Below are 55585 nucleotides of genomic sequence, written 5' to 3'. Positions count from 1 at the left end.
ACCCCCCGCGGCCGGGACTTGAGCCGGTCGCCGCCCAGGGTGAACCCCTGGTCCTCCAGCCGGCCCGCGATCGCGGCCAGCTCCGCGCCACCGTCCTCCTCCTCGACGGCGGCGCGGTACCGGGCGACCTCGGCTCCGGCGTAGGGATACCAGCGGCCGGAGGCGTAGAGGCCGTGCCGGTCCAGGTGCACCCAGAGGCCGAGACAGGGCAGCAGATCCAGATAGGCGCCCTGGTAGGTCTTGTACGGGGACTTGTCCCGGGACATCCGGGTGTCCCGGACCGGGCCGAGCACCCGCACCTCGCCCGATCCGGCCGACTCCTTGAAATACGTGCCCAGTTCAGCGGCCAGCTCGTCCATCGGCGCACGTACGTCACGCTCGTACCGCTCGCGGTGGCGCAGCCGCCACGCCTCCTTGCTGTTGTCGGCCGCGAGGTCCTCGTACAGGCGCAGTGCCGAGGGCGGGAAGCCGCTGAAGGTCACGGCAGATACCCCGGCAGGGGGTGGGCGGCGCACAGTTCGGACACCCGGGTGCGCACCCGCTCGCGCAGCGCGTCCGGCAGTACGCCGCCCTGCGCGCGCAGCGCCGTGAGGACGTCGGCGACCAGGTCGGCGCACTCGGCGGCCACCGTGTGGTCCATCCCGCGCGCGGCCAGCGTGTTGGTGCCGAGCCGCAGTCCGCCGGTCACCCGGACCGGTGTGGTGTCGCCGGGGACCCGGTTGCGGTTGACGACGATCCCGCAGGACTCCAGGGCCTGCTCGGCGATGTCCCCGGTGACCCCGGTGTCCCGCAGGTCGAGCAGCACCATATGGGTGTCCGTACCACCGGTGACCAGCCGGAACCCCCGGTCCAGGAGCCGCTCCGCGATCGCCTGCGCTCCGTCGGCGAGCCGCTTGGCGACCTCGGCGAAGTCCGGGCTCGCCACGAAGTCCAGGGCGCGCGCCTTGGCCGCCACCGACGCCAGGTCGGGGGTGCCCTGGGTGAAGGGGAACACGGCGCGGCGCAGGGTCGCGGCCAGGGTGCCGCGCTCCGGTCCGGCCTTGCGGGCCTCCCGGCCGAGCAGGATCAGCCCGCCGCGCGGGCCGTACAGCTGCTTGTAGGTGCTGGTGGTGGTCACGTGGGCGTGGTCGACGGGGCTCTGGTGGAGGCCGGCCGCGACCAGTCCCGCGATGTGCGAGATGTCGGCCAGCAGATAGGCGTTGGCCTCGTCCGCGATCTCCCGGAAACGGGCGAAGTCGATGCTGCGGGGGTACGCGCTCGCCCCGCAGACGATCAGCTTCGGGCGATGCTCCAGGGCCAGTTCGCGGATCTGGTCGTAGTCGAGCAGCCCCTCCGGTGTCACCCGGTAGCCGTGGGCGCGGTAGTAGCGGCCGGTCACCGAGGCGGGGGAGCCGTGGGTGAGGTGGCCCCCGCAGTCCAGGTCCAGTCCGAGCAGGCTGTCGCCCGGGCTCAGCAGCGCCGTGATCACGGCGAGGTTGGCGGAGGAACCGGAGTGCGGTTGCACGATCGCGTCCTGCGCCCCGAACGCCGCGCACGCCCGGTCGATCGCGAGGCGCTCGATCTCGTCGGCGACCCCGCAGCCGGCGTGGTAGCGGTTCCCGGGGAAGCCCTCGGCGGTCAGATTGCCGAGCGCGCTGCCCTCGCAGGCCAGGACGGAGGGATCGGCGACGCTGGACGCGGCCACCATCATCAGGGTGTCGCGCTGGCGCGCCGACTCCCGGGCCAGCAGGTCGTACAGGACGGAATCGCGCTCTCTCAGCCGGGTGTTGGCGTGGGCGGCGAAATCGACCAGGTCGGGATCGGGCTCGGGCTCGGGGCCGCGGCCGGATGCCGCGGGCAGCTCCGGCTCGGTGACGGGCGCGGGCAGGGTGAGACTCATGACTGTCCCCTCTCGGAATCGTCCGTGATGGCCGTGCTGAACCGGCTCGTGTCCTCAGCCGTCCGCATCGGCGGTGTCCGCCTCGTCGGCCTCCAGCTCGCCGAAGGCCTCGGCGGCCGCGACCGCCTCCGCGCCGTGCTGCTCGTCCGCGGCGATCTTCCCGGCCAGCTCGGAGATCAGCGGGTTCTGGAACACGGTCTTCACCGGCACCGGCACCCCCAGCAGCTCCTTGAGCAGACCGGCCAGCCGGGTACCGCTGAGCGAATCGCCCCCCAGGCTGAAGAAGTTGTCACCGGGCGCCACCCCGTCGAGGCCGAGGATGTCGGCGACCGCCGCGCACAGCACGAGCTCCAGCGCGCTGCCCGGCCCGTCCCCGGCATCCCGTACGGCCGCCTCGTCGGCGGACTGCTGCTGCCGCCCGGCGGAGGAGGCCAGCAGCAGCCGGTCGACCTTGCCGTTGCGGGTCAGCGGCAGCTCCTCCAGTACGGTCAGCGCGGCCGGCACCATGTAGGCGGGAAGCTGCTCGGCGAGCCGCTCCAGCACCGGCCCGGCCGCATCGGCGCCGGCCACGACGAAGGCGTGCAGCCGCCGCACCCCGTGCGCGCTGGCCGGGGCCACCACCACGGCCGCCTCGACCTCGGCGTCCTGGCGCAGCACGGCCTCGATCTCGCCGAGCTCGATCCGGTGGCCCTGGATCTTCACCTGGAAGTCGTCCCGGCCCAGGATCTCGATGCTGCCGTCCGGCAGGTACCGGCCCAGGTCACCGGTCAGGTAGGCGCGTTCGCCGCTCTCCGGAAGGTGCACGAAGCGGTTCGCGGTGCGCTCCGCGTCGTTCCAGTAGCCGAGCGCGAGCCCGACGTCGCTGGCCACGGCCATCTCGCCGACCACCCCGAGCGGGCGCTCGCAGGCGGCCCGGTCGACGATGTAGTAGCGCTGGTTGGTGATCGGCTTGCCGTACGGGATGCTCGTCCAGGAGGGGTCGACCTCGCCGATCGGCTGGAACAGCGACCAGCAGATCGTCTCGGTCGGACCGCCCGAACCCACCACCTGGATCCGGGGGCTCTGCGCCCGCAGCCGGTCCGGCAGCGTCAGCGGGATCCAGTCGCCGGAGAGCACGGACAGCCGCAGGGACTCCAGCGGCCGGCCGCCGCCGCGCCGCTCACGCACCTCGGCCTCGCCGACCAGCAGTTCCATCAGCACGGGCACGGAGTTCCACAGGGTGACCTGCTCGGCCTGGACCAGATCGGCCCAGACGTCGGGCTCGGCGTGCTCGAACGGCGGCGGCAGCACCACCGTCCCGCCCTGCGTCAGCACCCCGAACACGTCGTAGATCGAGGCGTCGAAGTGCAGCCCGGAGATGGCCAGCAGCCGGTCCCGCGCGCCGACCTCGAAGCGTGTCGCGACATCGCGGATCAGGTTGACCACGCCGATGTGGTCGACCATCACGCCCTTCGGCTCACCGGTCGAGCCCGAAGTGAAGATCGTGTACGCGAGGTCCGCCGGGGTCTGCGCGGTGTCGGGCCGGGTGTCGGTCCCGGACTCGAAGTCCTTGTCCACCCGGTAGCGGCGGGCCGTGCGGGGCCAGCTGATCCGGGAGTCCAGCCAGGACTGGGTGAGGATCCGGTCGACCTTGGCCTCGGTGAGCAGGCGGCGCAGCCGCTCCGGCGGCACGGACGGGTCCAGCGGCAGGTAGGCGGCGCCGGAGGCGAGGATCCCGTACACCGCGGCGTACTGCTCCCAGCCCTTCTCCATCACCACGGCCACCAGCTCGCCCGGGGCCGCCCCGTGGTCCCGCAGCGTGTGCCCGATCCGCCAGGCGTACGAGGCCAGTTCGGCGTAGCTCAGCCTCCGCCCGGCATCCACCACGGCCTCGGCGCCGGGGGTGCGCTCCACCTGCTGGGCGAACAGCTCGTGCAAGGTGGTGTACGGGATCTGCCCGGCGGTGTCGTTGACCTGGCGGCGCAGCGTCCGCTCGGCCGCCGGGATCAGGTCGAAGCGCCGGGTGTGCAGGGACTCCGGGTCCCGCGTGAGCCGTTCCAGGAGGTCCACGTACACGCCGAAGGCGGCGTCGACGAAGCCGGGCGCGAACGCCCCGTCGACGAAGTCCCAGATGACGCGCAGCTCACCGGCCAGTTCGCGCAGCTGCACGTCGAGCGAGACCTGCGGGGTCTGCGAGATCGAGTACACCTCCCGGCCCAGGTCCGTGACGGGCCTGCGCACCGGGTAGTCGAGCAGGCTGGTCACGACCACCGGCATGCCGGCCTGCGCGCCCACCCCGTGCAGCCGGGTCAGCTCGCGGAGCACCCGGACGCCGTTGAAGGCGCCGTGCTCCGCGTCGCGGGCGAGCTGGTCGCGCAGGGCGTGCGCCCGGTCCAGGAAGGTCGCGCCCGAACCGTCGGCGGCGAGCATCACGGCGTTGGTGAAGTCACCGAGGACGCCGGTGATGTCCGGGTGCACCGCCGGGCGCTGGAAGATCGGGTAGTTGATGGTGAAGTCGGACTCCTCCGCCCAGCACCGGACCACCTCGGCGAAGGCGGCGGTGAGCAGGACCGACGGCGTCAGCCCCGCCTCGCGCGCCCGTGCCGAGAAGCGCTGCCAGTCCGCGGGGGAGAGGCGGTGCTCGCGCCGGTCGAAGCGCACCTCGCGCCCGCCGCCGGCGGAGCCGCCCGTGGGCAGCGAGGGGGCCGGCGGCAGGGTGGGGACCCGCTCCACCCAGTAGTCGCGGGCGGCGCGGAAGGCCTCGGTGTGCGGCAGGGCGTCCGCGCGCCAGCGGGCGTACTCCGCGAAGCTGATGCCGGGCTCCGGGAGCTCGGCGTCCGGGTGCTCGTACAGGTCGACCAGCTCGGGGAAGAGCACCTGGAAGGCACTGGAGGCGTCCAGCACCTGCAGGTCGATCCCGAGGTGGACCCGGCTCAGGTTCCCCGGACCGCCCAGCCGGATGATCCGCAGGTCGAACAACGGCCAGCTGCCCACAGGGAAGACCACGTGGCTCATCTCGTCCCGCAGCGCGGCGAGCCGCTCCCGCGAGGCGTCGGCGGACAGCCCGCTCAGGTCCACGACCGGTATCCCGAAGGGCAGCGGGTCGGCCGGCACCCACTGGGTGCCGTCCGTGCGGCCGATCGCGCGGAGCATGTCGTGACGGGCGACCACCTTGCGCCAGGCGGCGGCGAAGCGCTCGGGGTCGAGGTCCGCACGCTCCCATTCGAAGTATCCGTAGCAGCCGATACCGCCCAGCTCGACTGCTTCACCTCGCCCGATCATCAGCGCCTGCTGCGTCTCGGTCATCGGGAAGGACGCGGCACTGTCCGCGCGAGCGGGCAGGAGCTCGGTCATGGTCCAACTCCATTCGGTGTTACGGGCCGTTGGCTGGTGCTTGCCTGGGGTGGTGACGGGCCGGAGCGCCCTGCTGCGGGGCAGGGCGAGGCTAGGGGCGGTGAGTTAGCCGCCGGTTATGTTCCGTCCGTGCGGCGATGGCGGCGGTCCCGTGGCCGGGCGCGGCCCCCTCGCCCAGGGACAGCGCGAAGAGCCGTACGAGCGGATGGAACAGGTAACAGGGCTGGCCCCACTCGTCCGCGCCGCTGACCTCCAGCAGGGCCGCGTCGGCGAGCGCCTCCAGCAGCCGCTCGGCCTCGGCCTCCGGCAGGCTCAGCGACATCGCCGCGGCCGCGGCCGGGAACGGCTGCGGTCCCAGCGCGGCCAGCGCCGGGAACACCGCCCGCACCTCGGGGTCCAGCGCCCGCCAGGACGGCAGCAGCGAGCTGTGCACGTCCAGATCGCCCGAGTGCAGCTCCCGCAGCCGGGTGACGGGATCCGCCAGCCGGCGGGCCAGCCGGTCCGGGGTGGAGTGCGGCCGGGCGGCGATCCGGGTCCCGACGATCCGCAGGGCCAGCGGCAGACCGGCGCAGTGCTCGACGATCGCGGACGCCGCACCGGGTGCCGAGGCCACCCGGGCGGGACCGGCCGCGGCCGAGAGCAGCTCCAGCGAGTCCCGGGGCGCCAGGGGAGCGAGGGCCACGGTGTGCGCCCCGGCCACGGTGGGCAGGGCGGTCCGCCCGGTGACCAGGACCGCCGGCTCCGGGGTGTTGGGCAGCAGCGGCCCCAACTGGGCCGCTCCGGAGGCATTGTCCAGCACGATCAGCAGCTGCCGGCCCCGGGTCCGCTCCCGGTAGAGCCGGACCAGCTGCTCCTGGTCCTCGGTGTCCGGTACGTCGTCCGTCGTCCCCAGCGCGCGCAGCAGCCCGCGCAGCACCCGGGTGGGGTGCCGGGGGGTGCCGTCGGGCGCGCGCAGGTCGGCGTACAACTGCCCGTCGGGGAAGTGCCGCTGGCAGCGGTGGGCCGCGTGCACGGCCAGGGCGGTCTTGCCGAGCCCGGCCATACCGGTGACCAGGACCCGGCGGGGCCGCCCGGAGCCCTGCGCATCGGGCGCCAGCGCACGGCACAGCAGCTCCAGTTCGGGCTCCCGGCCGGTGAAGTCGACGGTGTCGGGGGGCAGCATGGCCGGGGCGCCGTCCGGGCGGCCGGACGCGTCCCGCCGGGGGCCGGCCAGGACGGCGGGGGCCGAGCGCGGCTGCCGGTCCAGCGTGCCCTCCAGCAGCGCGCGGTAGGTGGCCTGGAGCTCCTCGCCGGGGTTCACGCCCAGCTCGTCGGCGAGCACCGCGCGGCCGTGGTGGTAGAGGTGGATGGCGTCCGCCTGCCGCCCCGACCGGCACAGTGCGGTCATCAGCTGGCACCGGATGCGCTCGCGCAGCGGGAACTCGGCGACCAGACCGGTGAGCTCGCCGGTGATCTGCTCGTGCCGGCCCAGGGCGAGATCGGCCGCGATGCGGTGCTCCAGAGTGACCGCCCGGGCCTCGGTGAGCCGCGGCGCCTCGGCGTCGGCGAGGTATTCCGTGGCGTTCGCGAAGGGCAGGCCGTTCCACCGGGCCAGGGCGCCGCGCAGCAGCTCACCGGCCTTTTCGAAGTCCTCGGCGATCAGTGCCTCGCGGCCGCCGAGCGCCAGCTTCTCGAATTCGCTCAGGTCAAGGGTCGCATTACCGATGCTCATGGCATATCCGGGTGGCCGACGATCGATCAGAACATCGTCGCCGAGAATCTTGCGCAAGCGGGAAACATAGGTGTACAGCTGGGCGCTGACGGTGGCCGGCGGCGCCCAGCCCCACAGCAGCCGGCACAGCCGTTCGTCGGAGATCACCTCTTCACGGGCCACGAGGAGCGCCGCGAGCACGGTGTGCAGCTTCGCCCCGGAGAACGCGACCCGGCGGCCGTCCCGCCGTACCTCGACTGGCCCGAGCACTCGGAATTCCATGTACCGCCCCATCCGTGATTCATGGAGAAGAATCTCTGGACGAAGCTAGTGGAGTGCGTTGTCTCCTCGATATCGTGGCGATTTCGAGGGCGGCCCGGGTCACGAAATCGATGGAACACGGAAGGGAAAGGAGACGTCCCTACTGTTCCATTCGTGCCGCAGCGAGCGGCAGTGATGCTCCACCGAGAGGGGATTCCCAGATGCGCAGCACGCGGACGGTGAAGACGGCGAACGCGACGGCGGCGGCCTGCCTGGTCGTTCTTGCGGGAGTGTTCGTCGGCGCAGGGGGAGCGTCGGCCGTCCTGGCGGACACGCACACCACCACGCAGGCGGACGACGACATGCCCTGGGGCGTCGTCAAGCCGCTGGTCCCCCCGCACCCCGGCTCCGCCGGCAAGCACGGCGACATGCCCTGGGGCTGACCCGCCCCGCTCCGGCCCCGCCCCCCGCTCCCGCCCCTTAGGCCTTGCCGTCCTCCGGTTGCGTCAGCAGCAAGGTCAATTCCGCCGACGTGAAGGAACGATGCGGCAGCCCACCGGCGCCCCCACCGCCCGGCTCGGCCGCCGCGCCCTGGACCGCCGCCAGCAGCCGGTCCGCCTGCGCCCGCCAGGGCTGTGCGCCGACCTCGCCGAACGCCGCCCGCGCCCGCCGGAACCTCTCCGCCGCCTCCGCCGAGCGGCCGCCGATCGCCTCCACACATCCCAGATCGGTCTCCACCCGGGCGTACAGGAAACGGTCCGCCAGCTCATCCGTGATCTCCAGGGCCTGCTGCAGCGTCCCTCCCGCCGCCGACAGCAGGCCCTGGCTCCACTGTGTCTGCCCCAGTCCCCGCAGCGCGTGCGCCTCCCCGACCCGGTCGCCCTCGCCCCGGGTCAGCCGCAGTACCGCGCCGAAGGCCTCCGCGGCCTCGCCCAGATCTCCCGCGCGCAGCCGGACCTCGGCCAGCCGGTACACGCTCTGCGCCTCCGCCCGCACCGATCCGGTACGCCGGCTCAGCGCCACCGCCTGCTCCGCGAGCGGCAGCGCGCCGCCCACGTTGCCCCGGTCCAGCTCGATCTGCGCCTGGAAGCCGAGCAGATGAGCCTCGTTCCCGATGTCACCCGACGCGTGGAAACCGCTGAGGGCCGCCTCGCAGTACTCCAGGGCCCGCTCCCAGTCCCCCTGGAACCGCGCGCACATGGCCAGGTTCCGCTGGGCGAGCGCCGCCCCGCCCACGTCACCGGCGTTGCGCAGCAGCCGCAGCGCGGCCATGTTCCAGCCCTCGGCCTGCTCGTAGCGCCGCTGGTAGATCGCCAGCGACCCCAGCAGCCGCAGCATCGTGGCTTCCCCCGGTCCGTCGCCGGTGCGCCGGGCCGACGCCAGCGCCTGCTCGGCGCAGCGCTGCCAGTCCTCCAGGTAGTTCTTCGTCTCGAAGTGCGGGACCGCGCTCTCGGTCAGCGTCCACGCGTACCGCGCCCGGCCCGTCTCCGCCGCGTGTGCCACCAGGTCCGTGACGGCCGTGCGCTCCGACTCGAACCAGTCCATCGGCGTCGCCAGCAGCTCGTCGGCCAGCTCCGGCAGGAAGCGCGGGGCCGGTGCCGGCGTCCGGCCCACCGGGAACTCCCGCCCGTCGATCCGCCGGTGCGCCTCCTCGGCCAGCCAGAGCCAGGACGCGAAGGCCCGCTCCAGCGCGGCGTCGGTCTCCCCCTCCGGCTCGTCCGACTCCGCCCGCTCACGGGCGAACAGCCGCAGCAGGTCCTGGAACCGGTAGCGGGCGGCCCGCCCCGGCTCGGCGTCGGCCACCTCCAGCAGCTGCGCGTCGACCAGGTGGTCGATCAGTTCCTCCGCGTGCCACACATCGGTGTCCAGTACGGCCGCCCCCGCCCAGGCGGCGAAGTCCGCCGTGCGCAGCAGCCCGAGCCTGCGGTACATCCGGGCCGCCTCGGGGGCCAGGTCCCGGTAGGTGAGCCGGAAGCCGGCCCGCACCCCGCCCTCGCCCGGGCTCAGCACGTCGAGCCGGGACCGGTGGTCGCGCAGCCGCGCCACCAGGCTCCGTACGCTCAGACCCGGTTTGGCCGCCAGGCGCGCACCGGCGATCCGCAGCGCGAGCGGAAGGCAGTCGCACAGGGCGCCGAGCTGTTCCACCGCCACCGGGTCGCTGCCGAACCGGTCGGCCCCGGCCAGTTTGATCAGCAGCGCCGTCGCCTCGGTCGGCTCCAGCATCCGCAGCCGCAGGGTCAGTGCCGTGTAGTCCCCGGTCAGATCGCCCAGGCTCTCCCGGCTGGTGGCCAGCACCACGCTGCGTCCGCCACCCGGGAGCAGGGGTCTGAGCTGGTCGAAGGAGCGTACGTTGTCCAGGACGATCAGTGTCTTGCGGGTGCTGAGCAGGCTCCGGAACAGCGAGGCCCGCTCGTCGGGATCCGCCGGTATCTGGGGCGCGCCGATCCCGAGGGCGCGCAGGAAGCGGTCGAGCACGGCGGCGGGGGACACCGGCGCGTGCTCCTCGTCGTACCCGCGCAGATCGGCGAAGAGCTGGCCGTCCGGGAACTGGTCGGCGACCTGGCTCGCCCAGTGCACCGCGAGTGCGGTCTTGCCCACCCCGCCCACGCCGACGATGGTCGCCAGCGCCGGGGTGTGCGGGTTGTAGGGCTCCTTCAGGAGCCGGTCCAGGGAGGTCATCTCCCGCTGCCGGCCGGTGAACGCCATGACGTCCGCGGGCAGTTGTGCCGGGATGGTGCTCAGGGCCGCCGGCGCGGGCGCCGCCGTGGCGGGGGGCCGGGTCAGTTCGGGGGAGTCGCGCAGGATCAGTTCGTGCAGCTGACGCAGTCCGGGGCCCGGTTCGATCCCGAGCTGCTCGGTGAGTAACCGGCGGCCGTGCAGGAACACTTCGAGGGCCTCGGCCCGCTGCCCCGACCGGTACAGGGCCAGCATGAGGTGTTCGCGGCACTGCTCGCGCAGGGGGTGCCGGGCCACCAGCTCGGTGAGCTCACCGGTGAGCGCGCGGTGCCGGCCCAGCTGGAGCATCAGACCGGCGCGTTCCTCCATCAGCGCGAGCCGCATCTGCTCCAGCCTGGTGGTCTCCGCCTCCAGCCGGGAGCCGGAGGGCTCGTCCAGCGCGGAGCCCCGCCAGATGCTGAGCGCCTCCTCGAACTGCGCGCACGCCTCTTCGGTCCGTCCGTGCCGGGCGGCGTCCCGCCCCTGCTCGGCCCGCTCCATGAACTCCTGGACGTCGATCCGGTGCTCTCCCTTGGCCAGCAGGTAGCCCGGAGGGGAGGTGATCAGCAGATCGGTCACCCCGGCCTGCTTGAAGGTCTTTCGAAGGGTGGCCACGCAGATGGCGATCTGGTTGCGGGCCGTCGCCGGGGGAGATTCCGGCCAGACGGCGTCCACCAGGGTGTCCACCGACACGATCCGGTCGGCGTAGAGCAGCAGCATCGACAGGACCGTGGCCTGGCGCCGGCCGTTGATGCGCAGTGGACCGTTATCGGTCTGGACGAGCAGCGGCCCCAGCACTCTGAAGACAAACCGATTCAAAAGGTCCCCCGGCCTTGAAACCCCACGTCAGGCGCGAACGGTACCGCAAAGAGCGTTCCTCGGTGCAGTCAACTCTTGGGAAAAACATGGGCAGTTTCAGGCCAGCTTGTCCGTATAGCGGTGGACACGGGCGCGGACCTCACCGAGAGTCGTCGGATCCGATCGACGACAACGCGCCGGACAGGCCTCGCAGCACCTCGGCCGTGCGCTGCACCTCGTCCTCGCCGCCGAGGCCCTCGCACAGCTGACGCGCCAGCCCGGCGAGACAGGAGTCGATCTCCCGTTTCGCGGCCACGCCCTGCTCGGTGGCGGTGAGCAGCTTGGCCCGCCGGTGCGCCGGATTGTCCAGGTAGGCCGCGAGCCCCTGCCGCACCAGCAGGTCCGCTATGCGCTGCACGCTCTGCCGGGTGGTCCCCAACCGCCGGGCCACGGCGGACACGGACAGTGATTCATCCGTCACCGTGCTGAGTATCTGCCAGCGCGCGGCGCTGAGCCCCGAGGCGAGCGCGAGCCGGTCGAGGGCCGCCGTGAACCGTCCGTTCAGCCGGAAGACCGCCACAGCGGCCCGGCTGAACGCCTCGGCCTCCCCGGACTCCGCCGTACGCGTCAACGTCGGTCCCCTTCCGTACGCCCCGCGGGTCGCTGCACGATAACAGCGTGTGGTCACGTGGACGAGAGTCGGCCACGGCGGCGCGACCCGGCCGGTGTGCCGGGCCCGTCGGGGCGGTGACCGGGTCGGCGGACGGCGCCCGCCGGGCTGGTCCGTTGGTAGGCCTGCGGCCGACAATCCCGCCCAGTTGATGTACCAATGGCCCAGTGTCGGCTGGTCCGGTTGAGCCAGTGGGCCTCCGGATGCTTATCTGTGTCGTATCCATGTACTTACGGCGCCGCGCAGCGCCGGACGGCAACGAAGCCGGTTCCGGAGCGCGGCGCCTTCGCCGTGCCCGTCCGCCGCCCACCACCCCCGGGCGGCGCCGGGCCGGCGCGCAGCACTGCAAGGGGGGCGGCACACCGCCGTGAAGAGGATGTTCGTGGCTCCGGATCCGGGGCGTATGAGACTGCGGAACTCGGCCCGCGCGGTGATCGGCGTCGCCGCCGCCGTCGCCCTCGCCGAGGTGTGCGGTCTCTCCCTGACCGCCTCCATCGCCGGGGGACTGGCGGCCCTGCTCGCCCTCTTCACCGTGCTCGACGCGGACGTCCGGGCCCAGCGCCTCACCACCGCCCTGCTGCCCGTCGCCGGGTTCCCCGTCCTGGCCCTCGCCACCGCCCTGCACGGGGTGCCGCTCGCCCGGGACGCCGCCTTCCTCGCCGTCGTGTTCGCCGGGGTGTACGCCCGCCGCTTCGGCCCCCGCGGACACGCCCTCGGGATCTTCGGCTTCATGATGTTCTTCGTCACCCAGTTCCTGCACGCCCGGCCCGGGCAGCTGCCCGAGCTGTACGCCGCCGTCGGCCTGGCGCTCCTCGCCGCCGGGTCCGTGCGCTTCCTGCTGTGGCCCATCGAGCGGCGCACCCCGCCCCCCGCGGCCCCGCCCGGCCTGCCCGGAACCGGGCTCGCGCGGCCGACCACCCGGCAGGCCTTCCAGGCCACCGCCGCCTGCGCGTTCGCGCTCGGCATCGGCCAGGCGCTCTCCGACGACCGCTGGTACTGGGCCGTCGGCACCTCCTGGTGGATCTTCGTGAACACCGCCTCCCGGGGCGAGACCCTCGTACGGGGCTTCCGCCGCGTCCTCGGAACCGTCGTCGGCATCGCTGCGGGTCTGCTGATCGCCGTACCCCTGCACGGCGCGCCCGCACCCACCGCCGTACTGGTCGCCGTATGCGTCTTCGGGATCTTCTACACGGCCGCGCCCTCGTACTCCTGGATGATGTTCTTCGTCACCGTCATGGCAGGCCTGCTCTACGGCCTGCTCGGCGTCCTGCACCCCGGACTGCTGCTCCTGCGCTTCCAGGAGACCGCCATCGGCGCGCTCGGCGCCGCCCTCGCCGTCGTGCTCATCCTTCCGGTCACCACCCACGCCGCCAACGACGCGTGGATCCAGCGCGCCCTGCACTGCGTACGCGCCTCCACCGCGGCCGCCCTGGACCGCCTCGCCGGCGACCCGGACGCCGACCCCGCCCCGCACGCCGCCGAGCTGGAGCTGCTGCTGGGCCGGGTCCGGATGGCGCTCGCGCCGCTCGTCCACCCGCTGAGCCCGCTGCGTGCCCGCAAGGCCCGGGCCCGGCAGGTGCTCGCGCTGCTCGACGACTGCGCCCGCGACGTGCGCGGGCTGGTCGCCGTCGCCGCCGACCCGCAGGCCTCGCACGACGCCCGGCTGGCCGCCGCCTGCTGGCGCGTGGAGGCCGCGGTGGAGGCCCTGACCGCCCCGCACGGCACCCCCGGGATCGCCACCGTGCCGCACCCCCGGCCCGCCGCCGCGGAACCGGCCCTCGCCCACCTCCACGGCCTGGAGCACACCCTCGTGGCACTGGCGACCCCGCTGCGCACCGACCCCCGGGCGCCGCTGGTCATCAGCGCCTGAGCAGCCCCTCCGGGGTGTCCGCCAGCCCCGCCGGCAGCCGGCCGGCGGTGTGCACCACCCCGAGGGTCTGGGTGGCCCGGGTCAGCGCCACGTACAGGTCGCTCGGCCGGAACTCGTCCGGTTCCACCACGATCACCGTGTCGAACTCCAGCCCCTTGGCCTGGCGCGGGTCCAGCAGGACCACCTCCCCGGTCAGGTCCGGCTCCGCCCCCGCGCGTACCCCCGGCAGTACGGCGGCCAGCGCCGCGTGCCGCGCCCGCGGCGCGATCACAGCGAGCCGCCCCTCGGCCGGCAGCTCCCGAGCCACGGCCTCCCGGGTCGCCGCCGCCAGGTCGCCGGTCGCGTGCGCCCACGGCCGCACCCCGGTGGCCCGTACCGAACGCGGCGGTTCGAAGCCGGGATCGCGCGTCCGCAGCACGGCCGCCGCCACCTCCATGATCTCGGCCGGAGTGCGGTAGTTGACCCCCAGCCGGACCAGCTCCCAGCGCTCGCCCGCGTACGGCGACAGGATCCGCTCCCACGAGCCGCAACCCGCCTCGTCGGCCGTCTGCGCCGGATCGCCGACCAGGGTCATCGACCGGGTCGGGCAGCGCCGCATCAGCAGCCGCCACGCCATCGCCGACAGCTCCTGTGCCTCGTCCACGATCACGTGCCCGAAGGCCCAGGTGCGGTCGGCCGCGGCCCGCTCGGCGGTACTGCGGTGGTCGGACTCCTCGTGGCGCTCGGCCATCCGCTCCGCGTCGATGATGTCGTGGGCCGCGAGGAACTCGTTCTCCTCGTCCTCGAACTCGTACGACTGAGAGCCCTCGGACAGGTCCAGCACGCCCTGCGCGTAGGCGATGCGCCGCTGCCGGTCCCGCTCCTCGGCGGCCCGCCGGGCCGTGTCGTCCTCGCCGAGCAGCTCGGCCGCCTCGTCCAGGAGCGGCACGTCGGCCGGGGTCCAGTCCGGCCGGGCCGAGGGCGCGCGCCGGATCAGGTCGGCCTCGTGCGCGGGCAGGTGGCTGGGCTCCGCCAGGAAGTCGGCGATCAGCCGCTGGGGGGTGAGGGAGGGCCACAGCGAATCGATCGCCGCGTGTACGGCGGCGCTCGTCGCGATCTCCTTGCCGAGCTGGGCGATGTCGTCCGAGCCCAGCAGGTTCGGACCGCCGTACGGATCGGCGCCCAGCCGGTCGGCGAGCTGCGCGGTGAGCGCGTCGATGACCGGGAAGGCGAAGGAGGGCCGCGCCTGGTTGTGCGGCAGCCCGGTGGCCCGGGCCCGGTCCCGCGCCTCGTAGGCCATGGTGCGGTCCAGCAGCAGGGTCCCGTACTCCTCGTGGTCGATCTCCAGGGCCGGCTCGGGGACGGTGTCGTACTCCTCGCCGGTCTCCGCGGGGACGTGCTCCGGCAGGCACTGCCGGTCGGCCACCACCCGGGCGAGGACCTCCGCCATCGCGGCCCGCCCCTTCACCGCGGCGGCCCCGGGGCGGTCGGTGCCGGTGGCGTGCACGCCGGGGAAGAGCTCACCCGGGGTGGCCAGCAGCACGCCCGTCTCGCCGAGGGCCGGGAGCACCCCGCCGATGTAGCCGAGGAAGGCCGGGCCGGGTCCGACGATCAGCACACCGCGCTTGGCGAGCAGCTCCCGGTGGGCGTACAGCAGGTATGCGGCGCGGTGCAGCGCGACCGCGGTCTTGCCGGTGCCGGGGCCGCCCTCGACGACCAGCACCCCGCGGTGCGTGGAGCGGATGATCCGGTCCTGCTCGGCCTGGATGGTGCGCACGATGTCGTGCATCCGGCCGGTCCGGGCCGCGTCGAGCGCGGCGAGCAGCACGGCGTCCGCGTCCGCGCCCTCGTGGCCGGTGCGCTCCGCGTCGGTCAGGTCGAGGATCTCGTCGTGCAGGGCGGTGACCACGCGCCCCCGGCTGCTGATGTGCCGGCGGCGGCGCAGCCCCATGGGGGTGTGACCGGTGGCGAGGTAGAAGGGGCGGGCCACGTCCGCGCGCCAGTCCAGGACGAGCGGAGTGCGTTCCGCGTCGTCGGCCCGGATTCCGAGGCGGCCGATGTGGTGGTCCCGGCCGTCGGAGAACTCCAGACGGCCGAAACAGAGGCTGTTCTCGCCCGCATTCAGGGCGGAAAGCAGACCGGACTGCTCCGCGACCAGGACGTCTCGCTCCAGCCGCGCCTGAAACCCGGTACCGACATCGCGCAGCGCCCCTTCGACCGCCCGTTCGGCCTGGTCACGCAGACCATCGAGGCGCTCATAGAGCTCGGTGACGAATTGCTGCTCTTTCCGGAATTCCTCGGTTGACAATTGCACTCCTGCCGCGATACGGTGTCCTCGTAAGCTTCTTCATGGCTTCGTTTCAGGTGAAGTCGTGAACCATTGAATATACGCTCTCTTCTCCCTCGGCAGCCAATTCGGCCGGGGGATTTTTTGCGTACGGTGGATCTCATGACCAGCGCACACGGCTCAGCCGACGGAATCGTCTACCGCCTCGCCCGTCCCGAGGACGCGGGTGCGATCGAGGCCCTGGACAGCTCCTTCACCACCGCCACGGTCTTCGAGGTGAGCGACCCCGGCTCGGGCGACGGCGCCGGCTCCGGCTTCCTGCTCCGCGAAGTGCCCGTGGACCCGCCCGTGCACAAGGCGTTCCCGCCGGAGGAGCACGACGAGCAGGTCTTCGGCGGCGGGAAGGACTCGGACGCCGACGCGCGGACCTTCGTGGCCCTCGACGGCGACCTGCTCTGCGGGTTCGCCGCCGTCGGCTACGCCCCCTGGAACCGGCGGCTGACCATCGAGGACATCGAGGTCTCGCCCGGCCACCGGGGCAGCGGCATCGGCCGCGCGCTGATGGAGTGCGCCGAGCGGTTCGCCCGCGAACGGGGCGCGGAGCACCTGTGGTTGGAGGTCAGCTCGGTCAACGCCCCCGCGGTGCACGCCTACCGGCGCATGGGATTCACCTTCTGCGGCCTCGACACCGCGCTGTACGGCGGCACGCCGGCGGCCGGCGAACACGCGCTCTACATGAGCCGCCCCTGCCGCTGACCCGGTGCACGGCCAACTCCCGGAATGCGCCGGATCATACGCCCCCGCGTGCCCTGCCGCAGCCCGATCCGTGAGGGATCGCCCGGAGGAGTGCTCCCTCATTGCCCATCACCCGGCGCTGACCTGCGGCATGTACAACGGGTAATTGTTTATTGCACATTCATCCGGCACCTACAGGGTGGATCTGGTCGGACAGGGGGTAACCGCCCGGAATGGAAATTCTTCAACAGCGCTCCACCACCGCTCAGGTGTGGGAAGCGGCCGAGGAGTTCATCCGACTCTTCCACCGGGAGAACGCGGACGCCGGTGATCCGCGCGCCCGGCTCGCCGCCGTGAGGGCCGAGCTCGCCGAGACCGGCAGTTATGTGCACACCCCCGAGGAACTGGTCCACGGGGCCCGAGTGGCCTGGCGCAACAGTAACCGCTGCATAGGCCGGCTCTACTGGAACTCGCTGCGGGTCCGCGACCGCCGCGAGCTCACCGACGCCGACGACATCGCCGCCGAATGCTTCGACCACCTGCGCGAGGCCACCAACCGGGGCAGGGTCAGGCCCACGATCACGGTCTTCGCCCCGGACACCCCGGCCCGGCCCGGCCCGCTGATCTGGAGCGAGCAGCTGGTCAGATACGCGGGCTACGGCGACCATCCGTCGATAACCGTCGGTGACGCCCGCAACGCCCCGCTCACCGAGGCCCTCCTCCAGCTCGGCTGGGCCGGCGGCCCGGGCACTCCCTTCGACCTCCTGCCGCTGGTGGTCCAGGGCGTCGACGACAAACCCCGCTGGTTCGACACCCCCGCGGACGCCGTCCTGGAGGTGCCGATAGGCCATCCCGACGGCGACGGCTGGGCGGACTGGGGGCTGCGCTGGCACGCCGTACCCGCCATCTCCAACATGTGCCTGGAGATCGGCGGCATCCACTACCCGGCCGCGCCGTTCAACGGCTGGTACATGGGCACCGAGATCGGCGCCCGCAACCTCGCGGACACCGACCGGTACAACCTGCTGCCCGCCGTCGCCCGCCGCCTGGGCCTGGACACCTCCAGCGACCGGTCCCTCTGGAAGGACCGCGCGCTCGTCGAACTGAACCGGGCCGTCCTGCACTCCTTCGACCGCGCCGGCGTCACGATCGCCGACCACCACACCGAGTCCCGGCGCTTCCTGTCCCACATGGAACGGGAGGAGCGCAAGGGGCGCGAGGTGGGTGCGGACTGGTCCTGGATCGTGCCGCCGATCTCCGGCTCCGCGACCCCCGTCTTCCACCGCACCTACGAGGACCGCAGCAGCAGTACGGCCTACGTCCACCACCCCGGCGCGCAGGAGCGGGCCCAAGGACGGGATTTGGTCTAGACCTTCTGTTACCGTCGGCTCCGGACGGATCCGAAAGCGGTGAGAGGGGTTTCCTGTGGGCGGCGCGGACAGCAAGGACCGAAGCGGCGAACACCGGGCCTACATCGGCTCCTTCACCTCGGGGGGCGGCCGCGGTGTGACCATCGCGGCCGTGGATCCGAAGACCGGGGCGCTGACCCCGCTCTCGGTTGCCACCGCCGAGGATCCGTCGTACCTCGCCCTCGCCCGGGACACCGGCGTCCTCTACGCGGTGAGCGAGACCGAGCGGGGCGAGGCGGCGGCCTTCCGGCCCACCGCCGGCGGCCTCGCCCCGCTCGGCGCACCCATGCGCGTCGGGGGCTCCGGGCCCACCCACCTCAGCGTGGCCGGGCGCAGGCTGCTCACCGCCAACTACGCCTCCGGCAGCGTCAGCAGCCTCCCGCTCGCCGCCGACGGCCGCCCGGGCGGGCCCTCCCACGTCCTGCCGCACCAGGGTTCCGGCCCCGACACCGACCGGCAGGAGGGCCCGCACGCCCATCAGGTGCTGCCCGACCCGACCGGCCGCTGGGTGCTCAGCGTGGACCTCGGCACCGACTCGGTACGGGTCTGCGCGCTCGACCCGGCCACCGGGGCGCTGCGGGTGCACACCGAGACCGCGCTGCGCGCCGGGACCGGTCCCCGCCACCTCGCCTTCCATCCGGAGGGCGCGGTGGCGTACGTCCTGCACGAGCTGGAGCCACAGGTGACCGTCTGCCGCTGGAACGGTGCGTCCGGGCGACTGGAACCGGTCGGCGAGGTTCCGGTGGCCTCCGAGGGTGCCTCAGGGGCCGTACGGGCCTACCCCTCGGCGATCGTCGCCTCACCCGACGGCAGATTCGTCTGGGCGGCCGTCCGGGGGGCCGACACGATCGTCACCCTCTCCCTCGCCGACGGCCCCGGGAAGCCGCGGCTCACCGGCGCCGTGGACTGCGGCGGCGCGTGGCCGCGCGATCTCGCCGTCGACCCCTCGGGGAACCGGCTCTACGCGGCCAACGAGCGCTCGGGGGACGTCACCTGGTTCGAGGTCGACCCGCTGACCGGGCAGCCGCACCGAGCCGGCTCGCTGGCCGTGCCCGCGGCCACCTGCGTGGTCCTCGGCTGACACGGGCGCGCGGGGCACGCGAAAGGGCCCCCGGCGGCCACGGTCTCCCGTGGCCCCGGGGGCCCTTCGCGTCGTACGGGCGGTCAGTGTGCGGCGGCGTCCTGGGTGATCCCGAGCGCCGCGGCGTACTGCGCGACGGCCAGCTTGCCGAGCGCGCCGTAGGCGCCGAGCACCTCGGCGGTGGCGCAGTCGGCCTCCTTGCAGGCGGTGTCGAGGAGCCCGTCGGCGGCCTCCGGGCCGATCAGGTACGGGGCGAGCGCGAGCAGCGTGGAGCCCTCGCGGCGCAGCTGCTCGGCGACCGCGGCCACCGAGCCCTCCTGGTCGAGCGCGGCGGCCATGACGGGCACGGCGAGCCGGGCGGCGAGCAGCATGCCCGTGATCCCGGCGGCCTGTACGGCCTCCTCGCCACCGGTGGTGGCCAGGACGATGCCGTCGGCGGCGGTGGTCACGGTGAAGAGCCGGGCGCGGTCGGCGCGGGCCAGGCCCGCCTCGGACAGCCGCACGTGCAGGCCCTCGGCGAGCAGCGGGTGCGGGCCGAGCACGTCGGCCAGCTCGGCGGCGGCCGAGGAGTCCATCAGCGCCTGGCGGATCCGGCGGAGCAGATCGCTGTCGGGGCCGGCCAGCAGCGGCACGACCACGGCGTCCGGGCCGGTCGGCGCGGGCACCTCGTGGCCGGCCGCGCGGGCGAACTCCGCGCGCGCGACACGCTCGGTCGCGACGGCGCTCAGCACGCCGGACAGGGTCGGGAACTCGGTGGCGTCGTCACCTTCGAGGAAGCCGATCCGGGCGTCGAGGCCCGGCAGCTCGGAACGGCCGATGCTGATGATCTCTTCCGCGAGCCCTCGCGAGGCGGCCGAGGGGGCACCGGGCACGGCGAGCACCAGCGCGGGCGCGCCCTCGGGCGCCACCGCGGGCTCGGGCCGGCGGTGCCGTCCGGTCTGGCGGGGTCGCGGCATTCGTACGGGCAGGCCATTTGCGGGCCCAGTGGGGGAGCTCATGGCGCCGCATGCTACTGGCTTATCGGAACAAGGTGTTCGGGCAGGGCCTTCTCGCGAGGCATCTGTCCGTATTTATCCGATGAATATCAGATACGTTCAACTGACTGACGGCAAGCGCCAGTCCACAGGCTGTGAACCCTGGCCCACCAGCAGCTCGTTCGTCCGGCTGAACGGCCGGGAGCCGAAGAACCCGTAGTCGGCCGACTTGGGGGAGGGGTGCGAGGACTCCACGACGGGCAGTTCGCCGAGCAGCGGCCGCAGGTTGCGGGCCGCCCGTCCCCAGAGGATGGAGACCAGCGGCTTGCCGCGCGCGGCCAGGGCCCGGATGGCCTGGTCGGTGACGGCCTCCCAGCCCTTGCCCTGGTGCGCGTTGGAGCGCCGGGGCGCGGTCGTGAGCGACCTGTTGAGCAGCAGGACGCCCTGCCGGGTCCACGGGGTGAGGTCGCCGTTCGCCGGGCGGCCGGTGCCGATGTCCCGGTGCATCTCCAGGAAGATGTTGTCGAGGCTCGGCGGTACCGGCCGTACGTCGGGGGCGACCGAGAAGGACAGGCCCACCGCGTGTCCCGGCGTGGGATAGGGATCCTGCCCGACGATCAGGACCTTGACCTCGTCGAAGGGCTGTTGGAAGGCGCGCAGCACGTTGGCCCCGGCCGGTACGTACGTCCTCCCCGCCGCGATCTCGGCGCGCAGGAAGTCGCCCATGGCGGCGATCTGCCCCGCCACCGGCTCCAGAGCACGGGCCCAGCCCGGCTCGACGATCTCGTTCAACGGTCGTGCTGCCACGGTGGATCACTCTACTGGCCGAACGTGGCCGCCCGGACACACAGGACGTCGGGCAGGTGCTCGGCGAGCAGTTGCCAGCTCTCGCCGTCGTCGTGGCTGGCGTACACCTCTCCGTTGCGGTTGCCGAAGTAGATGCCCGCCGGGTCCGCGTCGTCCGTGCACAGCGCGTCCCGGAGCACCGTGCCGTAGTGGTCCCCGGCCGGGAGCCCGCGCGCCAGCGGCTCCCAGGTGGCGCCCGCGTCCCGGGTGCGGAAGACCCGGCACCGGTGCTCGGCCGGGACCCGGTCGGAGTCGGCGTTGAGCGGGAAGACGTAGGCGGTGTCCGGCCGGTGCGGATGGGCCGCGACCGCGAACCCGAAGTCGGAGGGCAGGCCGCCGCCGATGTCGGTCCACCGGCCGCCCGCGTCGTCGCTGCGGTAGACGCCCCAGTGGTTCTGCAGGTACAGCCGGTCCGTGTCCACGGCGTCCTGGGCGATCTTGTGGACGCACTGGCCGAACTCCGGGTTCGGGTCCGGCAGGAACACCGCCGAGACCCCCTTGTTGGACGGCGCCCAGCTGGCCCCGCCGTCCCGGGTCCGGAACACCCCGGCGGTGGACACGGCCACGGTCACGGCGTCCGGGTCGCGCGGGTCGGTGATCACCGTGTGCAGGCCCTCACCGCCGCCGCCCGGTACCCACTTCCCGCGGCTCGGGTGCTCCCACAGCGGGCGGACCAGCTCGAAGGAGTCGCCCCGGTCGGTCGAGCGGAACAGCGCGGCCGGTTCCGTCCCCGCGTACACCACGCCGGGGGCCTCGGGGCCGGCCGGCTGCAGCTGCCAGACCCGTTCCAGGGAGGCTCCGGTGTCCTGGGGGAACTTCACGGCCGGCGCGGCGGGCTCGCGCCAGGTCGCCCCGAGGTCGTCGGAGCTGAAGACGGACGGCCCCCAGTGCGAGCTGTCCCCGCCGACCAGCAGCCGGGGCGCCGGACCCCGCCGGTCGACGGCGACCGCGTAGACGGCCTGGGCGTTGAAATGGGGCCCGTCGAACTCCCAGGGGGCATCGCCCCGGCGACGGCCGATGAAGAGTCCTTTGCGGGTTCCCACGAGCAGTACTGCGTCGGCCATGGCCGGCACCTCCGGACCTCGTCGCCCTCGGCGGGCGTTCCTTGCGGAGTATCTTTTCGGCCAGTCTGCACCCGCCCTGTGACAGTGACCCGGCGGACGGCGCAGGGCTGCTGATGAGCAGATCAATACCGATCATTTACCGCCCCGAAATGGTTGCTGCTTGCATGCGGGTGTCCGTAATGGATTGACTTCAGGTCACTGCCGCCGCACGCGAGAGGACGTATGTGGCCACCGAGCACCTGTCCCCGCTCGACCTCGCCTTCTGGCGGATCGAATCCGCCGACCACCCCATGCACCTGGGTGCCCTCGCCGTCTTCCATGCAACCGGGCCAGGCGCCGCGGAGCGCGCTGCCCGCCTGCTCACCGCCCGCTGCGCGGCCGTGCCGCGCCTGCGCCGCCGGATCCGCGACGTGCTGCTGCCGGTCGGCGCGGCCGCCTGGTCGCCGGACCCCGGCTTCGACCCGGCCCGGCACGTGTTCCTCGTCCGTACCGACGAGGCAGTCCCGCACGCCGCCGCCGGACCGCTGATGGCCCGGCCGCTGGACCGGGCGCTGCCTCCGTGGGAGGCGCACGTGCTGGCCGGACCCGATCCGGACTCCTTCGCGGTGCTCTTCAAGTTCCATCACGCCCTCGCCGACGGCCTGGGCGCGCTGGCCCTCGCGGCCACCCTGTTCGACGAGGCGACGGCCCCCCGGCCGCCCGCGCGCCCGGTCCCCGAGCAGCGGGGCGGCTCCGTCCTGCGCCGGCTCCCCGGAGCCCTGGCGGCCCGGGTCCAGGACGTCGGCCAGGCCTTGGAGATCGGCGCCGCCGTGGCCCGCGCCGGACTGCCGCTCGGGGTGCCGGCGGCCCTCACCGCGGGCTCCACCGGCTCGGGCGCCCGTGCGGTGGCGTGCCTCGCGCTCGACCTGGACGAGGTCAACCTCGTCCGCAAGGGCGCCGGCGGCACCGTCAACGACGTGCTGATCGCTCTGGTCGCGGGCGCGCTGCGGCGCTGGCTGGCGGAGCGGGGCGATCCCGAGCCCTGGGGCGCGGGCCCGCGCGCGCTGATCCCGGTGTCCCGCCGCCGCGGGCCCGGAGGCTCGGGGGGCGCCGGGAACCGGCTCTCCGGTTATCTGCTCCGGCTGCCGCTCGCCGAATCCGATCCGCTGCGCCGCCTGGACAGCGTGCGCGCCGCCATGGACCGCAACAAGGACGCCGGGCCCGCCCGCGGCGCCGGGGCCGTCGCCCTGCTCGCCGACCACGTCCATCCGCTCGGCCACCGGCTCGGCGGCCCGCTCGTGGCTCAGGCCGCCCGGCTGCTCTTCGACATCCTGGTCACCAGCGTGCCGCTGCCGGGCTTCACCTTCACCCTGGGCGGCAGCCCGGTCCGCGAGGTGTACCCGCTCGCCCCGCTGGCCCGGGGGCAGTCACTGGCCGTCGCCGTCTCCACGTACAAGGGGACGGTCCACTACGGACTGGTCGCCGACGCGGAGGCCGTCCCGGATCTGGCGGCCCTGGCGGGGGCGCTGCGCGCGGAACTCGACGAGCTTGTACGAGAGGTCTCGTAGTACGAGGAAATTCGTAGTACGGTATCTCTCGTACTTGATCGATCCCCGGCATGCCCGGTCGTATCTGGAGAGCCTGATGAGTGCTGCACCCGCCGCCTTCGCCGCCCTGTTCGCGCCCTACACGCTCCGCTCCGTCACCATCCCGAACCGGGTGTGGATGGCCCCGATGTGCCAGTACAGCGCCGAGGCGTTCGGCCCGAACGCGGGCGTGGCCGGCGACTGGCACTTCGCGCACTACACCGCCCGCGCCACCGGCGGTACGGGGCTGATCGTCCAGGAGGCCACCGCGGTCTCCCCGGAAGGCCGGATCTCCCCCTACGACCTCGGCATCTGGAACGACACCCAGGTCGAGGCACTGCGCCGGATCACCTCCTTCGTCAAGGCCCGGGGCGCCGTCCCCGGCATCCAGATCGCACATGCCGGCCGCAAGGCCTCCACCGACCGCACCTGGAAGGGCGGACGGCCGGTCGGGCCCGAGGCGCACGGCTGGCAGCCGCTCGCCCCGAGCGCGCTGCCGTTCTCCGAGGACCACCCGGTGCCGCACGAGCTGACGGTCGAGGAGATCCGGGAGATCACCGGCCAGTTCGCGGCCGCCGCCGAGCGCTCACTGGCCGCGGGCTACGAGGTCGTCGAGATCCACGGCGCCCACGGCTACCTCATCGGCGAGTTCCTCTCCCCGTTCAGCAACCGGCGCACCGACGAGTACGGCGGCTCCTTCGAGAACCGCACCCGATTCGCCCTCGAAGTCGTGGACGCCGTACGGGCGGTGTGGCCCGAGGAACTCCCGCTGTTCTTCCGGATCTCCGCCACCGACTGGCTGGAGGACGAGGGCTGGACCGCCGACGAAACGGTCCGGCTGGCGGATCTGCTGCTGGAGCACGGGGTGGACCTGCTCGACGTCTCCACCGGGGGCCTCGCGCCGCATGCGCAGATCCCCGTCGGCCCGGGCTTCCAGGTCCCCTTCGCGGCCCGGGTCAAGGCCGGGACCGCCCTTCCCGTGGCCGCCGTCGGCCTGATCACCGAACCGGAGCAGGCCGAGAAGATCCTCGCCAACGGGGAGGCCGACGCCGTCCTGCTGGGCCGGGAACTGCTCCGCGACCCGTACTGGGCCCGCCGCGCCGCCAAGGAGCTGGGCGGGGAGATCCGTACGCCCGAGCAGTACCACCGCTCCTGGTGACCCGGGTACGGCTCCGGCGGCGCCCGCCCCGGAGCCGTACCGCCGGTTTCCCGGACCGGCCCGCCTTCTTCGACGTCTCTCGTACGATGGGGCCCACGCGGCATCCGGAACGGACCGACCGAGTGAGTGGAGCAGGGACATGACGGAACGGGACACCTCCCGCACCCTCGCCCACCCCGAGGCGGGCGAGATCCGCCTGGAGGGCGTGCTGCACGCGCTCTCCGACCCGGTCCGGCTGTCCATCGTCCTGGACCTGGCCGCCTCGGCCGAGGACCTGTCCTGCTCGTACTTCGACCTGCCGGTCACCAAGTCCACGACCACCCACCACTTCCGCGTCCTGCGCGAGAGCGGCGTCGTACGCCAGGCCTACCGCGGCACCACCAAGCTCAACGCCCTGCGCCGGGAGGAACTGGAGGCGCTCTTCCCCGGCCTCCTCGGCAGCGTCCTCGCGGCGGCCGCGGCCGAGGCGGCCCGGCTCGCGTCCTGAGCCGCGGCGCGTGCGACGGCGCGGCTCAGTAGTGGCCCGGCATTTCGCCTGCCCGCTGTGCTCGCGTGTGGCGGGTTATGCGACCTCACCGGCGGTCACGGGCGTGGCTGTATTCTCGGCGGTCACCGTCACGCCTTCGGCGATGTTCTCCTCCGTCAGTACCAGTGGGCCGAACACCGGGTTGGCGGGCAGGTCGTAGCCGGGCGGGGCCTGGGTCTCCTGCCAGTAGTAGACGCCGGTCGGCAGGGTGCGGATGCACGTGCCGTCGGCCCCGGTGGTGCAGGGGGTGCCGATCCCGGTGTCCGGGTCGCTGCCGGTGGTCTGGAGTCCCGGGATGCCGTTGGTCTCCTCCCAGAGCAGGAAGCTCGCGCCGGCCAGGGGGTTGCCGGTCAGCCCGTCCTCCTTGATCACCGTGACGTCACCGAGGGGCACACCCGGGCCCTCGCAGTGGTCCGGGCACCGGGCGGCACCGCCGGCAGCGTGGCTCGCGATGCCCGGCTGGTTCCGGACGGCCGCTCCCGCCCCGGCCGCCGCCGAGGCGTACGAGGGCGTCGCAACCAGCAGCGCCGTCGTCGCCACCCCGAGGATCCAGGGCCGCAACCCGTCCCATGACCGGCGGAATCCGTTCGGTGTCATGCCACTCCATCCGCATACTGCTCCGGGCCTTCGCTCCGGCGACATGATCGGCCCGCGTGCGCGGGGCCGGGACGGCGACACTCCCGCCCGAGGGTGTTCCGGCCGGAGGACCACCCGGAAGCACGTCCGCGGGAGCCGGCCTGATCGGCAAGCCCCCCTACGCCCGGCCCGAGCCCGCCGCGTCCAGCAGGCCCTGCCAGTCCGGGATCTTCACCGAGCGGCGGCCCAGGGAGCGCCCGAGCTCGGCCTCGGCCGCCTCGATGGCCAGCCAGCCCGGCCACCGTACGGGGCGCAGACCCGCCGCCCGCAGAGCGTCCAGCGGGTCCCCGGGGAGGTCGCGCCGGGCCAGTGCCCCCGCGTCCTGGAGCAGGGAGGACACGGTCTCCTTGGCGCAGGGCCGATTGGTGCCGATCACCCCGGTCGGGCCGCGCTTGATCCAGCCCGCCACGTACTCGCCGACCGAGGCCCGGCCCGCGCGCAGCACCCGGCCCGCCGCGTGCGGGACCGTACCCTTCGCGGGGTCGAAGGGCAGCCCGGCGAGCGGAACGCCCTTGTACCCGACCGAGCGCAGCACCAACTGCGCCTCGATGTCCTCGTGCACGCCCGTCCCGCTCACCCCGCCCCGGCCGTCCGGGGCGGTGCGCTCGAAGCGCATCCCGGTGACCCGGCCGTCCGGACCGCCCAGGATCTCCACCGGCCGCAGGTAGAACCGCAGCGCGATCCGGCGCGGCCCCGCCTCCGGGCGGGCCCCGGACCAGCCGCGCAGCACCTCCAGGTTCCGCCGGGCCACCGCCGGCAGGGCGGCGGCCGCCTCAGGGTCGGCGTACACGGGGTCCAGGGCCAGTTCGGCCGGGTCGGCCCAGGTGTCCACGCCGGGCAGGGTGCCCAGTTCACGCAGCTCCTTGGTGGTGAACCTGCCTTGCGAGGGACCGCGCCGGGCGACCATCGCCACCTCGCGCACCCCGCTCTCCGCGAGCGCGCCGAGCGCCGGCTGCGGCATGTCCGTCGGCGTCAGTTCGGCCGTGCCCCGGGCCAGGATCCGCGTCACGTCCACCGCGACGTTGCCCGCCCCGACCACCACCGCCGCATCCACGCCGGGCAGGTCGAAGGCCTCGGCGGCGGCGTCCGGGTGCCCGCTGTACCAGGACACGAAGGCCGTGGCGGAATGCACCCCGGTCAGCTCCTCACCGGGGATCCCGAGCATCCGGTCGCGGGCCGCGCCCACGCAGTACACCACCGCGTGGTACAGCTCCAGCAGCCGGTCCGTGGGCAGCGCCTCCCCGCCGACCTCCACGTTGCCGAGGAAACGGATCCGCTCGTCCTCCAGCACGGTGCGCAGGCTGCCCTGGAGCGACTTGATCTTCTCGTGGTCCGGGGCGACCCCGTAGCGGACTAGGCCGTAGGGGGCGGGGAGCCGGTCCAGCACGTCCACCCGTACCCCGGGCACCTCGCGCTGCTGCACCAGCGTCTGGGCCGCGTAGACCCCGCTGGGGCCCGATCCGACAACGGCGACTCGAAGCACGGCGGAGCTCCTCCCGCAGGTGGTCCCAGCATGACACCGGCCCCCCGCGGCGTCAGCCCATCGTGCGCATCCGGTGGATCTCGGCGCTCTGCGTGGCCACCACCTCGGTGGCCATCTCCTCCACCGCCACGTTGTTCCCGCCCGCCAGTGCCTCGCCGGCCATCGTCACGGCGCCCTCGTGGTGGGCGGTCATCAGCTTCAGGAAGAGCCGGTCGAAGTCGGCTCCCCTGGCCGCGGTCAGATCCGCCAGCTGCCGCTCGGTCGCCATGCCCGGCATCGCGCCGTGGTCGTGGCCCTGCCCGTGCCCGCCGGAGCCCGCCGCCGGGGCCGGATGGAGGGCCAACCACTTCTCCATCGCGCCGATTTCGGGCTTCTGGGCCGCCGTGATCCGCTCCGCCAGCCGTTTGACCCCGTCCGCCGCGGCCCGCTCCGGGGCCAGCGCGCTCATCGTCAGGGCCTGCCGGTGGTGTTCGATCATGCGCGACACGTAGGCGTGGTCGGCGGCGTTCGGGCTGTCGTCCGGTTTCGCCTTCGCGGCCTCTTCGGGCGTGAGGTGACGGGCCTTCTCGCCCGGCCTGCCCGGTGCGACGACCGCGGCCCGTCCGTCGTCGGCCCGGTCCGGCCCCTGTTCGCCCTGGCAGCCGGAGAGCGTCAGCAGGAGGCCGGCGGCCGCCGCCACCAGGGCGGCGAACCGGACGGGCGGCGCCGGTAAGTCCCGGGGGCGGCCCCTGAGGTCTTTTGCCATGTCCATGAAGGGAAGATACTGCCGGGGTCCTGGTTCCGCTCCCTCGCGGGCGGAGCCGATCGGGCTCTCAAGGGAGGGCACAGTGACCTCGCTACACACCAGGCGGGTACGGAACAGGAGGGTGGGGGTGGCCGTCGCCGCGGCCGGGCTCCTCACCACGCTCCTGGCGGCCGGACCGGCGGCCGCCACCCCCGACCCGGGCGACTTATCGCCCGGCAGTGCGCATCAGCACGGCACGAGCCTCACCGAGGGCCGGGGGCTCGCCCCGGGCGACATCCCCGGCCAGGACGAGATCGTGCACAGCGCCAACGTCAAGCACCTGGCCAACATCCCCAGCAGCGACCCCGCGGGGATCAACACCGACCTGGCCTTCCAGGGCAGGTACGCCTATGCGGGCAGCTACAGCGGCTTCACCATCTACGACATCGCGAACCCGAAGGCACCGAAGACGGTCACCCAGGTGCTCTGCCCCGGCGGCCAGAACGACATCTCCGTCCACGGTGACCTGCTCTTCCTCTCCACCGACTCCTCGCGCAGCGACGACTCCTGCAACAGCGTCTCGCAGCCCGCCACGGAGAAGTCCTCGTGGGAGGGCATCAAGATCTTCGACATCAAGGACAAGAAGAACCCCAAGTACATCAAGTCCGTCGAGACCGCCTGCGGTTCACACACCCACACCCTGGTGCCGGGCGACCGCGACCTCTACCTCTACGTCGCCTCGTACTCCCCGAACGAGGCCTTCCCCGACTGCAAGCCGCCGCACGACGGCATCTCGGTCGTGAAGGTCCCGAAGAAGGCGCCGACGAAGGCCGCGGTCGTCGCCTTCCCGGTCCTCTTCCCCGACGGCGGCAACCCGGGCGCGCCCACCAACCCCGGCGTCTCCAAGACCACCGGCTGCCACGACATCACCGTGCTGCCGTCGAAGGACCTGGCCGCCGGCGCCTGCATGGGTGACGGCATCCTCTTCGACATCAGCCGGCCCGAGCAGCCGCGGGTCATCGACCGGGTCCAGGACAACGTGAACTTCGCGTTCTGGCACTCGGCCACCTTCAACGAGCGCGCGAACAAGGTGGTGTTCACCGACGAACTCGGCGGTGGCGGCGGCGCCACCTGCAACGAGGCGACCGGCCCCGACCGCGGCGCCGACGGGATCTACGACATCACCGGCCGTGGGGACCAGCGCAAACTCACCTTCCGCGGCTACTTCAAGATCCCGCGCCACCAGGCCGACACCGAGAACTGCGTGGCCCACAACGGCTCGCTGGTCCCGGTCGGCGGCGGCCGCGACATCATGGTGCAGGCCTGGTACCAGGGCGGCGTCTCCGTATGGGAGTTCACCGACTCCGCCCGGCCCAGGGAGATCGCCTACTTCGAGCGCGGACCGCTGACGACGGACCAGCTCGGACTCGGCGGGTCCTGGTCGGCGTACTACTACAACGGGCACATCTACTCGAACGACATCGTCAAGGGCCTCGACGTGCTGCGGCTCGACGACCGGCGCACCGAGAGCGCCGGGTGGGTGCGGATGGACCGGCTCAACGTGCAGACCCAGCCCGAGTACCACTGACCTCAGGGGTGCGAGGGGAGCGAGGGTTGCGAAGGGGGTGAGGGAAACGTTCCGCCGGGCGGGCCGCCGTCCGGCGGAACGCCGAGCTCCCAGTCCAGCCCGTAGCGCTGGAACAGCTCCGCCCGCAGCCGCTGTGCCGGCATCGGGGCGCCGGGCAGCAGGATCGCCACGACCGCGCCCATCAGCAGGGCCCGCAGCAGCGGATAGTCCGTGTCCGGGTCCGCCGAGCCGTACCGGACGACGGTGTCCCGCAGCAGCTCCGCCAGCCGTTGCTGCTCGGGGCACTGCACGAAGCCCTCGGCCGTGAGGATGCCCGCCATGTGCGTGCGCATCAGCAGGGGTTCGTCCCGGGCGAGCCCCAGGACCGCGTCGACGGCACGCGCGAGCCGCTCGTGCCCGCACTCGCTGCGGGGCTCCCGCTCCAGCGCGGCGTACAGGGTGAGGTGCATCAGCCGGTGCACCGCGGACTGCAGCAACTGCCGTTTGCCCGGGAAGTAGTACGAGACGAGGCCGCGTGCCGCGCCCGCCCGGTCGGCGATGTCGCCGAGCGTCGTGGCCTCGTAGCCGTGCTCGGCCACGAGTTCGACCGTGGACTGCAGCAGCCGCTCCCGGGAACGTCTGCGCAATTCTTCATTGACCGATGCGCTGCGCGGGGACATGCTTACTCCTGCGTTGACTGGCTCCTGGCCAATATACTCAGCGCACGGGGTCGCCTGCTCTGGGTGACACGGGGGATCATCCAGGGCAGGCACGCCGTACCCTCACTGTTCCACCGGGTCGCAGCCGCGTCCGCGCACGGGCACGGACGTCGCGAGAGCCACCAGGGCCACTCCCAGGAGCCAGCCCGCCAGCACGTCCGACGGCCAGTGCACTCCGAAGTACACGCGGGTGAAGCCGACTCCGAGCACCGAGACCACGGCCACCGTCCAGGCGGCCACCACCCAGGCGACCGGAACCCGGACGGCCGACACCCGGACGGCCGGCACCCGGACGGTCGGCACCCGGCCCCGGGCCGGGCCGGGGAGCAGCCACAGGAGCAGGCCGCACACCACCGTCGCCGTCAGGGCGTGGCCGGACGGGTAGGCCGCGTACTGCGCCGAGTCCACAGGATCCGGCCACACCGGACGCTCCCGCCCCACCAGCACCTTCAGCCCCTGCTGCAGTGCCGAGGCCGCCAGCGTCACCAGGGCCACCCGCAGTGCCCGCCCCCGGTCGCCCCTCCACCACAGCAGCGCGCAGGCGACCGCCGCCAGCGCCCGCATGGTCCAGGGGTCCCACACCCGGTCGCTGAGCACCTGCATGAGGTGCGTGACCCCGGGGTGGGTGACGGCGTGGGCGTGGAGGTCCCGGGCGACCCGTTCGTCGTAGGCGAGCAGCGGCCGCCACTGCGCGACCACCAGCGCCGTCAGGACCGCCGCCAGTAGGGCGCAGCCGACGCCCGTCCACCGCAAGTGATCGTTCCGCATGTGGAGATCCTTGCACCGCCGCCCGCCGGGAGGCGTGGGGCGGCGCCGGGCAGCGCCGGGGCGTACCTACTGGGCGAGCGCGCTCAGCCCCGGTACGAAGGCCACCAGCAGCGGGATCGCCGGGACCAGCGTGGCCAGCGCCGTCAGCCGCAGCCGGCGGCCCGGGGAGAGCCGCGGCGCCGCCGACAGCAGCCGGCGCACCCGCTGCGGAACGTGCGCGTGCTCGGGCGAGGAGGCCCCGAACACCCCCCGGTCCTCGTTGAGTCCGACCAGCGCCAGCGCGATCGTCAGCCGTCCGAACCGCCGGGAGGCCACGTCGTCGGCGGCCATCTCCACCAGCCGGTGCATCTCCGCCTCGAACGCCGCGAAGACCGGAACCTGCGGGAAGCCCCGCGCCAGCGCCCGCGAACAGTGCAGCAGCCAGTCGTGCCGGGCCGCCGCGTGCCCCTGCTCGTGCGCCAGCACCGCGTCCAGCTGGCTGCCCTTCAGCCGGCCCAGCGCCGCCGTCGTGACCACCAGCTGCGGGGCCGCTCCCGGCAGCCACCAGGCGTCCGGCCGGGGACCCTCCAGGACGACGAGCCGCGCGCCCGCCGGGTCCTCCCCGGGCAGCAGCGGGGCCCGTACCAGCAGTTCGCTGCCCTGGGCACGCCGCCGGGCCCGTGCCCGCAGCACCTCACCGGTCAGCATCGCCCCGGTCCACAGCCCGCCGCCCGCCAGCGCGAGCGCGGTGACGGCGGCCCAGGGCCCGCCGGCCGCGCCCAGGGCGTAGGCGTCGACCACCCCGTGCGGGGCGGAGGCGAACAGCCGGCCCCGGAACTCCTGCCAGGCGGCCGCCGCGCTCAGCAGCATCGACAGTCCGAAGCACAGGAGCACGGCGCCGACCACGCACTGCCACACCCACAGGGCGACGACCGGCTCACGCTCGGGCCATCGGGCCCGGGCCAGCAGACGGGGGGCGAGCACCGCGGTCAGGGCGCCGAGCAACAGGAGAACGGCGGGGACCATCATGGCCGCCAGCCTATGAGCGAGGGACTACCTGCGGTACGTCCGCGGGCCATTGGTGACGCAGGACACGTCCGCCGGCGCCGTCACATCGTGAGCAGCATGGCCAACATCCCCATTCCCATGGCGAGTCGGCAGGCGCGGACGAGTTCGGCGGGCCCGCCCCGGCCGGCGGCCGGCCGCGGGGACAGGGCGTCGCCCGCGGTGATCAGCCGGGTCCCGCCGAGCATCACGTACCCGGCGTAGTAGAGGAGCAGCGCACCCGTCAGCAGGGGCGGCCCGGCCGCCTGGGCGTGCTCCGGCCCGGGCCCGGCCAGCAGGGTCATGTAGACCATCGTCAGCGAGCCGACCAGGTGGTGCGTGTGGTGCGGGCCGCCCCGCAGCAGCCACAGGGCGTGCAGGGCCGCGCCGCAGAAGACCACACCCAGCACGGGCGCCCGCCACCCGTCGCCGCGCCCGCCGAGGGGCACGGCCATCAGGGCCATCCCGAATCCCATCACCGCCTCCCCGGCGGCGCCGCCGTCCGAACCCCGCGCCCGGCGCAGGCAGTACGCGCCGCTCACCGCACACAACAGCACCAGCAGCCAGGAGGAGACGGAGGTGGTGAGGGACGTGGCGGAACCGTGCACGGCGGAACCTCCCGGTTCGTCGGCGTCACGGGGAGAGATGCCCCTCTCACACCACCCTCACGCGGCTCCGGGATACGCTCTCCCTGCCTTCCAGGCATGTCATATGCCGCCGCACTGAACGGAGCGCCCGATGTCGACCGCCCAGCCCGCCGCCCTGAGTTTCCGAAGCGCCGTCGAGACGGACGTGCCGGAGCTGGTGGAACTCGTCGAGTCCGCCTACCGCGGGGACGCGAGCCGGGCCGGCTGGACCACCGAGGCCGACTACCTGGACGGGCAGCGCACCGACCCGGACGGGGTCCGTGCCGTCATCGCCGCCCCGGACGGGGTCCTGCTCGTCGTCGAGCGCGCGGGCGAGCTCGTGGCCTGCTGCCAGCTCGAACACCGGGACGACCACGTCTACTTCGGGATGTTCGCCGTCCGCCCCGGCCTCCAGGGCGCGGGCCTCGGCAAGGAGATCCTGGCCGAGGCCGAGCGCCGCGCCCGCGAGACGTGGGGCGCCAAGGAGATGCGGATGACGGTGGTGCACGTACGGGAGGAGCTCATCGCGTACTACGTGCGCCGCGGCTACCGGCGCACCGGCGAGCTGAGCCCCTTCCCCTACGGTGACGAGCGCTTCGGCGTCCCGCTCCGCGACGACCTGGCCTTCGAGCTGCTGGTCAAGTCGCTCTGAGCCGGAGCCGCGTCCGGAGCCGCGTCCGGAGCCGCGTCCGGAGCCGGGCCGCCGTCGTCAGGCGGTGAAGCGTCCGGTGCTGCGGATCTCCGGGAAGTCCGTGGCGGCTCCGTCCAGTCCGAGCGCCCGCGCGAGCCGCAACAGGTCCAGGGTGTCCACCGCCCGGCCCGTCACGCGCAGCCCCGCCGCGTGCGCCGCGTCCACCGACTCCAGGCTGAGCCGGTGGATGTCCACGGCGACCGTCGCGGCGCCCACGGCCAGCGCCCGGTCCACGACGGACCCGGCTCCGCCGCCGGGGGAGGCCGCGTACAGGACGGTCCGTACGCCCGGCACCAGCCGGGCCGTCTCGGCGAGCACCGCATCCTGGGTGGAGGCCACCTCCACCCGGGAGGTCAGGTCGTGGCGCAGGATCAGCTCCGCGAGCACCGCGGCGGTGGCCAGGTCGGCGACGAAGGCCTGGAGCGGCACCCGGACCGCGTCCAGGACCTCCTCCAGGACCGGCACGTGCTCGCCCTGACCGGCGTCCAGCTCGCGCAGCTCGGCCAGGGTCAGATCGGCGACGGCCCCCGAGCCGTCGGTGGTCCGGTCCACCTCGGGGTCGTGCACGGCGACGAGGGCTCCGTCCTTGCTCAGGCGCAGATCCAGAGCGATGACGTCCATGCCGCAACGTTCCGCTCGGAGGTACGACCGCAGGGTGTTCTCCGGTTCGACACCCATGACCCCGCGGTGACCGATGGTGAGGAAAGTCAAGGTTCTCTCGCTTCCGTCGACGGCGGCTCCCCGCGCGGCTTCGGTGTCCCGACCGGCCGCGCGCGATGAGGTCGCATGCTAGTGCGCCGCGGGTGCGAAGGGACCGGGCGTGCACGGCCCCGGAGGAGCGCCCCGGCCGCTTCCCGCCAGGGTTGTGCGCCCCACCGGGACTCGTGCCGTGCCTGTCGTGTCACCCGGGCGTGGGCGCGTCCCCGCCGGCTTGACGGCCCGGGTCCGCCAAGACAGCCCCCTAAGTCCCGGCCAGCCCGTCCAGGTCGGTGAGCAGGGCCTCGGCAAGCTCCAGCTCGGCCAGGTGCTGCCGCTCGCTCCAGCGCAGCGCGAGGGTCGGGAAGGTCCATTCCGGTACGCCGCTCGCGTGCTCCATGGCCTCCCGTACGGCGGCCAGCTCGCCCCGGGTGCGCTCCAGGTGCTCGCCGACCATCGCGCGCAGCCGTTCCGGCTCGGCCAGGTGGCCGAGCCAGATCCGCAGCAGCAGCCCGTGCTTGAGCACGGGGGGACCGGCCTCGCCGGTGTCGGCGGCCCAGCCCGCCAGCGCCTCGCGCCCCGCGTCGGTGATGGCGTAGCGCCGCTTGGCCCGCGCCTCCTCGGGTCCCGAGCGCACCGAGGCCGCGTAGCCCAGTTCCTCCAGACGGCGCAGCTCCGCGTAGATCTGGCTGATGGCCGGTGACCAGTAGAAGAAGCGCAGGGAGGAGTCCGCCCACTTCTTCAGCTCGTAGCCGGTCCGCTCGCCGGGGAAGGAGAGCAGGCCCAGAACGGCCCATGCGGTCGGCGGCAGCTCTTGCTTCTTCGACTCCTGACTACTAGTCATATTTCGAATTGAAGTGAGACCGGGTACGCGACGCAACCCTGGAGGCACAGTGAAATTCTCCGTGATCTTCGAAGCTCAGCTTGCCGACCCGACGGTGGAACGGGAGCACCGGCTCATCCGTGACTGCGTCGAGCAGGCCGTGCTCGCCGAACGCATGGGATTCGACCGGATCTGGGCGGTCGAGCACCACTCGCTCAAGTGGTACGCCCACATGAGTGCCCCCGAGATCTTCCTGACCTGGGTCGCGGCCAGGACGAACACCATACGCATCGGTCACGGCGTCGTGTGCATGCCCTTCAACTTCAACCACCCGGTGCGGGTCGCGGAGCGGGCCGCCATGCTCGACCTGCTCTCGGGCGGGCGCCTGGACCTCGGGGCCGGGCGCGGGGGCACCGAGCAGGAGACCTCGCTGTGCGGGGTGGACCGGGACCGCACCACGGCCGAGGTCGAGGAGGCCCTGCGGATCATCGGCAGGGCATGGCAGGAGGAGGAGCTGGAGTACCACGGCGAGCTGATCGACATCGACCCGCACCCGATCCTGCCGAGGCCGCGGCCGACCCCGCACCCGCCGCTGTTCCTGGCGTGCAGCCGGGGCGAGACCCTGGCCCAGGCCGCGGAGCTGGGGATCGGGGCGCTGGTGATGGGCTTCGCCGGCCCCGAGTCCATCGCGCGGATGCGGTCCGTCTACGACGCCGCGGTCGCCGGGCGCGACGGGAGCCGGTTCGTGTCCACGGTGGTCAACGACCACTTCTCCGTGCTCTGCCCGACCATCGTGCTCGACGACCGGGAGGAGGCGCGCCGGATCGGCACCCGCGGGCAGCGGTTCTTCGCCCAGTCCATCGGCCACTGGTACGGCGGGGCCGGCGTTCCGGAGGAGGCCGTGGTGGCGGGCGCCGACGAGGCCGCGGAGATGCGCAGGGCAGCCGAGCAGGTGGTGGCCCGGCTGCACGAGCTGGACATCCCGGTCCGGCCGACCTCGACGGCCACCTTCAATGCCGACCACGCCTACGGGACCGCCGACGACGCCATCGCGTACGTCGAGCGGCTCAGGGAGGCGGGCGCCGACGAGATCATGTGCCTGATCCAGATGGGCACGGTGGGGCAGGAGGCCTGCCTGGAGACCCTGAGACAATGGGGCGAAAAGGTCATTCCGCACTTCCGAGGCGTGTGAGAGGCGTGTGATGTGCACCTCTGTCGCCCGTCGGGCTCCGCCCTCCCCGGCCCGGCCGGTTACCCGGCCATTGGCCGAGAAGCCTTGGCGCAATTGGGCGGAGTGGTCGGTTCCGCGCTGACGAACGGGAAGACTTCCGGTGAAATGGGGGGTGACGCAGGATAATTTCCTGACTTCCCTCTTGAGGGGGAGAGCCTGGCGCGCATACTCTGCCCATACGTGAGGTTCTCCTGTGGAGGAAGTGACATGACGGAAACTCTTGTGCCCGGTACCGGCGGCGCCGTGATAACCGCTGGAGCGCGGGTGGTCGACCACCCCGCGTGGCCCGAGCTCAAGGCCGCCGTGGAGGAGATCCGGCCCTGGCAGGCCAAGGACGGCTCCATCGACTTCGAGGCAGAGGGCGCGCACGGCCGTGCCACCGTCCTGGCCGCGGTGGAACGCGTGATCACGGCGGTCGAGACGCTGTCGCCGCTGCTCCCGCACGGGGCCGCGTACCACCAGGCCCTCGTCGCCGACCTGCGCAAGTGGGCCGCCGACGACTTCAAGGTGCCGGACTTCCTCGACTCCCTGCTGGCCTTCCACCCGGCCGCCGAGCGCGCCGACGGGCTCCAGCACCTCGTCGTCTTCCCCATGTACACCCAGAACGGCAACCTGGACCGCAACCTGGAAGCCGTCGTGCTCAAGATGGTGTGGCCCGAGTGGCTCGCCGAGCTGGAGCGCACCCGGTACGACAACCCGCTCTTCCTCGGCATCACCTTCGAGGACTTCACCCCGGGCTACGACACCCACTCCGCCGTGCTCTTCCCGGAGACCATCGCCGTGCGAGAGGCCCCCGAGCGCTTCACCTGGGGCGGCATCTTCTGCGACCGCGAGGCCGCCCGCTACCGCAAGGTGACCGAGGCCGCCGTCGACATCCTGGGCATCGACCTGCCCGAGGACATCGCCCGCATGGTCGAGGACCAGGAGCGCTGCGAGAAGGCCTTCGTCCTGTGGGACATGGTCCACGACCGCACCCACAGCCACGGCGACCTGCCGTTCGACCCCTTCATGATCAAGCAGCGCCAGCCGTTCTGGATGTACGGACTGGAGGAGCTGCGCTGCGACCTCACCGCCTTCAAGGAGGCCGTGAAGCTGGAGTCCGAGGGCAACGAGCACGGTCGTGACGTGCAGTACGCCGTCCTCTTCGACCGGATGTTCCGCTTCCCGGTCTCCGGCGACCGCAACCGCAACTACGACGGCCTCGGTGGCCAGCTGCTCTTCGCCTACCTCCACAAGCACGACGTCGTGCGCTGGACGGACAACAAGCTGAAGATCGACTGGATGCGCGCCCCGCAGGTCACCAACCAGCTGTGCGCCGAGATCGAGGACCTGTACCGGGCCGGCATCGACCGCCCGAAGCTCGTGCACTGGTTCAAGGCGTACGAGCTGGTTTCCACCTACCTCGCTCCGCACCCGGGTTCCAAGTGGGCCAAGGGCGCCGACGCCCTGGACCTGACGCAGCCGCCGCGCAAGCTCGTGGACGACGTGCTTCCGGACGAGTTTCCGCTCAGCATGTTCTTTGAGGCGCTCGCCAAGAAGCTCAAAGGGACGATCGCCGCAACCAAGGGCATCACGGCCCTGAACGCAGAGCAGGCCGAGCGAGTCGCCGCGTGAGCACTCGCCCACAGGAGGCTGCACAGATGAACGGCTCCGGGAACGGCAACGGAAAGCTGCACGGAGCGGTGGTGGCGGTGGCCGGGGCCGGCGGGCCCGCCGGCCGCGCCACCCTGCTCCGCCTCGCCGAGGCGGGTGCGGTGGTCATCGCGTCCGACGCCGATGCGGGGCGCCTCGCGGAGGCCGTGGACGCGGCGCGCTACGCCCACGGTGGCGCCACCATCACCGGTGACACCGTGGACCTGCTCGACCTGGACGCCACCAAGGCCTGGGCCGAGCAGACCGAGAAGGAGTTCGGCCGGATCGACGGCCTGGTCCACCTCGTCGGCGGCTGGCGCGGCAGCAAGACCTTCACCGATACGGACCTGGCGGACTGGACCTTCCTGGAGAAGCTCCTCATCCGCACGGTCCAGCACACCTCGCTGGCCTTCCACGACGGGCTGCTGCGCAGCGACCGCGGGCGCTACGTGCTGATCAGCCAGTCCGGGGCGCACAAGCCGGTCGCCAACAACGCCGCGTACAACGCGGGCAAGGCGGCGGCCGAGGCCTGGACCCTGGCCATGGCGGACTCCTTCCGCAAGGCGGGGGGTGACGAGGGCCCCGGTGCGGCAGCTGCGATCCTGGTCATCAAGGCACTGGTGCACGAGGCGATGCGCGCCGAGCGTCCCAATGCGAAGTTCGCGGGCTTCACCGACGTGACGGAGCTGGCCGAGGCCATCGCCGGCGTCTGGGAGCGGCCCGCCATCGATGTGAACGGACAGCGTCTGTGGCTCACTCCGCAACCGTGAGAACCGAGGCAGGGAAGACCGACGCCCGGCGCCACCACGACCCGGCGGTGCGCGGGTTCGCGAGCGACAACTACGCGGGCGTGCATCCGGAGGTCCTGGCCGCCGTCGCGCTCGCCAACGGGGGCCACCAGGTCGCCTACGGCGAGGACGACTACACCGAACACCTGCAGAAGGTCATACGCAGCCACTTCGGGCCGTACGCGGAAGCCTTCCCGGTCTTCAACGGCACCGGTGCGAACGTCACCGCCCTCCAGGCGATGACGGACCGCTGGGGTGCCGTGATCTGCGCCAAGAGCGCCCACATCAACGTGGACGAGGGCGGCGCGCCGGAGCGGATGGCGGGCCTCAAGCTGCTCGCCGTACCGACCCCGGACGGCAAGCTCACCCCCGAGCTGATCGACCAGGAGGCCTGGGGCTTCGAGGACGAGCACCGGGCGATGCCGCAGGTCGTGTCGATCACCCAGAACACCGAGCTGGGCACGGTCTACACCCCGGACGAGATCCGGGCGATCTGCGAGCACGCCCACGGGCTCGGCATGAAGGTCCACCTCGACGGTGCCCGGATAGCCAACGCCGCGGCCTCCCTCGACATGCCGATGCGCGCCTTCACGAACGCGGTGGGCGTGGACGTGCTGTCGTACGGCGGCACGAAGAACGGCATGATGTTCGGCGAGGCCGTGGTGGTGCTCAACCCGGACGCGGTCCGGCAGATGAAGCACATCCGCAAGATGTCGATGCAGCTCGCGTCCAAGATGCGCTTCGTGTCGGTGCAGCTGGAGGCCTTGCTCGCCAAGGACCTGTGGCTGCGCAACGCGCGGCACGCCAACGCGATGGCGCAGCGGCTCGCCGCCGGCGTGCGCGAGACGGACGGCGTGGAGATCCTCTATCCCGTGCAGGCGAACGCGGTGTTCGCGCGGCTGCCCCACGAGGTCTCGCGGCGGCTGCAGAAGCGTTACCGCTTCTACTTCTGGGACGAGGCCGCGGGTGACGTCCGCTGGATGTGCGGTTTCGACACCCAGGAAGAGGATGTGGACGGCTTCCTCCAAGCGCTGAAGGAAGAGCTGGCGCGCTAGCAGGCACCTCACGAAGTCTGCATAACTATTCCCTCGACCGTAAATCTATTGATCTACGGTCGGGGGTTTGCCTATGCTCCGGCCATGCAGCTGATCCAACAGAGCCCCGATATTCACGCCTACTTGGCGTCCGACGAGGCGATCGACCACTGGAGTCCGGTCGTACAGGAAACCGCCGACGCCCTGTGGTCCGCCGGCGGCGACGCATATTCATACGCCGAGGCCGCCTTCGAGTTCGTCCGCGACACCATCCCGCACTCGGGCGATTCCGGCGACCCGCGCGTCGCCTGGCGCGCGTCCGACGTCCTCACCACGCGCAACGGCATCTGCTACGCCAAGGCCCACGCCCTCGTCGCCCTGCTGCGCGCCCAGGGCATCCCGGGGGCCCTGTGCTACCAGCGCCTCGCCGACGACGACGGCACGAACCCCGTCGTGCACGGCCTGGTCGCCCTGCGGCTGCCCGGCGGCGCGCGCTGGTCCCGCCTCGACCCGCGCGGCAACAAGCCCGGAGTGGACGCCCGGTTCGACCTCGACCAGGAACGGCTGGCCTTCCCCGTACGCCCGGAACTCGGCGAGATCGACTACCCCGAGCTCTACGCCGCCCCGCATCCGGCCGCGCTCAAGGCCCTTCAGGAGTCCGTGGACCGGCCGCAGTTGTGGCGGAACCTGCCGACGGCTCTGTAGCCCCGGTGCGGGCGGGCCGTCCGGGCCGCCCGGGCTCCCGCACCGCCGTCAGGGCGTGCAGCAGCGCCGACGCGAGCAGCAGTCCGGCGATCCCGCTCAGCAGCGCCGCCGCGGGCGCGTCGGCCGCGACCCCCACCAGGGCCGCCCCGGTCGACGCCGCCGTCACCTTCAGCCCCGCGCCCAGGGTGAACACCTGGGTCCGCACCCCGTCCGGCGCGTACCGCGCGCGGATCCGCAGCGTGGCCGTGAGCAGCGGCCCGTCGCACACCCCGGCGAGCGCGAACAGCGCCGCCGTCACGGCCACCGACGGGGCGAACGCGGCCGCCGCGAGGGCCGCCCCGGTCCCGGCCAGCGCCCACCGCACCAGCCGGCCGGAGTCCACGGACGTGATGCGGCCCAGCGTGAGCGAGCCGCCCAGCGCGCCCACCGCGAAGGCGGTCATCAGCACGCCCCCGCCGCCCGGGCTGCCGAGCTCCGTGGCCAGCAGCACCGAGACGGTGGTGAGGGAGCCGATGCCCACGAAGCCCAGGGTCGTGGCCGAGGTGACCGCCCGCAGCTCCCGGACCCGCCACAGGGCCGTGAGCCCCGCGCCCAGCCCGGCCCGGGGTGCGCCCGGGACCGGGCCCGCGCCCCGGTCCTCGTACGGGAGGGTGGCCGCCAGCGCGGCCGCCAGGGCTCCGGACGCCGCCAGGACGGCCATGGCGGGCCCGGCCGAGCCCAGCGCCGCGACCAGGCCGACCGCCGCCGGCGCGGTGACGGCCGCCGCGTTGTAGGTCGCGGCGTCCCAGCCGTACGCCCGGTCCCGACCGGGTCCTGCCGGAACCAGGCCGGTGATCAGGCTGGACAGCCCGCCCGTCACCATCGGCCCGCAGGAGCCGCCGAGCACCGCCACGACAAGCACCAGCGGTACGGGGGCCCGGCCGAGCAGGACGGTCAGTGCCGCGACGGCCGTCGCGAACCCGGCCAGGGCGCCGGCGTGGAACAGGCGCGGCCGGCGGGCCCGGGCCGCCGCTGCGCCCGCGAGCGGGGCCGCCAGGACGTGCGGGGCCAGCCAGGCCGTCAGGACGAACGCGCCGTGCGCCGCGCTCCCGGTGCGCTCCAGGGCCAGCAGCACCACGGCCATGCCCATGCCCTCCGAGGCGATGCGCGCGGCCAGTGCCGCCGCCAGGTACCGCCCGAAACCGCCCATGAGACCCCTCCCCGGTATGCTGTAACGCGATAGACGGACAAGACGTTACGTCATACGTGTGTAGGACGAAAGGATGCGGGGATGGGTGACTCGCAGGACGGCTTCTCGGCGGCCCGGAGGCTGATCGACCTCGCCGAAGCGGTCCGGGCGACCCCCGAACTGCCGCGCGCCGGGCTCGCGGAGCTGCTGGCCGGGCACGGGGAGCGTCCCGCCGACCTCACCGACGAGGCGTTCCCCGAGGCGAGCGCGGCCGAACTGCGCGCCGCGGCCCGGCGGATGGGGGAGGTGCTCGGGGAGAGCGACGAAGACCGCGCCGCCGAGGCCCTCAACGCGCTGTTCGTGGAGTGCGGCACCCGCCCCCGCCTGACCCGGCATGACGGACACCCCTGGCACCTGCACGTCGACCGGGGTGAGGAGGCCGGCTGGGGCGATTGGTTCCTGGCCTCGGGCGCCCTCGCGCTCGCCCAACTGCTCACGGAGTACGGGCGGATCGCCTGGGGCGCCTGCGCCGGGGCGGGCTGCGGGCGGTTCTTCCTGGCCACCGGGCCGGGGAGCGCGCGCCGCTACTGCTCCGGCAGTTGTGCCACGCGGGCGCGGGTCGCGGCCCACCGCCGCCGTAGGCGGGAGGGGGAGGGGGAGGCGGGACGCTGATAGGAAACTTTCTTGTCAGACCTCGTTGTCACTTGGCATGGGCATGAGTATCTTCGGGCCACCGGAACCCCTCCCACCGGAAGGCCCCCCATGCGTTTCGGAATCCCCGCCGGTCTCACCGCCCTCGCCCTCGGCCTGGCGATGACCCTGATCCCCCTCCCCACCCTCGCGGCGCCCGCGGCTCCGGCCGCCCCCACCGCCGCTCCCGCGAAGTTCGCCCACCCCGGAGTCCTGAACAGCCGCGCCCAACTGGACTTCGTACGCACCCAGGTGCAGGCCGGCCGGCAGCCCTGGAAGGCGGCCTACGACCAGATGCTGGCCAGCAGATACGGGTCGCTCTCGCGCACCCCCCGGCCGCGCGAGGTCGTCGAGTGCGGCTCCTACTCCAACCCGGACAACGGCTGCTCCGAGGAGCGCGAGGACGCCATCGCCGCGTACAGCCACGCGCTCGCCTGGTACATCACCCGGGACGCCAGGTACGCGAAGAAGTCGATCGAGCTGATGGACGCCTGGTCCGCGAAGATCAAGGACCACACCAACAGCAACGCGCCGCTGCAGAGCGGCTGGGCGGGCTCGACCTGGCCGCGCGCCGCCGAGATCGTCAAGCACACGTACACCGGCGGCTGGCCGAACCAGGGGCGCTTCGCGGCCATGCTGCGCGACGTCTACCTGCCCGAGGTGATCGGCGGGAGGCCGAACAGCAACGGCAACTGGGAGCTGATCATGATGGACGCGGCCGTCGGCATCGCGGTCCACCTCGACGACCGCGCGAGCTACGACCAGGCGATGGCCGTCTACCTGGGGCGCGTCCCCGCCTACTTCTACCTGGCCGCCGACGGCCCGCAGCCCGCGTACCCGCCGCGCTCGTCCATCGACACCCGCGCCGAGCTGATCGACTACTGGCACGGCCAGAGCACCTTCGCCGACGGACTCGCCCAGGAGACCTGCCGCGACTTCGGCCACACCGGCATGGGGATCGCCGCGGCCATGCACGTCGCCGAGACCTCACGGATCCAGGGCCGTGACCTCTACCCGCAGTTCAAGGACCGGTTCCGGCGCGCGCTGGGCTTCCACGCGACCTACGAACTCGGCGCGGCCGTGCCCTCCTGGCTGTGTGGCGGGAAGCTGACCACGGGCATCGGCCCGGCCACCGAGGTCGGCTACAACGCCCTGCACACCCGGCTCGGCATCACCCTGGAGAACACCCGCAGGCTCACCGAGGGCCGCCGCCCGGCGGGCACCGAGAACCACTTCGAGGCCTGGGAGACCCTGACGCACGCCGACAACCCGAGCTGAGGTCACGGGCTCTTCGATCCGTCAAGCCACGAGATCCAGCGGCATGACGGGACGCGGCCGGCGAGGCGTACTGGAGGGGACCCTTCCGGCTTCCTTCACGAGGAGAACGGCCATGACCCACCCCCTTCGCCCCCGACGCGTCGCCCTGTTCGTAGCCTCGACCGCCATCGCCGCGGGAGGCGTGCTCCTGCCCACGACCGCCTTCGCCGCCACCCCGACGGCGCCGCACCGGGTCGTGGCGGACGGCACCGACGGCGGCGGAGTGCACGTCCCGGACGGGGGGCAGCAGTGGCAGTGCTTCGCCGCCCCGTGCGAACCCCCCGGCAGCACCGGCCCGGAAACGGACGGTCACGACGAGCGGGACCACCACGGCAAGCGGGGCCACGACAAGTGGGACCGCCACGACAAGAAGGGCGAGCACCGTCCCGGCAGGAACGACGGCGGCGGAGTGCACGTTCCGGACGGGGGGCAGCAGTGGCAGTGCTTCGCCGCCCCGTGCGAGTCCCCCAGCGGTGCCCGGCACTGAGTGCCGGCCGTCCGGGCTCCGGCCCCAGTGGTGGTCCGGGACGCCGACGCCATGAGCGGAGGGGATCAGCCGGCCTCGCGAACCTCGGCCGCCGTCGGCGCGGTGCCGCCCAGGTGGGCCGGGAGCCACCACGAGTCGTCGGCGCCCTTCGGCTTGTCCGGGTAGGCGCGCTGCGCGGCGTCCAGCAGCTCCTGCACGCGCTCGCGCAGCCGGCGGGTGATGGCGCCTGCGTACTGGTCGGCGGGGGCCTCCACGGGCTCGCCCACGCGCATCGTCACCGGGATGTGGCTGCGCTTGAGGTTCTTCGGGCGGCCCTTGGTCCACAGTCGCTGGGTGCCCCACAGAGCCACCGGGATCAGCGGGACCCCGGCCTCCTGCGCCATGCGCGCGGCGCCCGACTTGAAGCTCTTGAGCGTGAAGGACTGGGAGATCGTCGCCTCGGGGAAGACGCCGATGATCTCGCCGGCCCGCAGCGAGTCCAGGGCGTGCTGGTAGGCGGCCTCACCCTGCTTGCGGTCGACGGGGATGTGCTTCATCGCACGCATCAGCGGACCGGACACCTTGTGCCGGAACACCGACTCCTTGGCCATGAAACGGACCAGGCGCTTCTGCGGCCGCGCCGTCAGGCCGGCGAAGATGAAGTCGAGGTATCCGATGTGGTTCGACACCAGGACCGCACCGCCCTTGCGGGGGATGTTCTCGGCGCCCTTCATGTCGATACGGATGTCCAGCGCGCGGAAGAGTCCGTGCGCGGCGCCGATCACGGGAGGGTAGACGAGTTCAGCCATGGTGGGGAGACCCCGCTTTCTGCCTGGGGAGGTGCTCCCGGCCGGAAGTTACGGAAGCGTAGGTACGCGACCATGGGGATCGTGCCCCATACGCGGCCCGCTGGCCAGTCCAGAAGCCCCTGCTAGGGGAGATTCTCATCACGCCGGGAATGTCGCGGGCCCATGGGGCGCTCCGTTCCACGGACGAGTGTACGAAGATGATGTACACGGACGAATACGGCGAGGGGAGCGCGGGGTGCCCGGGCAGGAAGACGCGCGGACCCGGCTGGGCGCGGCCGAACTGGGAGCGGAACCGGGGGAGCGGGCCAGCCTGGTGCAGTTCTCCAGCGCCTTCTGCCAGCCCTGCCGGGCCACGCGGCGGATCCTCGCCGAGGTCGCCGCGATGGTGGACGGGGTGGCGCACATCGAGATCGACGCGGAGGAGCGGCTCGAACTGGTGCGGGCCCTCGGGATCGAGAAGACCCCGACCGTGCTGGTCCTGGACTCGGCGGGCCGGATCGTGCGGCGGGCGGCCGGAATGCCGCGCAAGGTGGACGTGATCGCCGCCCTCGGGGCCGCCGTATGACGCGCCGTCCGGCCGCCGGGCGGCCCGACGCGGCGGGGCCGGGGGCGCCGGTGCGCGCGCCCGCACACAGCGTGACGCGCCTGACATCTGCCCGATCTCGCTTGACTGCGTCCACGGGAGATCGCCACGCTGGCCGTATGCGGTATGAACTCCTGCTCTACGGACGGGTCCATGTGGACCTCGTCCGCCACGCGAGCGCGCGCTGTCGGGGCCACTGAACAGCCCGGCCCCCGATCCCCGACAGCGCCCGCGTGTTCCGCGGCAGAAGGCAGAACCCTGATGACTGCTCCGACAGTCCCGACGGTCCCGGCCGTTCCCACGCCTCCGTCCCTCCGTTCCCCCCTTTCCTCCCGTTCCGGCGCCGGAACGGCCACCGGCACGGTCCGCACCGGCTCGCCCGACCTGCTGCGCTCGGTCTTCCGGCAGCACGCCGCGGGGGTCGCCGTGATCACCGCCCAGGACGGCGGCCGCCCGGTGGGGTTCACCGCCACCTCGCTCAACTCCGTCTCCGCCGATCCGCCGCTGCTGTCCTTCACGATCTCCACCGGGGCCTCCAGCTGGCCCGCGGTGCGCGACAGCGCGCACCTCGGCGTCCACATACTCGGCGAGCACCAACGGGAGCTGGCGGGCCTGTTCGCCAGGAGCGGAGCCGACCGCTTCGGCCCGCCGACCGGCTGGGCCACCGGCCCGCACGGGGTACCGGTGCTGGACGGCGTGCTGGCGTGGCTGGTCTGCCGGGTGGTCGCACGTGTGCCCGCCGGCGAACATCGTGTGATCATCGCTGAGGCGGTCGCCGGGGATCCGGCCGGGGAAGGCCGCCCCCTGCTGTACCACCAGGGGCGCTTCAACGCGTTGCGCGACTGAATCGTCCCTGCTTGGAAGGGTCGGGTGGCGTTGGGCAGATCACAGCTCACCAGCCTTGCGACTTGGCGGGACCCACGATGTACTGACGAGTAACATTCCCTTCGGAGCGCGGGCCGCCCCGACCGGGATCCGCCCGACAAGGCGCCTATGCTGCCTGCACAAGGCGGTACCAGAAAAGACGATGCGGTAGGAGAGCCGGCGTGAGCCTGAGGATCGTTGTCTGTGTGAAGTACGTGCCCGACGCCACGGGCGACCGGCAGTTCACCGAGGACTTGACCGTCAACCGTGACGACGTCGACGGCCTGCTGTCGGAGCTCGACGAGTACGCCGTCGAGCAGGCGCTGCAGATCGCCGACGATGCCGACGATGCCGAGATCACCGTTCTGACGGTGGGCCCCGAGGACGCCAAGGACGCGCTGCGCAAGGCGCTCTCGATGGGCGCCGACAAGGCCATCCACGTCGAGGACGACGACCTGCACGGCAGCGACGTCATGGGCACCTCGCTGGTGCTCGCCAAGGCGATCGAGAAGGCCGGCTACGACCTGGTCATCACCGGCATGGCGTCGACCGACGGCACCATGGGTGTGCTGCCGGCGATCCTGGCCGAGCGCCTGGGCGTCCCGCAGGTCACCCTGCTCTCCGAGGTCAAGGTCGAGGACGGCACCGTGACCGGCCGCCGCGACGGCGACACCGCGAGCGAGCAGCTGGAGGCCTCCCTCCCCGCGCTCGTCTCGGTGACGGACCAGTCGGGCGAGGCCCGCTACCCGTCCTTCAAGGGCATCATGGCCGCCAAGAAGAAGCCGGTCGAGTCCTGGGACCTGTCCGACCTGGACCTGGAGTCCGACGAGGTCGGCCTCGAGGGCTCCTGGACCGCGGTCGACTCCGCGGCTCAGCGCCCGGCCCGCACCGCCGGCACGATCGTCAAGGACGAGGGCGAGGGCGGCAAGCAGCTGGCCGAGTTCCTGGCCGGCCAGAAGTTCATCTAAGAACCTCGGCCACCCCTCTTAGCCCCCAGACACTTCGCAATCGCAGGAGAGCAGTCCCATGGCTGAAGTTCTCGTCTACGTCGACCACGTGGACGGTGCCGTCCGCAAGCCCACCCTTGAGCTGCTGACGCTGGCCCGCCGCATCGGCGAGCCCGTCGCCGTCGCCCTGGGCGCCGGTGCCGACGCCACCGCCGCGGTGCTCGCCGAGCACGGCGCGGTCAAGGTCCTCACCGCCGACGCCCCCGAGTTCACCGAGTACCTCGTGGTACCGAAGGTGGACGCGCTCCAGGCCGCGTACGAGGCCGTTTCCCCGGCCGCCGTGCTCGTCCCGTCCTCCGCCGAGGGCAAGGAGATCGCCGCGCGCCTGGCCGTCCGCATCGGCTCGGGCATCATCACCGACGCCATCGACCTGGAGGCGGGTGACGAGGGTCCGGTCGCGACGCAGTCCGCCTTCGCCGCGTCGTTCACCACCAAGTCCCGCGTCTCCAAGGGCACTCCGGTCATCACCGTGAAGCCGAACTCGGCCCCGGTCGAGGCCGCTCCGGCCGCCGGCGCCGTCGAGGCGCTCGCCGTCACCTTCGGCGCCCTGGCCACCGGCACCAAGGTCACCGGCCGCACCCCCCGCGAGTCGACCGGCCGCCCTGAGCTGACCGAGGCCGCGATCGTCGTCTCCGGCGGCCGTGGCGTCAACGGTGCCGAGAACTTCCACATCATCGAGGACCTCGCGGACTCCCTCGGTGCGGCCGTCGGCGCCTCGCGTGCCGCCGTGGACGCCGGCTGGTACCCGCACTCCAACCAGGTCGGCCAGACCGGCAAGTCGGTCTCCCCGCAGCTGTACATCGCCTCCGGTATCTCGGGCGCGATCCAGCACCGGGCCGGCATGCAGACCTCGAAGACCATCGTGGCCATCAACAAGGACGCCGAGGCCCCGATCTTCGACCTCGTCGACTACGGCGTCGTCGGCGACCTCTTCGCCGTCGTCCCGCAGCTGACGGACGAGATCAAGGCGCGCAAGGGCTGACGGCCTGACCTGCGCTTCTCTTCGTAGCGTTACTTCTTCGGGGCCGTGTGGTGATTCTCACCGCGCGGCCCCGAGTCGTTTGTCCAGGACGGCGGGGGGACCATTGACGGAGCGGAACCCCGTGACTAAATTCTGCTATGCGGATCTAAGCTTCCGTGAAGCGGAAAAGAGGAGAGTGCACGATGGGTCAGCAGGAGAAGGTGGCGACGAGCCTCGCAGGCGCGGTCAGCGAGGGCATCAGCGCCTCCCTCGCGCCGGTGGACGCGGAACTCGCGCGCCACTACCCGGGCGACCCCGGCACCCGGCAGCCCATCCACACGGTCTACGTACCCGGCGACGTCTTCGCCGCGGACACCATCCGCTCCTGGGGCGACCAGGCCCTCGCCGCCCTCGACGAGCACGCCCCGGACGCCGCCACCTTCGCCAAGGTGCTCGGCATCTCCGACGAGCTGGCCGTACCCGTCTACGACCGCGTCCGCGCCAAGCTGCTCAGCGAGCCCATCGAGGACCTGCGCGTCGACTTCGAGGACGGCTTCGGCGTCCGCTCCGACGAGGAGGAGGACCAGGCCGCGGCCCGCGCCGCCCGCCTCGTGTCGGAGGCCTTCTCCAACGGCACCAACGCGCCGTACATGGGCATCCGCATGAAGTGCATGGAGTCCAACGTCCGCGACCGCGGCATCCGCACCACGGACATCTTCCTCTCCGGCCTGCTGGAGCACGGCGGCCTGCCCGAGGGCCTCGTCCTGACCCTGCCGAAGGTCACCTACGCCGAGCAGGTCAGCGCCTTCGTCAAGCTGCTGGAGGCCTTCGAGACCACCCGAGGCCTGCGCCCGGGCCGGATCGGCTTCGAGATCCAGATCGAGACCAGCCAGTCCATCGTCGCCTCCGACGGCACCGCCACGGTCGCCCGGATGATCGAGGCCTCCAAGGGCCGCGCCACCGGCCTGCACTACGGCACCTTCGACTACAGCGCCTGCGTCGGCGTCTCCGCCGCGTACCAGTCGAGCGACCACCCCGCCGCCGACCACGCGAAGGCGATCATGCAGGTCGCGGCCGCCGGCACCGGCGTACGCGTCTCCGACGGCTCGACCAACGTCCTGCCGATCGGCACCACCGAGCACGTCCACGAGGCCTGGAAGCTGCACTACGGCCTGACCCGCCGTGCCCTGGCCCGTGCCTACTACCAGGGCTGGGACATGCACCCGGCGCACCTGCCGACCCGCTACGCGGCCGTCTTCACCTTCTACCGCGAGGGCCTGGAGGCCGCCGCCGCACGCCTGAAGGCGTACGTCGCCAAGATCGAGGGCGACGTGATGGACGAGCCGGCCACCGCCAAGGCTCTGGCCGGCTACCTGGTCCGCGGGCTCGACTGCGGGGCGGTGGGCACGGACGAGGTCACCGCCCTCACCGGCCTGACCCGCGCGGAACTGGACGCCTTCGCCATCCCGCGCCGCTCGGCGACACTGACGGCGACCAGCTGATCCCGGCTCACGGCGTGAGCGGCCCGGCCCCGGACCACAGGGGCCGGGCCGCCGCCGTGTGCGGGCCCGGCAGCATCCAGAACCGCAGGGTGCCGTCCTCCCCGGCGGCGGCGAGCAGGCTCCCGTCGGGGGCGAAGGCGACACCCCGGACGGCGCCGGTGTGCCCCGTCAACGGCAGGCGCGAGGCGGCAACGCCCGCGTGCGCGTCCCACAACCGCACGGTGCCGTCCGCACCGGCGCTGGCGAGCAGTCGTCCGTCGGGGGCGAAGGCGAGGTCGTTCACCCGGCTGGTGTGGGCGTCGACGACCGGGCCCTCGACGGGGTGATCGCCGCTCGTGTGCCACAGGCGTACCATTCCGCGGTCATCGGCGGTGGCCAGCAGCGCGCTATCCGGGGAGAACGCCACGGCCCTGACCGAGGTCCGGTGCCCGTTCAGCAGCGGACCGACCTTCCGGGCGGCCTCCGGATGGCAGATCTCGACCCGGTGGTGCACGGCCACGGCCAGCATCCGGCCGTCGGGGGCGTACGCGAGCGTCGTCGCGCTGTCCGCTCCGGGGGAAAGGTGGACGGTCACGAGGCCGCCGTCGACCGCGTTCCACAGCCGCACCCAGCCCGACGAGCCGATCCAGGCGGCCCTGCGGCCGTCGGGGGTGAACGTCACCCGCCTGACCAGGGAGACCGGGCGGCTCGGCGGGCCGTCCCGCCCGTCCCACGTCCACAGGGCGGCGGGGCCGCGCTCCAGCGGGAACTCCAGACCGCACGGCCCTTCCTCCGGCAGCGGCCGCGTCTCGGGCAGCTCGGCGCGGGTCGTCGGGTCCCACACCATGATCTCCCGGTCCTGGGTGCGCGCGTACACGCGCTCGCCGTCCGGGGAGAACGCCACGTTGTACAGCGGTACCCCGGTGCCGGAGGACAGGGCCGGCAGCGCGAGGGCGTACCGCTCGCCGAAGGCGGCGGCCAGGGCCCGGTCGGCGAGCGAGCGAGGATCGGGCCCGCGGTGGTAGATCACCACGGTACGACCGTCACCCGAGCTCGCCAGGGTGCGCCCGTCGGGTGAGAAGGCCAGCCGGTCCAGCAACTCGGAGTGCTGGGTCGGCGCGGCCAGAGGCGGAGCGGCACAGGCCCCGGTGGCGGGATTCCACAGGCGCACCGTACGGTCCGCGCCGGTGGTGGCCAGCAGGCTGCCGTCGGCCGAGAAGGCCACCCCCGACACCGGGTGTCCGGGGTGGAGGGGCGGGCCGTGCACGAGGCCTGTGGCGGTGTCCCACAGCTGCGCCCCGTTCTGCCCGGCAGTGGCCAGCAGAGCGCCGTCGGCGGAGAACGCGACCGCGTACAGATCACCCTCCGCGATGCCGAGCGGCCGTCCCACGCTCGCGCCCGCCCCGAGGTCCCACAGGCGGACCGAGTGCCGTCCCGACAAGGCGGCGAGCAGCGTTCCGTCGGGACGGCAGACGAGCGCGCAGACCTCCCCGATGTGACCCACGAGGGGCCCGCCCGCCGGTTCCCCGGTCCGGGTGTCCCACAGATGGACCACCTCGTTGTCGGTGGCCGCGACCAGGGTGCGGCCGTCAGGGGTGAACGCGACCACGTCGATGGCGCTGCCGCAGGGCAGCGGCGGACCCACCGGGGTGAGGCTTCCGGTGTCCCAGAGCTGCACCGCGCCCTGGAGGCCCTCCGCCCCGACCGCCAGCCTGGGGCCGGCCGGGGAGAAGGCGAACGTGAACGGGGACGCGTCGGTCCTGATCTCGCCCGCGGGGCGACCGTCGACGGGGTTCCACAACTGCACCGTCCCGTCTTCGCCCATGACGGCGAGGAGGCCGCCGTCGGGGGAGAACGCCACCCCGATGTTGTTGCGCTCGCTCGTCAGTACGTGGGACCTCGTGTACACCTCGGGGAAGGGCGGCGGGGACGGTACGGACGGCGGGCCGGAGGCGACCGCTCCGCCGGGAGGCGGGCCCTGCGGGTGGCGGACACCGCGCTCCCGGACCGGCGCGGGCGGCTGCTGAGCGGCGAGGACTCGCCAGCGCTGCCGCCAGGAGTCCAGCGCGGGGGAAGTGTGGGGAGGGACGGCGGTCGTCCGGCCGTACTCGTCGTACGAGTGCAGCACCCGGACCAGAATCATCAGCTTGTCCAGGCCCGGCAGCCGCTTGCCCCGGAACGCGTCGCTCAGGGTGGCGACGGGCAGCCGTCCACCGACTCCGGCCTTCACCGCACGCGAACCCAGCTCCCGGTACGAGGGATTGCCCCGCTCGATGCGCAGGCGGCGCAAGTCCGCCGCGAAGCGGCCCAGTTCGTCCCCGAAGGTACTCTGCCCGTCCATGGTGCTCCCCGAAGCGTGCGGAGCACCAGGCTAGGGGCCCGTCCGCCACAGGGTCCCGAACTTCACCGAACGGCCGCGAACACCTCCGTCTGTTCAGGGGAGTTCGGCGTATATCGACGCGCTGCGGATCCGTTCGGCCGGGTCGGGGCCGGGCCCGGCGAACCGATCCAATCGAGGCATGACCACATCCCGGGGCGACGACGCGCCCTTCGTGACCCTGCACGCCGCCGTCGTGCTGCTCGCCGCGATCCTGATCGGCCTCACGGCGGGCGGCCTGACCTTCCTCGGCGGTACCGGCGTGGCCCTGTCCGTGCTCGCCGGGCTCGCCGCCGCCGGGGCGGCCGTGCCCGTGTTGCGCGGCCTGATCCGGTGAAGGGTCAGACGGCCGGGGGGAGTTCGCCCGAGCCGCGGGGGATCAGCCGGGTCGGGAGTTCGATGCGGGTCGGGGTCAGGTCCGCGCCCGCGAGGCGCTGGAACAGGCGGTCCGTGGCCACCCGGCCCAGGGCCGCCGGGTCCTGGGCGACCACCGTCACGCCGGGGCGGAGCAGATCGGCCAGTTCGAAGTCGTCGAAGCCGACCAGCGCCACCGGCCGGCCGTGCCCCGCGAGGACCCGTACGAGGGTCACCGTCACCCGGTTGTTGCCCGCGAAGACGGCGGTCACCGGGTCCGGGCCCGTGAGCATCGCCCCGGCCGCCGCCGCGACCCGTGCCGGGGCCGTGGATCCGAGCGAGATCCAGGATTCCGCCACCGGCAGGCCCGCGTCCGTCATCGCCGCGCGGTAGCCGCGCAGGCGCTCCGCCACCGTGTGGATGCGGGGCTGGTCGCCGATGAAACCGATCCGGCGGTGGCCGCCCGCGATCAGGTGGGCCACCCCGCCCCGGGCACCGCCGAAGCTGTCCGACAGCACCACGTCCGCGTCGATCCGCCCGGCCGGGCGGTCCACGAACACCGTGGACACACCGGCCCGCATCTCCGGCTCCAGGTAGCGGTGGTCGTCCCCGGCCGGGATCACGATCAGCCCGTCCACCCGGCGGGCGCACAGGGCGAGCGCCAACTCCCGCTCCCGGTCCGGATCCTCGGCGCTGGAGCCGTTGATGAGCAGCGCCCCGTGCGCGCGGGCCACCTCCTCCACCGCCCGGTTCAGCGGGCCGTAGAAGGGATCGGCGAGATCCTCCAGGACCAGGCCCACGGTGGCGGTACGGCCCTTGCGCAGCACGCGGGCACTGTCGTTGCGGCGGAAGCCGAGGGCCTCGATGGCCTGCTGGACCCGTCGTTCGGTCTCGGGGGTCACCCCTGGCTCACCGTTGACCACGCGCGACACCGTCTTCAGGCCGACGCCCGCCTGGGACGCCACGTCCTTCATGGTCGGCCGGTTGCCGTAGCGGGGCTCGGACGGGCGGCGGTTGTGGGGCACGGTGGCGAATCCTCCGGGGCTCACGGGCAGGGCTGTGACCTTGAGGATAAGCACTGGGCCGATCGTGAGGTTTTCGTGGCAGGCTGGGGCGGGCAAGCCACTGGGGGCTCCGGACGAGCCATGGGGAAAGGGGTAGACGTGATTGTCTGGATCAACGGCACATTCAGCGCCGGAAAGACCAGCACGGCCCGCGAACTGACCGGAATCCTGCCGGACAGCACCCTGTTCGACCCGGAGTTCATCGGCGACGCGCTGCGCGTGCTGCTGCCGTCCAAACGACTGGCGGAGGTCACCGACTACCAGGACCTCCCGAGCTGGCGGCGGCTGGTGGTGGACACGGCCGCGGCGATGCTCGCCGAACTGGGCGGGGTGCTCGTCGTACCGATGACGCTGCTGCGCCAGGAGTACCGGGACGAGATCTTCGGCGGGCTGGCGGCTCGGCGGATCCCGGTGCGGCATGTGTTGCTGGCTCCTGCGGAAACGATCCTTCGGGAGCGGATCGCGACACGGCAGGAACTCGGGGAGCCCGCGGAGGTCGACCTCCGGGTCCGGCAGTGGGCGTACGACCACATCCCGGTCTACCAGCAGGCCCTCGGCTGGCTGACCGGCGACGCGCACGTCATCGACAACGGGGTGCTGACCCCGCGGGAGACGGCGGAGCGCATCGCCGGGGCCGTCCGCTCGGAGACGGCGAAGGTCTGCGACATCGTGCAGACCCCGGAGCCCACCCGGGAGACGGTGGCGGCCGGGGTGCTGCTCTTCGACGAGCAGGACCGGGTGCTGCTGGTTGATCCGACGTACAAGGCGGGCTGGGAGTTCCCGGGCGGAGTCGTCGAAGCGGGCGAGGCGCCCGCGGCCGCGGGCGTACGGGAGGTCGCGGAGGAACTGGGCGTCGTTCTGGAACGGACGCCCGGGCTGCTGGTGGTCGACTGGGAACCGCCCCAGCCGCCCGGCTACGGCGGGCTGCGCCTGCTCTTCGACGGCGGCCACCTCTCGGACGAGGCGGCGGCCCGGCTCCGGCTGCCCGGCCCGGAACTGCGGGCCTGGCGCTTCGTCACGGAGGCCGAGGCCGCCGGCCTGCTCCCGCAGCACCGCTACGAACGCCTGCGCTGGGCCCTGCGCGCCCGCGAACGCGGCCGCCCCCTCTACCTGGAGGCGGGCGTCCCCACCGGCTGATCCGCCCGCCCCGCCGGACGCAGGGCGGCGGCCCTCCCCGGTGAGCCGCCGGCGGGTGAGCAGCGCAGGAGGGGAACTGCTCGGCCGTCGCCTGCGGTTCCGCCTGATCGAGGCGGACGAGCCGGGTCACGAGTGCCGTGAGCAGCGCGGCCCGGGTGCGGTAGGACGCCGACGTGGTGCCGGGCGGCACGGCCGCCCGGCGGTCGACCGCGCGGTGCGTGCCTCGGTGCCGGCCGACGCGGGAGCGGGCATCCCGCCGGCCGCCAACGGCCTCCGGGCGCTCGGCGAACTCGGCGTCGGCGAGGCGGTGCGGTGCGGGAGGCGTCGCGAGGCCAGTACACCGGTGGCACCCGCACGCCCGGGGGCGGTTGGCCGGCCCGGATGGACGGCGCGGAGCTGGAGCGGGCCGTGGGTACGCCGATCACGCCGGCAGCGTGCGGGCGGCCCCAGGGGGCGGGCCTCAGCCGGAGGCGGCCGCCTCCTTGGCCACCTTCGCGAGGGCCTGCGCCGTGTTCTCCGTCAGCGGATCGCCGTGGCCGAAGCAGGCGATCGAAGGGGCGAGCGCGGCCAGGCGCTGGAAGGTGGTGATCGCCCGGGCGCGGTCGGTGTTGAAGACGCCCAGCATCAGCGGGCCGACGGCGGCGACGCAGTCACCCGTGAACAGCACGCCGTGGTGCGGGAGGTGGATCCCGATGCTGCCGTCCGTGTGGCCCGGTGCGTGGACGACGTACGCCCCGTCCCCGAAGCCCAGCGTCTCCCCGTCCTCCAGCTCGTGGTCGACCGGAGTGGGCGGGGCCTCGGGGACGGCGGTCAGGGCGTGCGCGTACAGCGGGATCTCCCAGTCGAGCAGCACCGGTTCGGGAACGGGCCGCTCGCCCCGGACCACCGGCGCGTCCAAGCGGTGCGCAAGCACCTGCGCGCCCCAGCGGGCGGCTAGCTCACCGGCCGCGCCGAAGTGGTCGCCGTGGCAGTGGGTGAGGACGATCCGCTCCAGCCGCTCGGGCGCCAGCCCGAGGGAACGTATCGCCTGCTCGATCCCGTCGGCGGATCCGGCATGGCCCGCGTCGATCAGGGTGAGGGCCTCCCCGTCCTGCCAGAGGTAGGCCTGGCCGATGGGGAAGCGGAGCATGTGGAGCCGGTTCGGGAGCACTTCGACAAGATCCATACCGTCAACGTACGGCCGGCCGGGCCCCGCACGGCGCCGAGTTCGCCGGGAGCGCAGCACGCCCTGGGCGCAGTACGCCTCAGGGGGTGTCTTTTTGGTTTGGGCCGGCCCCCCAGCTCCCGACCCCCCCCCCACAAACCCCCCTTGTGCCCTCT

General features: G+C 73.0%; 49 protein-coding genes and 1 pseudogene (1 of these 50 running past the window's edge). 26 read left to right on the top strand and 24 right to left on the bottom strand.

Annotated elements, in window-relative coordinates:
- The 4 genes from ACZ4YL_RS22825 to ACZ4YL_RS22810 all read right to left on the bottom strand — a co-directional run.
- Window positions 1-482 carry the 5' portion of a DUF2461 domain-containing protein gene (locus ACZ4YL_RS22825; RefSeq protein ID WP_468118854.1) on the bottom strand. Its footprint begins 208 nt before the window's first position, so 482 of the gene's 690 nt are visible here — the first part of the coding sequence; it begins with the start codon at window positions 480-482; its stop codon lies off the left edge, out of view.
- A complete protein-coding gene (locus ACZ4YL_RS22820; protein ID WP_468118852.1) occupies window positions 479-1879 on the bottom strand; it encodes a serine hydroxymethyltransferase in 1401 nt (466 codons plus the stop codon). The genes ACZ4YL_RS22825 and ACZ4YL_RS22820 overlap by 4 nt, the downstream gene beginning before the upstream one ends.
- A 54-nt stretch (window positions 1880-1933) precedes the next feature.
- Window positions 1934-5212: a non-ribosomal peptide synthetase gene (locus tag ACZ4YL_RS22815; RefSeq protein WP_468118850.1), complete on the bottom strand. Its 3279-nt coding sequence runs from the start codon at window positions 5210-5212 to the stop codon at window positions 1934-1936.
- Window positions 5213-5303: 91 nt separating this feature from the next.
- Window positions 5304-7184, bottom strand: coding sequence for an AfsR/SARP family transcriptional regulator (locus tag ACZ4YL_RS22810; RefSeq protein ID WP_468118848.1), 1881 nt, complete (start codon window positions 7182-7184; stop codon window positions 5304-5306).
- Between the two features lie 200 nt (window positions 7185-7384).
- On the opposite strand from ACZ4YL_RS22810, the gene ACZ4YL_RS22805 reads away from it, so the two are divergent.
- Window positions 7385-7606: a hypothetical protein gene (locus ACZ4YL_RS22805; protein ID WP_468118846.1), complete on the top strand. Its 222-nt coding sequence runs from the start codon at window positions 7385-7387 to the stop codon at window positions 7604-7606.
- A gap of 37 nt (window positions 7607-7643) precedes the next feature.
- Here the strand turns inward: ACZ4YL_RS22805 and ACZ4YL_RS22800 are convergent, their stop codons facing one another.
- Both ACZ4YL_RS22800 and ACZ4YL_RS22795 read right to left on the bottom strand, forming a co-directional pair.
- A complete protein-coding gene (locus ACZ4YL_RS22800) occupies window positions 7644-10676 on the bottom strand; it encodes an AfsR/SARP family transcriptional regulator (protein ID WP_468118844.1) in 3033 nt (1010 codons plus the stop codon).
- Between the two features lie 160 nt (window positions 10677-10836).
- Window positions 10837-11307 carry a MarR family winged helix-turn-helix transcriptional regulator gene (locus ACZ4YL_RS22795; RefSeq protein WP_468118842.1) on the bottom strand — a complete coding sequence of 157 codons (471 nt, stop codon included), beginning with the start codon at window positions 11305-11307 and terminating at the stop codon, window positions 10837-10839.
- 415 nt (window positions 11308-11722) lie between these two features.
- On the opposite strand from ACZ4YL_RS22795, the gene ACZ4YL_RS22790 reads away from it, so the two are divergent.
- The gene (locus ACZ4YL_RS22790) at window positions 11723-13216 is read left to right on the top strand and encodes an FUSC family protein (RefSeq protein WP_468118965.1); all 1494 of its coding nucleotides are present in this window, start codon (window positions 11723-11725) and stop codon (window positions 13214-13216) included.
- On the opposite strand, the gene ACZ4YL_RS22785 is transcribed toward ACZ4YL_RS22790, so the two are convergent.
- The gene (locus ACZ4YL_RS22785; protein WP_468118840.1) at window positions 13206-15503 is read right to left on the bottom strand and encodes a HelD family protein; all 2298 of its coding nucleotides are present in this window, start codon (window positions 15501-15503) and stop codon (window positions 13206-13208) included. The two genes, ACZ4YL_RS22790 and ACZ4YL_RS22785, sit on opposite strands and share 11 nt — an antisense overlap.
- A gap of 141 nt (window positions 15504-15644) precedes the next feature.
- Between ACZ4YL_RS22785 and ACZ4YL_RS22780 the strand changes: the two genes are divergently transcribed.
- The 3 genes from ACZ4YL_RS22780 to ACZ4YL_RS22770 all read left to right on the top strand — a co-directional run bounded on the left by ACZ4YL_RS22780 (window position 15645) and on the right by ACZ4YL_RS22770 (window position 18707).
- Entirely contained in the window at window positions 15645-16238 is a 594-nt protein-coding gene (locus tag ACZ4YL_RS22780) for a GNAT family N-acetyltransferase (protein WP_468118838.1), read from the top strand.
- Between the two features lie 212 nt (window positions 16239-16450).
- Window positions 16451-17587, top strand: coding sequence for a nitric oxide synthase oxygenase (locus ACZ4YL_RS22775; protein ID WP_468118836.1), 1137 nt, complete (start codon window positions 16451-16453; stop codon window positions 17585-17587).
- 55 nt (window positions 17588-17642) lie between these two features.
- The gene (locus tag ACZ4YL_RS22770; RefSeq protein WP_468118834.1) at window positions 17643-18707 is read left to right on the top strand and encodes a lactonase family protein; all 1065 of its coding nucleotides are present in this window, start codon (window positions 17643-17645) and stop codon (window positions 18705-18707) included.
- 83 nt (window positions 18708-18790) lie between these two features.
- On the opposite strand, the gene ACZ4YL_RS22765 is transcribed toward ACZ4YL_RS22770, so the two are convergent.
- The 3 genes from ACZ4YL_RS22765 to ACZ4YL_RS22755 all read right to left on the bottom strand — a co-directional run bounded on the left by ACZ4YL_RS22765 (window position 18791) and on the right by ACZ4YL_RS22755 (window position 21591).
- Complete coding sequence (locus ACZ4YL_RS22765; protein ID WP_468118833.1) at window positions 18791-19705, bottom strand: sirohydrochlorin chelatase; 915 nt, start codon at window positions 19703-19705, stop codon at window positions 18791-18793.
- A gap of 96 nt (window positions 19706-19801) precedes the next feature.
- The gene (locus ACZ4YL_RS22760) at window positions 19802-20488 is read right to left on the bottom strand and encodes a uracil-DNA glycosylase (protein ID WP_030012774.1); all 687 of its coding nucleotides are present in this window, start codon (window positions 20486-20488) and stop codon (window positions 19802-19804) included.
- Between the two features lie 11 nt (window positions 20489-20499).
- On the bottom strand, window positions 20500-21591 hold the full coding sequence (locus ACZ4YL_RS22755; RefSeq protein ID WP_468118831.1) for a WD40/YVTN/BNR-like repeat-containing protein: 1092 nt from the start codon (window positions 21589-21591) through the stop codon (window positions 20500-20502).
- Between the two features lie 224 nt (window positions 21592-21815).
- Here ACZ4YL_RS22755 and ACZ4YL_RS22750 point away from each other — a divergent pair, with 224 nt between their 5' ends.
- The 3 genes from ACZ4YL_RS22750 (at window position 21816) to ACZ4YL_RS22740 (ending at window position 24802) form a co-directional block, all read left to right on the top strand.
- Entirely contained in the window at window positions 21816-23138 is a 1323-nt protein-coding gene (locus ACZ4YL_RS22750) for a wax ester/triacylglycerol synthase family O-acyltransferase (protein WP_468118829.1), read from the top strand.
- Between the two features lie 76 nt (window positions 23139-23214).
- Window positions 23215-24315, top strand: coding sequence for an NADH:flavin oxidoreductase/NADH oxidase (locus ACZ4YL_RS22745; RefSeq protein WP_468118827.1), 1101 nt, complete (start codon window positions 23215-23217; stop codon window positions 24313-24315).
- Between the two features lie 139 nt (window positions 24316-24454).
- Entirely contained in the window at window positions 24455-24802 is a 348-nt protein-coding gene (locus ACZ4YL_RS22740) for an ArsR/SmtB family transcription factor (RefSeq protein WP_468118825.1), read from the top strand.
- A gap of 75 nt (window positions 24803-24877) precedes the next feature.
- Here ACZ4YL_RS22740 and ACZ4YL_RS22735 read toward each other — a convergent pair whose 3' ends face one another.
- The 3 genes from ACZ4YL_RS22735 to ACZ4YL_RS22725 all read right to left on the bottom strand — a co-directional run bounded on the left by ACZ4YL_RS22735 (window position 24878) and on the right by ACZ4YL_RS22725 (window position 27711).
- Window positions 24878-25438: a prealbumin-like fold domain-containing protein gene (locus ACZ4YL_RS22735; RefSeq protein ID WP_468118823.1), complete on the bottom strand. Its 561-nt coding sequence runs from the start codon at window positions 25436-25438 to the stop codon at window positions 24878-24880.
- A 157-nt stretch (window positions 25439-25595) separates the two neighbouring features.
- Window positions 25596-26960 (bottom strand): FAD-dependent oxidoreductase, encoded by a 1365-nt coding sequence (locus ACZ4YL_RS22730; RefSeq protein ID WP_468118821.1) that lies wholly within the window; start codon window positions 26958-26960, stop codon window positions 25596-25598.
- Window positions 26961-27012: 52 nt separating this feature from the next.
- Complete coding sequence (locus tag ACZ4YL_RS22725) at window positions 27013-27711, bottom strand: DUF305 domain-containing protein (protein ID WP_468118819.1); 699 nt, start codon at window positions 27709-27711, stop codon at window positions 27013-27015.
- A gap of 76 nt (window positions 27712-27787) precedes the next feature.
- Between ACZ4YL_RS22725 and ACZ4YL_RS22720 the strand changes: the two genes are divergently transcribed.
- Window positions 27788-29272 (top strand): LVIVD repeat-containing protein, encoded by a 1485-nt coding sequence (locus ACZ4YL_RS22720; protein ID WP_468118817.1) that lies wholly within the window; start codon window positions 27788-27790, stop codon window positions 29270-29272.
- A 2-nt stretch (window positions 29273-29274) separates the two neighbouring features.
- Here the strand turns inward: ACZ4YL_RS22720 and ACZ4YL_RS22715 are convergent, their stop codons facing one another.
- From ACZ4YL_RS22715 to ACZ4YL_RS22700, 4 genes are all read right to left on the bottom strand, one after another.
- The gene (locus ACZ4YL_RS22715; RefSeq protein ID WP_468118815.1) at window positions 29275-29931 is read right to left on the bottom strand and encodes a TetR/AcrR family transcriptional regulator; all 657 of its coding nucleotides are present in this window, start codon (window positions 29929-29931) and stop codon (window positions 29275-29277) included.
- Window positions 29932-30033: 102 nt separating this feature from the next.
- On the bottom strand, window positions 30034-30738 hold the full coding sequence (locus tag ACZ4YL_RS22710) for a phosphatase PAP2 family protein (protein WP_468118814.1): 705 nt from the start codon (window positions 30736-30738) through the stop codon (window positions 30034-30036).
- Between the two features lie 66 nt (window positions 30739-30804).
- Window positions 30805-31746: a M56 family metallopeptidase gene (locus ACZ4YL_RS22705; protein WP_468118812.1), complete on the bottom strand. Its 942-nt coding sequence runs from the start codon at window positions 31744-31746 to the stop codon at window positions 30805-30807.
- A gap of 80 nt (window positions 31747-31826) precedes the next feature.
- On the bottom strand, window positions 31827-32369 hold the full coding sequence (locus ACZ4YL_RS22700; protein ID WP_468118810.1) for a DUF5134 domain-containing protein: 543 nt from the start codon (window positions 32367-32369) through the stop codon (window positions 31827-31829).
- A gap of 130 nt (window positions 32370-32499) precedes the next feature.
- On the opposite strand from ACZ4YL_RS22700, the gene ACZ4YL_RS22695 reads away from it, so the two are divergent.
- Window positions 32500-33039 (top strand): GNAT family N-acetyltransferase, encoded by a 540-nt coding sequence (locus ACZ4YL_RS22695; RefSeq protein WP_468118809.1) that lies wholly within the window; start codon window positions 32500-32502, stop codon window positions 33037-33039.
- Window positions 33040-33096: 57 nt separating this feature from the next.
- On the opposite strand, the gene ACZ4YL_RS22690 is transcribed toward ACZ4YL_RS22695, so the two are convergent.
- Complete coding sequence (locus tag ACZ4YL_RS22690; RefSeq protein ID WP_468118808.1) at window positions 33097-33789, bottom strand: glycerophosphodiester phosphodiesterase; 693 nt, start codon at window positions 33787-33789, stop codon at window positions 33097-33099.
- 250 nt (window positions 33790-34039) lie between these two features.
- The gene (locus ACZ4YL_RS22685; RefSeq protein WP_468118807.1) at window positions 34040-34618 is read right to left on the bottom strand and encodes a PadR family transcriptional regulator; all 579 of its coding nucleotides are present in this window, start codon (window positions 34616-34618) and stop codon (window positions 34040-34042) included.
- Between the two features lie 49 nt (window positions 34619-34667).
- Between ACZ4YL_RS22685 and ACZ4YL_RS22680 the strand changes: the two genes are divergently transcribed.
- The 5 genes from ACZ4YL_RS22680 (at window position 34668) to ACZ4YL_RS22660 (ending at window position 39987) form a co-directional block, all read left to right on the top strand.
- Window positions 34668-35789, top strand: coding sequence for an LLM class flavin-dependent oxidoreductase (locus ACZ4YL_RS22680; RefSeq protein ID WP_468118806.1), 1122 nt, complete (start codon window positions 34668-34670; stop codon window positions 35787-35789).
- 246 nt (window positions 35790-36035) lie between these two features.
- Window positions 36036-37442, top strand: a complete 1407-nt coding sequence (locus tag ACZ4YL_RS22675; protein WP_468118804.1) for a DUF6421 family protein — start codon at window positions 36036-36038, stop codon at window positions 37440-37442.
- 26 nt (window positions 37443-37468) lie between these two features.
- Window positions 37469-38230, top strand: coding sequence for an SDR family NAD(P)-dependent oxidoreductase (locus ACZ4YL_RS22670; protein WP_468118802.1), 762 nt, complete (start codon window positions 37469-37471; stop codon window positions 38228-38230).
- Window positions 38209-39303 carry a threonine aldolase family protein gene (locus tag ACZ4YL_RS22665; protein WP_468118800.1) on the top strand — a complete coding sequence of 365 codons (1095 nt, stop codon included), beginning with the start codon at window positions 38209-38211 and terminating at the stop codon, window positions 39301-39303. The genes ACZ4YL_RS22670 and ACZ4YL_RS22665 overlap by 22 nt, the downstream gene beginning before the upstream one ends.
- Before the next feature lie 84 nt (window positions 39304-39387).
- Window positions 39388-39987, top strand: coding sequence for a transglutaminase-like domain-containing protein (locus ACZ4YL_RS22660; protein ID WP_468118799.1), 600 nt, complete (start codon window positions 39388-39390; stop codon window positions 39985-39987).
- On the opposite strand, the gene ACZ4YL_RS22655 is transcribed toward ACZ4YL_RS22660, so the two are convergent.
- Window positions 39923-41176, bottom strand: a complete 1254-nt coding sequence (locus ACZ4YL_RS22655) for an MFS transporter (RefSeq protein ID WP_468118797.1) — start codon at window positions 41174-41176, stop codon at window positions 39923-39925. The genes ACZ4YL_RS22660 and ACZ4YL_RS22655 overlap by 65 nt on opposite strands.
- Window positions 41177-41257: 81 nt before the next feature.
- On the opposite strand from ACZ4YL_RS22655, the gene ACZ4YL_RS22650 reads away from it, so the two are divergent.
- From ACZ4YL_RS22650 to ACZ4YL_RS22640, 3 genes are all read left to right on the top strand, one after another.
- Window positions 41258-41827, top strand: a complete 570-nt coding sequence (locus tag ACZ4YL_RS22650) for a CGNR zinc finger domain-containing protein (protein WP_468118795.1) — start codon at window positions 41258-41260, stop codon at window positions 41825-41827.
- Between the two features lie 90 nt (window positions 41828-41917).
- Window positions 41918-43123: an alginate lyase family protein gene (locus ACZ4YL_RS22645; protein ID WP_468118794.1), complete on the top strand. Its 1206-nt coding sequence runs from the start codon at window positions 41918-41920 to the stop codon at window positions 43121-43123.
- A gap of 112 nt (window positions 43124-43235) precedes the next feature.
- Window positions 43236-43649: a hypothetical protein gene (locus ACZ4YL_RS22640; RefSeq protein WP_468118793.1), complete on the top strand. Its 414-nt coding sequence runs from the start codon at window positions 43236-43238 to the stop codon at window positions 43647-43649.
- A gap of 65 nt (window positions 43650-43714) precedes the next feature.
- On the opposite strand, the gene ACZ4YL_RS22635 is transcribed toward ACZ4YL_RS22640, so the two are convergent.
- The gene (locus ACZ4YL_RS22635; RefSeq protein WP_468118791.1) at window positions 43715-44437 is read right to left on the bottom strand and encodes a lysophospholipid acyltransferase family protein; all 723 of its coding nucleotides are present in this window, start codon (window positions 44435-44437) and stop codon (window positions 43715-43717) included.
- 235 nt (window positions 44438-44672) lie between these two features.
- Between ACZ4YL_RS22635 and ACZ4YL_RS22630 the strand changes: the two genes are divergently transcribed.
- The 5 genes from ACZ4YL_RS22630 (at window position 44673) to ACZ4YL_RS22610 (ending at window position 49354) form a co-directional block, all read left to right on the top strand.
- Window positions 44673-45002 carry a thioredoxin family protein gene (locus ACZ4YL_RS22630; RefSeq protein WP_351160729.1) on the top strand — a complete coding sequence of 110 codons (330 nt, stop codon included), beginning with the start codon at window positions 44673-44675 and terminating at the stop codon, window positions 45000-45002.
- A 279-nt stretch (window positions 45003-45281) separates the two neighbouring features.
- A complete protein-coding gene (locus tag ACZ4YL_RS22625; protein WP_468118789.1) occupies window positions 45282-45866 on the top strand; it encodes a flavin reductase family protein in 585 nt (194 codons plus the stop codon).
- A gap of 200 nt (window positions 45867-46066) precedes the next feature.
- Window positions 46067-46852: an electron transfer flavoprotein subunit beta/FixA family protein gene (locus ACZ4YL_RS22620; RefSeq protein WP_351160724.1), complete on the top strand. Its 786-nt coding sequence runs from the start codon at window positions 46067-46069 to the stop codon at window positions 46850-46852.
- A gap of 58 nt (window positions 46853-46910) precedes the next feature.
- The gene (locus tag ACZ4YL_RS22615) at window positions 46911-47873 is read left to right on the top strand and encodes an electron transfer flavoprotein subunit alpha/FixB family protein (protein WP_202202861.1); all 963 of its coding nucleotides are present in this window, start codon (window positions 46911-46913) and stop codon (window positions 47871-47873) included.
- A gap of 182 nt (window positions 47874-48055) precedes the next feature.
- Window positions 48056-49354 (top strand): DUF6986 family protein, encoded by a 1299-nt coding sequence (locus tag ACZ4YL_RS22610; protein WP_468118787.1) that lies wholly within the window; start codon window positions 48056-48058, stop codon window positions 49352-49354.
- A 7-nt stretch (window positions 49355-49361) separates the two neighbouring features.
- Here ACZ4YL_RS22610 and ACZ4YL_RS22605 read toward each other — a convergent pair whose 3' ends face one another.
- Window positions 49362-51674: a WD40 domain-containing protein gene (locus ACZ4YL_RS22605; protein WP_468118785.1), complete on the bottom strand. Its 2313-nt coding sequence runs from the start codon at window positions 51672-51674 to the stop codon at window positions 49362-49364.
- Window positions 51675-51852: 178 nt separating this feature from the next.
- On the opposite strand from ACZ4YL_RS22605, the gene ACZ4YL_RS22600 reads away from it, so the two are divergent.
- Window positions 51853-52047: a hypothetical protein gene (locus tag ACZ4YL_RS22600; protein ID WP_468118784.1), complete on the top strand. Its 195-nt coding sequence runs from the start codon at window positions 51853-51855 to the stop codon at window positions 52045-52047.
- A 4-nt stretch (window positions 52048-52051) separates the two neighbouring features.
- Here ACZ4YL_RS22600 and ACZ4YL_RS22595 read toward each other — a convergent pair whose 3' ends face one another.
- The gene (locus ACZ4YL_RS22595) at window positions 52052-53038 is read right to left on the bottom strand and encodes a LacI family DNA-binding transcriptional regulator (protein WP_468118963.1); all 987 of its coding nucleotides are present in this window, start codon (window positions 53036-53038) and stop codon (window positions 52052-52054) included.
- Between the two features lie 189 nt (window positions 53039-53227).
- Between ACZ4YL_RS22595 and ACZ4YL_RS22590 the strand changes: the two genes are divergently transcribed.
- On the top strand, window positions 53228-54265 hold the full coding sequence (locus tag ACZ4YL_RS22590; protein WP_468118782.1) for an NUDIX hydrolase: 1038 nt from the start codon (window positions 53228-53230) through the stop codon (window positions 54263-54265).
- A gap of 217 nt (window positions 54266-54482) precedes the next feature.
- Window positions 54483-54688, top strand: a pseudogene (locus tag ACZ4YL_RS22585) (FAD-dependent oxidoreductase); the annotation flags it as partial.
- Between the two features lie 37 nt (window positions 54689-54725).
- Here ACZ4YL_RS22585 and ACZ4YL_RS22580 read toward each other — a convergent pair.
- Window positions 54726-55430 carry an MBL fold metallo-hydrolase gene (locus ACZ4YL_RS22580; RefSeq protein ID WP_468118781.1) on the bottom strand — a complete coding sequence of 235 codons (705 nt, stop codon included), beginning with the start codon at window positions 55428-55430 and terminating at the stop codon, window positions 54726-54728.
- Window positions 55431-55585 lie beyond the last annotated feature (155 nt).

The organism is Streptomyces sp. NPDC030021, assembly GCF_055574035.1.
Note: the sequence above shows the minus strand (reverse complement) of the source record. Positions and strands in the feature narration are given on the sequence as shown.

Excerpts from the sequence above, each read along its gene's own strand:
- ACZ4YL_RS22820 (WP_468118852.1), bottom strand. The coding sequence starts at position 1,879 with ATGAGTCTCACCCTGCCCGCGCCCGTCACCGAGCCGGAGCTGCCCGCG.
- ACZ4YL_RS22815 (WP_468118850.1), bottom strand. The coding sequence starts at position 5,212 with ATGACCGAGCTCCTGCCCGCTCGCGCGGACAGTGCCGCGTCCTTCCCG.
- ACZ4YL_RS22810 (WP_468118848.1), bottom strand. The coding sequence starts at position 7,184 with ATGGAATTCCGAGTGCTCGGGCCAGTCGAGGTACGGCGGGACGGCCGC.
- ACZ4YL_RS22805 (WP_468118846.1), top strand. The coding sequence starts at position 7,385 with ATGCGCAGCACGCGGACGGTGAAGACGGCGAACGCGACGGCGGCGGCC.
- ACZ4YL_RS22790 (WP_468118965.1), top strand. The coding sequence starts at position 11,723 with ATGTTCGTGGCTCCGGATCCGGGGCGTATGAGACTGCGGAACTCGGCC.
- ACZ4YL_RS22780 (WP_468118838.1), top strand. The coding sequence starts at position 15,645 with ATGACCAGCGCACACGGCTCAGCCGACGGAATCGTCTACCGCCTCGCC.
- ACZ4YL_RS22775 (WP_468118836.1), top strand. The coding sequence starts at position 16,451 with ATGGAAATTCTTCAACAGCGCTCCACCACCGCTCAGGTGTGGGAAGCG.
- ACZ4YL_RS22765 (WP_468118833.1), bottom strand. The coding sequence starts at position 19,705 with ATGAGCTCCCCCACTGGGCCCGCAAATGGCCTGCCCGTACGAATGCCG.
- ACZ4YL_RS22755 (WP_468118831.1), bottom strand. The coding sequence starts at position 21,591 with ATGGCCGACGCAGTACTGCTCGTGGGAACCCGCAAAGGACTCTTCATC.
- ACZ4YL_RS22745 (WP_468118827.1), top strand. The coding sequence starts at position 23,215 with ATGAGTGCTGCACCCGCCGCCTTCGCCGCCCTGTTCGCGCCCTACACG.
- ACZ4YL_RS22740 (WP_468118825.1), top strand. The coding sequence starts at position 24,455 with ATGACGGAACGGGACACCTCCCGCACCCTCGCCCACCCCGAGGCGGGC.
- ACZ4YL_RS22735 (WP_468118823.1), bottom strand. The coding sequence starts at position 25,438 with ATGACACCGAACGGATTCCGCCGGTCATGGGACGGGTTGCGGCCCTGG.
- ACZ4YL_RS22725 (WP_468118819.1), bottom strand. The coding sequence starts at position 27,711 with ATGGACATGGCAAAAGACCTCAGGGGCCGCCCCCGGGACTTACCGGCG.
- ACZ4YL_RS22715 (WP_468118815.1), bottom strand. The coding sequence starts at position 29,931 with ATGTCCCCGCGCAGCGCATCGGTCAATGAAGAATTGCGCAGACGTTCC.
- ACZ4YL_RS22710 (WP_468118814.1), bottom strand. The coding sequence starts at position 30,738 with ATGCGGAACGATCACTTGCGGTGGACGGGCGTCGGCTGCGCCCTACTG.
- ACZ4YL_RS22705 (WP_468118812.1), bottom strand. The coding sequence starts at position 31,746 with ATGATGGTCCCCGCCGTTCTCCTGTTGCTCGGCGCCCTGACCGCGGTG.
- ACZ4YL_RS22695 (WP_468118809.1), top strand. The coding sequence starts at position 32,500 with ATGTCGACCGCCCAGCCCGCCGCCCTGAGTTTCCGAAGCGCCGTCGAG.
- ACZ4YL_RS22685 (WP_468118807.1), bottom strand. The coding sequence starts at position 34,618 with ATGACTAGTAGTCAGGAGTCGAAGAAGCAAGAGCTGCCGCCGACCGCA.
- ACZ4YL_RS22675 (WP_468118804.1), top strand. The coding sequence starts at position 36,036 with ATGACGGAAACTCTTGTGCCCGGTACCGGCGGCGCCGTGATAACCGCT.
- ACZ4YL_RS22670 (WP_468118802.1), top strand. The coding sequence starts at position 37,469 with ATGAACGGCTCCGGGAACGGCAACGGAAAGCTGCACGGAGCGGTGGTG.
- ACZ4YL_RS22660 (WP_468118799.1), top strand. The coding sequence starts at position 39,388 with ATGCAGCTGATCCAACAGAGCCCCGATATTCACGCCTACTTGGCGTCC.
- ACZ4YL_RS22655 (WP_468118797.1), bottom strand. The coding sequence starts at position 41,176 with ATGGGCGGTTTCGGGCGGTACCTGGCGGCGGCACTGGCCGCGCGCATC.
- ACZ4YL_RS22650 (WP_468118795.1), top strand. The coding sequence starts at position 41,258 with ATGGGTGACTCGCAGGACGGCTTCTCGGCGGCCCGGAGGCTGATCGAC.
- ACZ4YL_RS22645 (WP_468118794.1), top strand. The coding sequence starts at position 41,918 with ATGCGTTTCGGAATCCCCGCCGGTCTCACCGCCCTCGCCCTCGGCCTG.
- ACZ4YL_RS22640 (WP_468118793.1), top strand. The coding sequence starts at position 43,236 with ATGACCCACCCCCTTCGCCCCCGACGCGTCGCCCTGTTCGTAGCCTCG.
- ACZ4YL_RS22635 (WP_468118791.1), bottom strand. The coding sequence starts at position 44,437 with ATGGCTGAACTCGTCTACCCTCCCGTGATCGGCGCCGCGCACGGACTC.
- ACZ4YL_RS22625 (WP_468118789.1), top strand. The coding sequence starts at position 45,282 with ATGACTGCTCCGACAGTCCCGACGGTCCCGGCCGTTCCCACGCCTCCG.
- ACZ4YL_RS22615 (WP_202202861.1), top strand. The coding sequence starts at position 46,911 with ATGGCTGAAGTTCTCGTCTACGTCGACCACGTGGACGGTGCCGTCCGC.
- ACZ4YL_RS22610 (WP_468118787.1), top strand. The coding sequence starts at position 48,056 with ATGGGTCAGCAGGAGAAGGTGGCGACGAGCCTCGCAGGCGCGGTCAGC.
- ACZ4YL_RS22605 (WP_468118785.1), bottom strand. The coding sequence starts at position 51,674 with ATGGACGGGCAGAGTACCTTCGGGGACGAACTGGGCCGCTTCGCGGCG.
- ACZ4YL_RS22600 (WP_468118784.1), top strand. The coding sequence starts at position 51,853 with ATGACCACATCCCGGGGCGACGACGCGCCCTTCGTGACCCTGCACGCC.
- ACZ4YL_RS22595 (WP_468118963.1), bottom strand. The coding sequence starts at position 53,038 with ATGAAGGACGTGGCGTCCCAGGCGGGCGTCGGCCTGAAGACGGTGTCG.
- ACZ4YL_RS22580 (WP_468118781.1), bottom strand. The coding sequence starts at position 55,430 with ATGGATCTTGTCGAAGTGCTCCCGAACCGGCTCCACATGCTCCGCTTC.